Source organism: Martinezella lusitana (assembly GCF_016901135.1).
In the GTDB taxonomy this organism is placed as follows: domain Bacteria; phylum Pseudomonadota; class Alphaproteobacteria; order Rhizobiales; family Rhizobiaceae; genus Rhizobium; species Rhizobium lusitanum_D.
On sequence record NZ_JAFEVL010000045.1, the window covers coordinates 914,188 to 971,858 of the forward strand.

General features: G+C 60.1%; 51 protein-coding genes (2 of these 51 only partly in view). 23 read left to right on the forward strand and 28 right to left on the reverse strand.

Features of this window, described 5'->3' with window-relative positions; all coding sequences use genetic code 11:
* A protein-coding gene (locus tag JTP94_RS20020) for a hypothetical protein (protein WP_204852191.1) crosses the window boundary here: on the forward strand, positions 1-376 show its final stretch. 1,241 nt of this gene lie to the left of the window's left edge; only the last 376 of its 1,617 coding nucleotides appear in the window; its start codon lies off the left edge, out of view; the stop codon is at positions 374-376.
* 20 nt (positions 377-396) lie between these two features.
* Here the strand turns inward: JTP94_RS20020 and JTP94_RS20025 are convergent, their stop codons facing one another.
* Positions 397-1,773, reverse strand: a complete 1,377-nt coding sequence (locus JTP94_RS20025; protein ID WP_204852192.1) for a sigma-54 dependent transcriptional regulator — start codon at positions 1,771-1,773, stop codon at positions 397-399.
* The gene (locus tag JTP94_RS20030; RefSeq protein WP_204852193.1) at positions 1,770-3,632 is read right to left on the reverse strand and encodes a sensor histidine kinase; all 1,863 of its coding nucleotides are present in this window, start codon (positions 3,630-3,632) and stop codon (positions 1,770-1,772) included. The genes JTP94_RS20025 and JTP94_RS20030 overlap by 4 nt, the downstream gene beginning before the upstream one ends.
* 233 nt (positions 3,633-3,865) lie before the next feature.
* On the opposite strand from JTP94_RS20030, the gene JTP94_RS20035 reads away from it, so the two are divergent.
* Entirely contained in the window at positions 3,866-5,194 is a 1,329-nt protein-coding gene (locus JTP94_RS20035) for a dicarboxylate/amino acid:cation symporter (protein WP_034510693.1), read from the forward strand.
* A 337-nt stretch (positions 5,195-5,531) separates the two neighbouring features.
* On the forward strand, positions 5,532-6,032 hold the full coding sequence (locus tag JTP94_RS20040) for an NUDIX hydrolase (RefSeq protein ID WP_312038182.1): 501 nt from the start codon (positions 5,532-5,534) through the stop codon (positions 6,030-6,032).
* A gap of 29 nt (positions 6,033-6,061) precedes the next feature.
* Here the strand turns inward: JTP94_RS20040 and JTP94_RS20045 are convergent, their stop codons facing one another.
* The 4 genes from JTP94_RS20045 to JTP94_RS20060 are packed head-to-tail and all read right to left on the reverse strand — an operon-like array spanning position 6,062 to position 10,197.
* Positions 6,062-7,255 carry an FtsX-like permease family protein gene (locus JTP94_RS20045; RefSeq protein ID WP_204852195.1) on the reverse strand — a complete coding sequence of 398 codons (1,194 nt, stop codon included), beginning with the start codon at positions 7,253-7,255 and terminating at the stop codon, positions 6,062-6,064.
* Positions 7,256-7,260: 5 nt separating this feature from the next.
* Positions 7,261-8,412 carry an FtsX-like permease family protein gene (locus tag JTP94_RS20050; protein ID WP_204852351.1) on the reverse strand — a complete coding sequence of 384 codons (1,152 nt, stop codon included), beginning with the start codon at positions 8,410-8,412 and terminating at the stop codon, positions 7,261-7,263.
* 5 nt (positions 8,413-8,417) lie between these two features.
* A complete protein-coding gene (locus tag JTP94_RS20055) occupies positions 8,418-9,101 on the reverse strand; it encodes an ABC transporter ATP-binding protein (protein ID WP_204852196.1) in 684 nt (227 codons plus the stop codon).
* Position 9,102: 1 nt separating this feature from the next.
* Entirely contained in the window at positions 9,103-10,197 is a 1,095-nt protein-coding gene (locus tag JTP94_RS20060; RefSeq protein WP_204852197.1) for an efflux RND transporter periplasmic adaptor subunit, read from the reverse strand.
* Between the two features lie 159 nt (positions 10,198-10,356).
* On the opposite strand from JTP94_RS20060, the gene JTP94_RS20065 reads away from it, so the two are divergent.
* Positions 10,357-11,382, forward strand: coding sequence for an AraC family transcriptional regulator (locus tag JTP94_RS20065; RefSeq protein WP_204852198.1), 1,026 nt, complete (start codon positions 10,357-10,359; stop codon positions 11,380-11,382).
* 7 nt (positions 11,383-11,389) lie between these two features.
* Here JTP94_RS20065 and JTP94_RS20070 read toward each other — a convergent pair whose 3' ends face one another.
* Entirely contained in the window at positions 11,390-12,715 is a 1,326-nt protein-coding gene (locus JTP94_RS20070) for an FAD-binding oxidoreductase (RefSeq protein ID WP_204852199.1), read from the reverse strand.
* Positions 12,716-12,966: 251 nt separating this feature from the next.
* On the opposite strand from JTP94_RS20070, the gene JTP94_RS20075 reads away from it, so the two are divergent.
* A complete protein-coding gene (locus JTP94_RS20075; protein ID WP_034510479.1) occupies positions 12,967-13,443 on the forward strand; it encodes an Lrp/AsnC family transcriptional regulator in 477 nt (158 codons plus the stop codon).
* A gap of 33 nt (positions 13,444-13,476) precedes the next feature.
* On the opposite strand, the gene JTP94_RS20080 is transcribed toward JTP94_RS20075, so the two are convergent.
* From JTP94_RS20080 to JTP94_RS20110, 7 genes are all read right to left on the reverse strand, one after another.
* Complete coding sequence (locus tag JTP94_RS20080; protein ID WP_204852200.1) at positions 13,477-15,138, reverse strand: ABC transporter ATP-binding protein; 1,662 nt, start codon at positions 15,136-15,138, stop codon at positions 13,477-13,479.
* Complete coding sequence (locus tag JTP94_RS20085; RefSeq protein ID WP_204852201.1) at positions 15,138-15,980, reverse strand: ABC transporter permease; 843 nt, start codon at positions 15,978-15,980, stop codon at positions 15,138-15,140. The genes JTP94_RS20080 and JTP94_RS20085 overlap by 1 nt, the downstream gene beginning before the upstream one ends.
* A gap of 2 nt (positions 15,981-15,982) precedes the next feature.
* A complete protein-coding gene (locus tag JTP94_RS20090) occupies positions 15,983-16,933 on the reverse strand; it encodes an ABC transporter permease (RefSeq protein ID WP_204852202.1) in 951 nt (316 codons plus the stop codon).
* A 96-nt stretch (positions 16,934-17,029) separates the two neighbouring features.
* Positions 17,030-18,640, reverse strand: a complete 1,611-nt coding sequence (locus JTP94_RS20095) for an ABC transporter substrate-binding protein (RefSeq protein WP_204852203.1) — start codon at positions 18,638-18,640, stop codon at positions 17,030-17,032.
* Between the two features lie 73 nt (positions 18,641-18,713).
* Positions 18,714-19,430: an HAD-IA family hydrolase gene (locus JTP94_RS20100; RefSeq protein ID WP_204852204.1), complete on the reverse strand. Its 717-nt coding sequence runs from the start codon at positions 19,428-19,430 to the stop codon at positions 18,714-18,716.
* A 238-nt stretch (positions 19,431-19,668) separates the two neighbouring features.
* Positions 19,669-21,042, reverse strand: a complete 1,374-nt coding sequence (locus JTP94_RS20105) for an aspartate aminotransferase family protein (protein ID WP_204852205.1) — start codon at positions 21,040-21,042, stop codon at positions 19,669-19,671.
* A gap of 11 nt (positions 21,043-21,053) precedes the next feature.
* The gene (locus JTP94_RS20110; RefSeq protein ID WP_204852206.1) at positions 21,054-21,893 is read right to left on the reverse strand and encodes a GNAT family N-acetyltransferase; all 840 of its coding nucleotides are present in this window, start codon (positions 21,891-21,893) and stop codon (positions 21,054-21,056) included.
* A gap of 315 nt (positions 21,894-22,208) precedes the next feature.
* On the opposite strand from JTP94_RS20110, the gene JTP94_RS20115 reads away from it, so the two are divergent.
* Both JTP94_RS20115 and JTP94_RS20120 read left to right on the forward strand, forming a co-directional pair.
* The gene (locus JTP94_RS20115) at positions 22,209-22,877 is read left to right on the forward strand and encodes a haloacid dehalogenase type II (RefSeq protein WP_204852207.1); all 669 of its coding nucleotides are present in this window, start codon (positions 22,209-22,211) and stop codon (positions 22,875-22,877) included.
* A gap of 12 nt (positions 22,878-22,889) precedes the next feature.
* Entirely contained in the window at positions 22,890-24,167 is a 1,278-nt protein-coding gene (locus JTP94_RS20120; protein ID WP_204852208.1) for an FAD-binding oxidoreductase, read from the forward strand.
* A 16-nt stretch (positions 24,168-24,183) separates the two neighbouring features.
* Here JTP94_RS20120 and JTP94_RS20125 read toward each other — a convergent pair whose 3' ends face one another.
* Entirely contained in the window at positions 24,184-24,582 is a 399-nt protein-coding gene (locus JTP94_RS20125) for a RidA family protein (protein ID WP_204852209.1), read from the reverse strand.
* Between the two features lie 166 nt (positions 24,583-24,748).
* Here JTP94_RS20125 and JTP94_RS20130 point away from each other — a divergent pair, with 166 nt between their 5' ends.
* Entirely contained in the window at positions 24,749-25,342 is a 594-nt protein-coding gene (locus JTP94_RS20130; RefSeq protein ID WP_204852210.1) for a TetR/AcrR family transcriptional regulator, read from the forward strand.
* 60 nt (positions 25,343-25,402) lie between these two features.
* Here the strand turns inward: JTP94_RS20130 and JTP94_RS20135 are convergent, their stop codons facing one another.
* The 6 genes from JTP94_RS20135 to argE all read right to left on the reverse strand — a co-directional run bounded on the left by JTP94_RS20135 (position 25,403) and on the right by argE (position 32,141).
* On the reverse strand, positions 25,403-26,860 hold the full coding sequence (locus tag JTP94_RS20135) for an NAD-dependent succinate-semialdehyde dehydrogenase (protein ID WP_204852211.1): 1,458 nt from the start codon (positions 26,858-26,860) through the stop codon (positions 25,403-25,405).
* An 18-nt stretch (positions 26,861-26,878) separates the two neighbouring features.
* The gene (locus JTP94_RS20140) at positions 26,879-27,922 is read right to left on the reverse strand and encodes a tartrate dehydrogenase (RefSeq protein ID WP_204852212.1); all 1,044 of its coding nucleotides are present in this window, start codon (positions 27,920-27,922) and stop codon (positions 26,879-26,881) included.
* 10 nt (positions 27,923-27,932) lie between these two features.
* Positions 27,933-29,396, reverse strand: coding sequence for an aldehyde dehydrogenase (locus JTP94_RS20145; RefSeq protein ID WP_204852213.1), 1,464 nt, complete (start codon positions 29,394-29,396; stop codon positions 27,933-27,935).
* A 196-nt stretch (positions 29,397-29,592) separates the two neighbouring features.
* Positions 29,593-29,949, reverse strand: a complete 357-nt coding sequence (locus JTP94_RS20150; RefSeq protein ID WP_204852214.1) for a cupin domain-containing protein — start codon at positions 29,947-29,949, stop codon at positions 29,593-29,595.
* A 20-nt stretch (positions 29,950-29,969) separates the two neighbouring features.
* On the reverse strand, positions 29,970-30,893 hold the full coding sequence (locus JTP94_RS20155; RefSeq protein ID WP_204852215.1) for a glyoxylate/hydroxypyruvate reductase A: 924 nt from the start codon (positions 30,891-30,893) through the stop codon (positions 29,970-29,972).
* 123 nt (positions 30,894-31,016) lie between these two features.
* Complete coding sequence (gene argE, locus JTP94_RS20160) at positions 31,017-32,141, reverse strand: acetylornithine deacetylase (RefSeq protein WP_204852352.1); 1,125 nt, start codon at positions 32,139-32,141, stop codon at positions 31,017-31,019.
* Positions 32,142-32,408: 267 nt separating this feature from the next.
* On the opposite strand from argE, the gene JTP94_RS20165 reads away from it, so the two are divergent.
* A complete protein-coding gene (locus tag JTP94_RS20165) occupies positions 32,409-33,308 on the forward strand; it encodes a GNAT family N-acetyltransferase (protein WP_204852216.1) in 900 nt (299 codons plus the stop codon).
* Positions 33,309-33,616: 308 nt separating this feature from the next.
* Entirely contained in the window at positions 33,617-33,862 is a 246-nt protein-coding gene (locus JTP94_RS20170) for a helix-turn-helix domain-containing protein (protein ID WP_034510519.1), read from the forward strand.
* 34 nt (positions 33,863-33,896) lie between these two features.
* Here JTP94_RS20170 and JTP94_RS20175 read toward each other — a convergent pair whose 3' ends face one another.
* Positions 33,897-34,259 carry a hypothetical protein gene (locus JTP94_RS20175; protein WP_204852217.1) on the reverse strand — a complete coding sequence of 121 codons (363 nt, stop codon included), beginning with the start codon at positions 34,257-34,259 and terminating at the stop codon, positions 33,897-33,899.
* A gap of 367 nt (positions 34,260-34,626) precedes the next feature.
* Here JTP94_RS20175 and JTP94_RS20180 point away from each other — a divergent pair, with 367 nt between their 5' ends.
* From JTP94_RS20180 to JTP94_RS20205, 6 genes are all read left to right on the forward strand, one after another.
* Positions 34,627-35,184, forward strand: coding sequence for a DUF982 domain-containing protein (locus tag JTP94_RS20180; RefSeq protein ID WP_204852218.1), 558 nt, complete (start codon positions 34,627-34,629; stop codon positions 35,182-35,184).
* 903 nt (positions 35,185-36,087) lie between these two features.
* Positions 36,088-36,783, forward strand: coding sequence for an outer membrane protein (locus tag JTP94_RS20185; RefSeq protein ID WP_204852219.1), 696 nt, complete (start codon positions 36,088-36,090; stop codon positions 36,781-36,783).
* Positions 36,784-36,835: 52 nt separating this feature from the next.
* Positions 36,836-38,020 carry a Hint domain-containing protein gene (locus JTP94_RS20190; protein ID WP_204852220.1) on the forward strand — a complete coding sequence of 395 codons (1,185 nt, stop codon included), beginning with the start codon at positions 36,836-36,838 and terminating at the stop codon, positions 38,018-38,020.
* Positions 38,021-38,185: 165 nt separating this feature from the next.
* A complete protein-coding gene (locus JTP94_RS20195; protein ID WP_204852221.1) occupies positions 38,186-40,504 on the forward strand; it encodes a glycosyltransferase in 2,319 nt (772 codons plus the stop codon).
* Positions 40,482-41,462 carry a hypothetical protein gene (locus tag JTP94_RS20200; RefSeq protein ID WP_204852222.1) on the forward strand — a complete coding sequence of 327 codons (981 nt, stop codon included), beginning with the start codon at positions 40,482-40,484 and terminating at the stop codon, positions 41,460-41,462. The genes JTP94_RS20195 and JTP94_RS20200 overlap by 23 nt, the downstream gene beginning before the upstream one ends.
* Positions 41,459-42,304, forward strand: a complete 846-nt coding sequence (locus JTP94_RS20205) for a tetratricopeptide repeat protein (RefSeq protein WP_204852223.1) — start codon at positions 41,459-41,461, stop codon at positions 42,302-42,304. The genes JTP94_RS20200 and JTP94_RS20205 overlap by 4 nt, the downstream gene beginning before the upstream one ends.
* Positions 42,305-42,346: 42 nt before the next feature.
* Here JTP94_RS20205 and JTP94_RS20210 read toward each other — a convergent pair whose 3' ends face one another.
* On the reverse strand, positions 42,347-43,558 hold the full coding sequence (locus JTP94_RS20210; RefSeq protein ID WP_204852224.1) for a capsule biosynthesis protein: 1,212 nt from the start codon (positions 43,556-43,558) through the stop codon (positions 42,347-42,349).
* A gap of 164 nt (positions 43,559-43,722) precedes the next feature.
* Between JTP94_RS20210 and JTP94_RS20215 the strand changes: the two genes are divergently transcribed.
* Complete coding sequence (locus JTP94_RS20215) at positions 43,723-44,532, forward strand: ABC transporter permease (protein ID WP_204852225.1); 810 nt, start codon at positions 43,723-43,725, stop codon at positions 44,530-44,532.
* Between the two features lie 31 nt (positions 44,533-44,563).
* Here JTP94_RS20215 and JTP94_RS20220 read toward each other — a convergent pair whose 3' ends face one another.
* From JTP94_RS20220 to JTP94_RS20240, 5 genes are all read right to left on the reverse strand, one after another.
* The gene (locus tag JTP94_RS20220; RefSeq protein WP_246755053.1) at positions 44,564-45,277 is read right to left on the reverse strand and encodes a hypothetical protein; all 714 of its coding nucleotides are present in this window, start codon (positions 45,275-45,277) and stop codon (positions 44,564-44,566) included.
* 68 nt (positions 45,278-45,345) lie between these two features.
* Positions 45,346-46,398 carry an FkbM family methyltransferase gene (locus tag JTP94_RS20225; protein WP_204852226.1) on the reverse strand — a complete coding sequence of 351 codons (1,053 nt, stop codon included), beginning with the start codon at positions 46,396-46,398 and terminating at the stop codon, positions 45,346-45,348.
* A 90-nt stretch (positions 46,399-46,488) separates the two neighbouring features.
* A complete protein-coding gene (locus tag JTP94_RS20230) occupies positions 46,489-47,853 on the reverse strand; it encodes a glycosyltransferase family 1 protein (protein ID WP_204852227.1) in 1,365 nt (454 codons plus the stop codon).
* A complete protein-coding gene (locus tag JTP94_RS20235) occupies positions 47,850-49,973 on the reverse strand; it encodes a capsular polysaccharide biosynthesis protein (protein WP_204852228.1) in 2,124 nt (707 codons plus the stop codon). Before JTP94_RS20235 ends, JTP94_RS20230 begins: the two co-directional genes overlap by 4 nt.
* A 22-nt stretch (positions 49,974-49,995) precedes the next feature.
* Positions 49,996-50,328 (reverse strand): hypothetical protein, encoded by a 333-nt coding sequence (locus tag JTP94_RS20240; protein ID WP_204852229.1) that lies wholly within the window; start codon positions 50,326-50,328, stop codon positions 49,996-49,998.
* Between the two features lie 353 nt (positions 50,329-50,681).
* Here JTP94_RS20240 and JTP94_RS20245 point away from each other — a divergent pair, with 353 nt between their 5' ends.
* The 6 genes from JTP94_RS20245 to JTP94_RS20270 form a co-directional block, all read left to right on the forward strand.
* Positions 50,682-51,887, forward strand: a complete 1,206-nt coding sequence (locus tag JTP94_RS20245) for a capsule biosynthesis protein (RefSeq protein WP_204852230.1) — start codon at positions 50,682-50,684, stop codon at positions 51,885-51,887.
* Entirely contained in the window at positions 51,884-52,618 is a 735-nt protein-coding gene (locus JTP94_RS20250; RefSeq protein WP_204852231.1) for an ABC transporter ATP-binding protein, read from the forward strand. Before JTP94_RS20245 ends, JTP94_RS20250 begins: the two co-directional genes overlap by 4 nt.
* 896 nt (positions 52,619-53,514) lie before the next feature.
* Complete coding sequence (locus JTP94_RS35935) at positions 53,515-54,291, forward strand: AraC family transcriptional regulator (RefSeq protein ID WP_312038183.1); 777 nt, start codon at positions 53,515-53,517, stop codon at positions 54,289-54,291.
* Between the two features lie 171 nt (positions 54,292-54,462).
* Positions 54,463-55,521 carry a polysaccharide biosynthesis/export family protein gene (locus JTP94_RS20260; protein WP_312038184.1) on the forward strand — a complete coding sequence of 353 codons (1,059 nt, stop codon included), beginning with the start codon at positions 54,463-54,465 and terminating at the stop codon, positions 55,519-55,521.
* 128 nt (positions 55,522-55,649) lie between these two features.
* A complete protein-coding gene (locus tag JTP94_RS20265; protein ID WP_246755055.1) occupies positions 55,650-56,513 on the forward strand; it encodes an FkbM family methyltransferase in 864 nt (287 codons plus the stop codon).
* 39 nt (positions 56,514-56,552) lie between these two features.
* Positions 56,553-57,671 carry the 5' portion of a glycosyltransferase family 1 protein gene (locus JTP94_RS20270; protein ID WP_204852235.1) on the forward strand. 207 nt of this gene lie beyond the right edge of the window, so the window shows 1,119 of its 1,326 coding nt (coding positions 1-1,119); it begins with the start codon at positions 56,553-56,555; its stop codon lies off the right edge, out of view.

The following is a 57,671-nucleotide window of genomic DNA, read 5'->3' on the forward strand; positions in this document are numbered from 1 at the left end:
GTGGGGCGAAACGTCGGTCCTTCGCTGGGATGAAATCCCTTCGATCTTTTCGTTTTACCTGTGCAATCCCCAGCATAACGGCCTGTTGACGGCGACGGAAACCGCTGATGTCTACAAGGGCCTGGCGGTCGAGGAGGGCGAGCTTGCGGCGGTGCGCCTCGGTCAACCCGTTCGTTGCGCCGATTTTGGTGACATGCCGGCAAGTGCGCTCAGAATCTGCCTGAGTGCGCCGCTGATCGTCGCGGCCTGCGAAAGCACCGAAGCGCTTGCCGGTTTGATTGCTGAGGCCATGACGGTTCTCGATCGGACGGCCGACATGGCGGCCCGCCAATCAGGCGAGCCCGATGTTGCGCCGATGCGGGTCGCAAGCGCATAGCCTGTCATCTGCCAGTCGGCCTATGAGCCCCGCCGGTCGTCCCCATCAAAGCCGGCGAATTCGCCCCTGACGATGCCGTGCCGCTGCAGCTTGTCGTAGAAGGTCTTTCTGGGGATGCCGAGCGCTTCGATGGTGCGGCGGACGTCGCCATTGTTTTGCGACAGCGTCTCGCGAATGAGTTCCGCCTCATAGCGCTCGACCCGGGCAGGCAGCGGTAGTGCTGAATCCGTGGCAGGCGGTTCGGTGGATTTCGGCATTGCCGTCGTCTCGAGGCCGAGCACGAAACGCTCTGCGAAATGTGCCAGTTCACGGACGTTCCCCGGCCAGTCATGATCTTGCAAATGGCGGCGTACGGTAGCGGAAATAGTGGGCACATCGCGTTTGAAGCGGCTGGCGGCGCGCTCCGCGAAATAGCCGAACAGCAACGGAATATCATCGCGCCGCTCGCGCAGCGGCGGAATGGAGAGGGTGACGACGTTGAGGCGGTAATAGAGATCCTCGCGAAAATCTCCCCGCTGGCTGGGGTCGCCGAGATCGACCTTCGCCGCCGCCACCACGCGCAGGTCGACGGGGCGGACCTCGTTCGTGCCGAGCGGGGTCACCTCGCGCATTTCAAGCACGCGCAGCATCTGTACCTGTATCGCCGGCGGCATGCTCTCGATTTCGTCGAGAAACAGCGTGCCGGAGCTTGCGTGCTCGATGCGTCCGATACGCTTCTTCTGCGCTCCGGTGAATGCGCCGGGCTCATGACCGAAGAGTTCGCTTTCGATCACGGTCTCGGGGAGGGCGCCGCAATTGAGCGCGACGAAATTGCCCTTCGCGCGCCGGCTCCAGCGATGCAGCAGGCTTGCCACGACTTCCTTGCCGCTGCCCGTTTCGCCGGTTACGAGCACATCGACATCCGTATCGGCAATCTGGCGCAACGTATGGCGCAGGCGCTCGATGGCCGGGGTCTGGCCGATCAGAGGCAGATCGCCCTGCGCCTGTTCGGCGGCGAGACGAAGCGAGCGATTTTCCAGCACGAGCCGGCGCTTTTCTGCGGCCCGCCGCACGCTCTGCACCAGTCGGTCCGTGGCGAAGGGTTTGGCGATGAAATCGTAGGCGCCGTCCTGGATTGCCTGCACCGCCATAGGAATGTCGCCGTGGCCGGTCACCAGGATAACCGGGAGATCGGCGTCGCGCTCCCTGATCCGGGCGAAGAGCTCCTGCCCATCCATCTGTGGCATGCGGATATCGGAAACGACGACCCCGGCGAAGCCGGGATCGAGAGCGGCGAGAGCCTCACCTGCTACTGCGAAAGCGGAAACGGCAAAGCCCGCGAGCTCAAGCGTCTGTTTCGTCGCTTTCAACAGATCCTTGTCATCGTCGATGAGAAAGACCGGGGAGCTGTCGTTCATGTCGTGGCCCTGCGCAAGTGAATGGTGAAACGGGTGCCGTCGCCGTTGCTTTCGACTTCGATGCGGCCGCCATAGTCGACGACAATATCCTTGGAAATGACGAGGCCGAGGCCGAGACCCTTTTCCTTGGAGGTATTGAACGGCGTAAACAACGAGTCGAGAATTGCGGTGGGAATGCCGGGACCGTTGTCGGAGACGACGATTTCGACATCATCGGAAGTCTGGTGTACGGAGACCTCGACTTTGGCCTGATCCTGGCCCTCGAGAGCTTCCAGGGCATTCTGAAAGAGGTTGATCAGGACTTGCTCGAGCCGGATCCGCGTGCCGACGACGGTGAGCCCCACCGGCGGCAGCTCGATCTTGAGGGCATCGAGGTGGCCGGCGAACCGGCTTCGCAGCAGTATGACCGCACCTTCGATCGCGCTTCTGAGGTCCACCGGCTCCGGTGCGGTTCTGCCCTTGCGGCCAAAGGCCTTGAGTTCTTCGGTGATGGTGCCGATGCGCTCCGTCAGCGCCGCGATGGCGGACAGATTGTCCTTGACCGGCGCGGTCTGCTGCCTGTCGAGGAAGATATGCGCATTCTCCGCGTAAGCGCGGATCGTCGCGACCGGCTGGTTGATCTCATGGGCGACGCCGGCGGCGACCTGGCCGAGAATGGCGAGACGATTGGCCTGCACGAGATCCTGTTGCACGCCCTGGAGCTTCGCCTCCGTTGCACGATGGTCGGCAATTTCCGCTTCCAGGCGGTCGCGGGCGCGACTGAGATCTTCGGTGCGCTCCAGAACGCGCCGCTCCAGCTCTTCGCGGGCGATCCTGCTGACGGCGATCTGCATGGCGGAGACATGACGCCGGCGTAGCAGGAAAGCCGCGAAAGCCAGGATCGGCAGTAGAACAGTCAAGGTGAGAAAGCGTGTCTCACGCACGGAAGATGCGATCGCTTGGTCTGTCGGGATCAGATAGCCGAGCTGCCAGGGTGTCGATGGGATCGTGGTCGTCAGCCGCAGATATTCAGCGGCGCTACTGCCGGGCAAAACGGCGCGCACGATGGCCGCATCCGGCCCCACTGCTTCTGGACGGCTGATCGGCAGGGGCGAGAGGGGTGCCGCGCCGAATTGCAGGCTTTTGCGAATGGTCGCCGCCTCTTCACGCGAAAACGGCGTGGTTGTCATGAAGCGCCAGGAGGGCAGGCTGGTGATCAGGACGACGCCGCGCTCGTCGGTGACATAGGCGGGGCGTCCGGTCTCGCTCCAATCGGCTTCCAGCTGATCGAACTCCATCTTGACCACGACGACGCCCAGAGCCGAACCGACGTCACCGACGCGCCGGGATATATAGAGGCCGGGACGATTGCTGACGGTGCCGAGCGCGTAATGTTCCGCGGTTCCCGTCTCCATTGCTTTGCGGAAATAGTCACGGAACGAATAGTCGTTGCCGACGAAGCTCAGCGGCTCCCGCCAGTTGCTTGATGCCATCGCGATGCCATCCTTGCCGACGACATAGAGGACCGACGCACTCGTGCCGGAGACGAGGCTTTCCAGTTTGCGATCGAGGCCGACCACGGCATCGGGTTCCCGCCGGGCAAGCGCGTCGCGCACTTGCTGATCATCCGCCAATAGCAGTGGCAGCGCGCGCGGGCGCTCAAGCACGGCTCTCAAGAGAGCCACCTTGAGGTTCGCATCCGTATGCCCCTGCCTTTGGAGGGTCTCGATGGCAGCAAGACGGCCGTAAAAGCTTGCGCCGTACAAGCCGGCTGCGATGATGGCTGCACACAGGAATGCAAAAGCAAACCAGACCCGACGGGAGCGCCGGCTCAATTGCTCTGGCGTCGAAAATCGTTCCGTGGTCGGGCGCTGCAGCATCCTCATATTGTGCACGATTTCGCGCGCGCCGCAATTCGAGATGTGCGGATTTTCGCACATGTTGTGAGGGGTGTTATCGCGGTGGATTATTAAATCTTGAAAAATCATAGAGTTAATTCTGGTCGTCCCATTTGGCACGCTCGTTGCAAAGAGAAGTCAAACAGTCGGAGGCTGTTGAATTCTAGTCGTCGCCCGGAGGGCCGAGAAATCGGTTGGGCATAATGGAGGACATCATGATTGCTCCCATCGCTGCCGCCGAAACGCGCGCTAAACTTCCCTTTTACCGGCATCTCTATGTGCAGGTTCTGACCGCCATTGCCGCCGGTATCCTGCTAGGCCATTTCTATCCGCAGCTCGGCACATCCTTGCAGCCGCTCGGGGATGCCTTCATCAAGCTGGTGCGGATGGTCATTGCGCCGGTCATCTTTCTGACGGTGACGACCGGCATTGCCGGCATGTCGGACCTGAAGAAGTTCGGTCGCGTCGTCGGCAAGGCGTTCATCTACTTCCTAACCTTCTCGACGCTGGCGCTGATCGTCGGTCTCATCGTCTCGAACGTCGTGCAGCCGGGCGCTGGCATGCATATCGATCCCGCGACGCTGGATACGAAGGCGGTCAACAATTATGCGGCGCAGGCGCATGACGCTTCCGTCGTCGGCTTCCTGATGAACATCATTCCGGACACCATTGTCGGTGCCTTCGCCAAGGGCGATATTCTCCAGGTGCTGTTCTTCTCGGTGGTCTTCGGCATCGCGCTTGGTGCTGCCGGTGAACGCGGCCGCCCGGTTACCGACTTCCTGCAGGCACTGACCACGCCGATCTTCCGCATGGTTGCGCTGCTGATGAAGTTCGCTCCCATCGGTGCCTTCGGTGCCATGGCCTTCACGATCGGCAAATACGGCATCGGCACGATCGCCAACCTGGCGTTCCTGATCGGCACCTTCTACGCCACGTCGCTGTTCTTCGTTCTGGTCGTGCTCGGCGCCGTCGCCCGCTATAACGGCTTCTCGATCCTGGCGCTGATCCGCTATATCAAGGAAGAGCTGCTGCTGGTGCTTGGTACTTCCTCCTCGGAAGCCGCATTGCCCGGCCTGATGAACAAGATGGAGCGTGCAGGCTGCAAGCGCTCCGTCGTCGGCCTCGTCATCCCGACGGGTTATTCCTTCAACCTCGACGGCACCAACATCTACATGACGCTGGCAGCACTCTTCATTGCGCAGGCGACCGACACACCGCTGGCACTTGGTGACCAGATCCTGCTGTTGCTGGTGGCCATGTTGAGCTCCAAGGGTGCGGCCGGCATTACGGGTGCGGGCTTTATCACGCTTGCTGCGACGCTCGCCGTCGTGCCTTCGGTTCCGATCGCCGGCATGGCGCTGATCCTCGGCATCGACCGCTTCATGTCGGAATGCCGCGCGCTGACCAACTTCGTCGGCAATGCGGTGGCCACGATCGTCGTTGCCCGCTGGGAGAACGAGCTCGATCAAACGAAGTTCGCCGCGGCCATGGCCGGGCAATTGAGCGAAGAGATCGAGGCACCGGCGTTGCAGGCGGCCGAATAGGCTTTCATCGATCCTCCAAAATGCAAAACGGCCCTTTCATGGGGCCGTTTTCAGTTTGCGTGGCCGCATCGTCACACCGGGCGCAGACCGACGATCGCTGCAGGGGCTGACCATCTCAATCAACAGCCGTCTTCATAAAACTGTCACGGCAACGGCCCACAGCATGGGATTGAAAGTTGTGAATTTCGGCAGAGTCGCGTGCAGGACAGGAGAGCAGCGTGTCGCAGAAAATCTTTGTGAGCGCGCGCCAGCTGGTTTTGAGCCGGCCTTGCCTCGGGCGACATCATCGCGGGTAGCCGAGGGCATGGCATCTTCCATTTCAGCGCAGGAAAAAGTCTTGAGGCGTTCGGAGAGTTTCCTATCCGAACTCGCCTCGCATACCGATGCGCTGTTTCGCGGCCGCGCCTATGAGCAATATGCAGCCATCTGCTACAGAAAGTCTGCCGAGCGCGATGCACCGGAAGTCCTGGTCGTCACCAGCCGCGAAAGTGGCCGTTGGGTCGTTCCCAAAGGCTGGCCGATCAAGGGCAAGAAGCCGCATGAGGTTGCGGCAATCGAGGCGTTTGAGGAGGCGGGCGTGCGCGGAAAGGTGAAAAAGAAGCCCTTCGGCTACTTCACCTACGTAAAGCAGCTTGGCGATGGCAATGACGTCCCTTGCTTGGTCGAGCTGCATTTGCTCGAGGTCGCCCAGATTTTCCAGGACTTTCCCGAACGTGGCCAGCGCCGCAGCGAATGGGTTTCCTTCATCGAAGCGGCAAGCCGCGTGCGCGAACCGGAACTCAAGGGCCTTCTGCTCGCAGCCGAGCGAAAGATATCCAAGGCAAAGGCAAAGAAATAGCCGAGCGGTGTTCCGGTTCGCATCGAGGCCTATGTTCTGCCGCTCATCGCCGACCGTAAGGGGATTCGAGTGGCGGCGATGGCGGGAACGGCGCCGCCGATCGCGCCGATGGCCAGCGCCAGCACTGCGGCCTTGATAATAAGGGGAGGCGAAAGGATCAGCTGGAATCCGATCTGCGTGCGATCAAGGCTCATCGTCGATGCGCTCCAGCCGTTGAGCACGAGATAGGAAATGGCGATGCCGCTCAGGCAGCCCAGCGCTGTCAGGATCATCGCTTCGATCCAGGTGCTGGCAAAGGCGGCACGCCGGCTGAAGCCGATCGCCCGCACCGTGGCAATCTCGGTGCTGCGATCCGACACGGAGCTGAACATGGTGGTCATCGCGCCAACCGCAGCGCCCATAGCCATGATGACGGCGAGCGGCCAGCCGAGCAAAAGGATGAGCTTCGACGTGCGTTCGGCGAGCGCTGCGAAATAATCCTGCTCCGAACGCAGCGTCAATGCGCTCTGTGGCACGCTGGCCGCCACGGATTGCAGGGCGGGCAGGGCATGCGGCGAAGAGAGTTTCACACGGACGCTCTGAACCAGATTGGGCCGGTCGAACAACGTCTGGACCACATCAAGATCGCCCAGCATTTCGGATTCGAAAGCGGATCCGCCTGCGTCGAATATGCCGACGACAGTCCATTTCGATGTGCCGAGCGTCAGTTGCTCGCCGATGTCGAGCCCCTTGTAATCGAGACTGAGCCGCCGGCCGACAACGATCTCGCTGGTGCCGGGTGTGAATGTGCGGCCGCTGGTGATGCGCACGCTCGGTCGCACATCGAGGCCAAATGGACCGATGCCGCGCAGGGACAATGTGGCAGAAGAACCGCCGGCTTTTTGCTGAAGATCGACGGGCACGACCATTTCCGGCGATATCAGCGCCACGCCTTTGGCATTGGTTGCGATACCGGCGGCGCCATCCAGATAATGGAGTTGCGAGATGTCGATCCGGCTGCCGAGTTCCGTTGCGGCACCCTTGCCAAGGCCGATGGCGATGTCCGGGGAACCTGCCTGCATGAGGGATAGCCGGAAGCCGTTCGACATTGCCAGGAAGCCGAGCAGGACGGTCACGACCATGGCGACCGAAAACACCAGGGACAGCGACATCCATTTGCGCCGATAGAGCGATTTCACATTGGATGCGGTAAGGGCAAGGATCTGATTGATGATAGTCGTCATCGTCGTCACTTCTCTCTCAGGGCTGCGTGGGGAGGCACTCGCATGGCGCCGTAAGCCGGTATTGCAGCGGTCGCTGCCGCCAGAACGGCGGATAGACCGATGGCCTGCAGCACGGTTGCCGGGGCAAGTGACATGTCCGGCACGATCGTGTGCAGCGGCTCCCGCAGCAGGATGATCGCGGCATAGGCAAGGCAGACCGCAAGGCCAAGGCCGGCGGCAAACAGGCCGAATGTCTCGGCGAGCACATTGCCGAGAATGAAGCGGCGCGAGAAGCCCAGCACTTTCAACAGGCCGATTTCCTTCGTTCGCTCGCGAATAGCGAAGAACATGGTATTGGCGACAATCATCAGAATGGTGACGAAAGCGACGCCGACCACCAGCCGGACGATGGTCGCGATATCGGCAAACTGCGCGATGAAATCCCTCATGAATTCAGCCTCGGTTCGCGTCCGGGTCTGATAGGCGGAGTTGGCGAAAAGCGTATCGACTGCTTTGATGACATCGTCGGCATTTGCGTTGCTCCTTGGCAGGACGCCGAAGTTGCTGACGGTGTCGCGATCGACGCTGCGCTCCGAATTGATGTAGTCGTAGCGCGCCATCACAAAATGCGTGTCGGCGGATTTTCGGCCATCCAATATGCCGGCAATCTCGAACTCGAAGTCCGAACTGCCATCGGCCCTGAAGAAACTTGACGTGTTTAGCGTGATTTTCTGCCCGACGACCCAGCCTTCCTGGGTGGCGATGCTTCGCCCGGCAATGACGCCGTTGCGGGTCTGACGGAAGCGGGTGAGAGTCTCGGCGGGAATATCGTATTGGTCGCCGATGAAGGTGGGGAAACTGTCGGGTTCCACCGCCGTCAGCCCCAGGAAATTGCTTGGGGTGCGATAGGTAGCGCGGCTGCGCGCCATATAGGTTGCGCTGGCGATGCCGGGCAGAGCCAGGAGCTTGTCGTAATAGCTGATCGGCAGGGGCAGTGCGTCGCCAATCTTGTTGCTGACGACGAGCCGCTCAGACTCGACCTCGCCGCCAAGGAAGCCGCTCTCGAAGCTCGTCAGCACGAGATAAATGAAGAAGGCGATGGCGATGCTGGTGATCAGCAGCGCGCTGCGCACCGGTTTGCGCGTCATGCCGCGGCGAATGAAGGTAAAGCGATGCATGGCGGTCACGCAGCCTCCGCTTCGATGAATTTGCCCTTGTCCAGCCGCAGCTGACGCCGGGCGGAACGGGCGGCGGCATCGTCATGCGTCACCATGACGATCGTCTTGCCAAGCTCGGTATTGAGGATACGCAGCATGGCGAGCACCTCGTCGGTGGATTCACGATCGAGATCGCCCGTCGGCTCATCGCATAGCAGCAGTTTCGGGTCGCTTGCGAGCGCTCGGGCGATGCCGACGCGCTGCTGCTGGCCGCCGGAAAGCTCCGACGGCAGATGCCGTCGCCGGTCGGCAAGGCCGAGCATGGACAGAAGCGTCTCGACCCGCTCGCGACGCTGGCACGCAGTGAGGCTCGTCAACAGCAGCGGCAGCTCGACATTCTGTTCCGCCGTCAGCATCGGCATCAGATTGTAGAACTGAAACACGAAGCCGACATTGGCCGCGCGCCACCTCGCCAAAGCGCTTTCGCTCATCCGGCTGAGGCGGGCATGTTCGAAATCGATCTCGCCTTGGTCCGGGCGATCAATGCCGCCGATCAGGTTCAACAGGGTCGATTTTCCCGACCCCGACGGTCCGACGATGGCGACAAAATCGCCCGGCGCAATCGTCATGGTCAGATCGGAAAAGATCGTCACGGCATTGCGTCCGAGCCGGTAATCCTTGCGCACGTTGTTGATCAAAATGCCGTCCATCTCAGTTTCCTTTCTCGTCGGCCTTCGCTTGAAGGCTCGGTGGGTTCAGAGTCACTTTCGCCGCCATGTTCGGCAGCACGCCTGAAGGCGCCGTCAGGAATTCGAGACGCGCGGTGACGGTGCCCTTCTGCATCGATGCCACGGGCACGATCGTTGTTACCCGCATCCTGAATTGCCGGTCGTGAAAGGCGTCGAGAACGGCGAGTGCGGTCTGGCCAGGCTCAATGCGTGCGGCGTTGGATTGGGCAATATCGACATCGATGACTAACGAATCCGGATCGAGAAGCGTCGCAATTCCGTCTCTGGGGCCGCCGCCGTCGGTCCCCGAGGCGACCATGTCTCCAAGACCGGCCAGCCGGGCAACGATCACACCGTCGAAGGGGGCGACGATGCGATGGAGCGATATGGTGTTTTCCTGCTTCTCCACCTGAAGCCGTGCGGTCTCGGCCGCCTGTCTTGCGCTGTCGAGATCATTGGATAATTGCAGAACGGCAAGTTCGTCCGCGTCGAGGTTGCTCTGGGATGCCGCGCCGCGATCGGCGAGTTGCCTGGTGCGTGCCAGGGTCCTTTGCGCCTTTGCGAGCGAAATCTCGTTGCGCTGTACGGTGATGAGGGCAGCAGCGGCCTGTGACCTTGAGATCTTCAGCTCGATCCCGCTCGTCGTCGTATCGAGCTCTGCAATGACTTGACCGGCGATGAAATGATCCCCGACATCCAATGGCAGGGAGACGACCTTACCGCCGACCTCGGGCCGCAAGGTGATCATGCGCCCTGCGACGACATAGCCGGAGCCGATCACGGCCTGGGGAAGGCTGGCGATGGGTACGGCTGCGACGGTGTCTCCATTCCGCGATGATGTGTCTGCCGTCGCAGGCGATACGGAACTGGTCGCGATCGAAGACGAGTACTTTACGGTCGTATCGATGGCGGGCTTCGATGGCAGGTAGACGATAGCTGCCGGTATCGCGATCGCGCTTGCTAGAATGAGGCTGCGAATTGCGAGCCGTCGGCTTGCTGTTGAGTTAGGTGGCGGCCTATCGGGGCGATCGATCGCCAGGGAACGAAGTCGGGTTGCCATGTTTGCGTCGGCGCTCATCGCGATCTCCAGCTGGTTGCGTCGCCAACATCGCCGTACAAGGCTGCCGATGCGACCTGGATCACGATTCAGGACGTCCCGGATCGCGATCTGGATCGCCTGAGGTCGCGAGTCAGGTCATAGTGGCGGCCGATCACGATTGATCGTGGAAGGGGTCTCATGCTGTTCGTGCCGTTGCCGTTCGTCGTCGCGTTGCTGCTTCTGCTGCTGCTTCTGGCAATGCTGCGGCGGGATGACGGCATGGCCGCCAACCGACCGTTTTTGGTGCTGCTGGCACTCTGCTGCGTGCAGTCGGTCCTTGTCGGCTTGCGCTGGGGTTACGATCTACCGGTCATCGGCCGCCTGACGCTTGCGCTTGCGACGATCATGCCGTCGCTGGTTGTTGCAGGTGTTATGCACCTCGGTGCCGCTGGTCCGCGCCGTTGGTCCGAGCGCATCGGCCTCTACGGCTTTCCACCTGCAATCATCGCGCTGCTGGTCATTATCTGGCCCGAGGCGATCGATATCGCGATGATCCTGATCTATCTCGGCTATGCCGGTGCCTTGCTCTGGCTGATGCGCGCCGGTCCCGACGTGCTGCCGCTTGCGTCTTTCGAGACGGCTCAGCCGACCCATCGAGCTTTCGTCTTTGCGGCGGCGACGCTGAGCTTTTCGGCAGCGATCGACGCGCTTGTCATGTTCGATTTCGAATGGACCCAGGGTGCTCATGTCGGCAAGATCCTCAGCATCGCCAATCTTCTCGGCCTGTTCATGCTCGGCATGGCCGCAGCCGCGGCCAGCCGGAATTCGACAGTAAGGGATATTGTCGATGTTGCGCCGGTACCGGATACGGCGGAAGACGCAGAAACGATTACCCGCATCGAGGCGCTGATGGGCGAGAAGAAGCTTTATCGTGACGCCAATCTCAATCTCGAGCGCCTTGCCCGCAGGGCCGGCATACCGTCGCGCCGCATCTCGGGCGCCATCAATCGCCGGATGGCGAAGAACGTCTCGCAATATGTCAACGACTACCGCATTGCCGAGGCCTGCCGTCTTCTTGTCGAAAGCGATCGGCCGGTCACAGAGGTCATGCTTGAGTCCGGCTTCCAGACCAAATCGAATTTCAACCGCGAGTTCCGCCGCGTCACCGATATGACCCCACTCGCTTGGCGCGACAAATGCGCTTATGCCTCAAGCCCAGGCTAGCCGTCTCTCAGAAATCGGCAACCTTTCCCCAGGTGGAGCGGTTCAGGCGATCCGGATGATAGGGCTTCGGATCGAAGATCGGCGTCGCACCCGTAACGAGGTCGGCAAGAAGATGTCCGGCACCGGGACCTATCCCGAAGCCGTGGCCGCTGAAGCCTGCTGCCAGGATCAGGCCGGGGATTGCAGGTATCTCGCCGATCGCGGGCACGCCATCCGGCGTGCTGTCGATATAGCCGGCCCATACAGCCGAAACAGGGGTATGAACCAGCGCGGGAAGAAGTGTGCGTGCCCGCGCAAGCGTCAGATCGATCTGCTTGCGGTCGGGACGCGGGTCGAGGATGCGGTTGCGCTCCATCGGCGTCGGCCGATCGAGCCGCCAGTGCGAGAGGGTCTCGTGGCCGCCCTTCAACCCCTCCAGGCCCCCCGGCGCCAGGCTTTTCCATCGTCGGGCGAACATCGGCACGAAATAGCGGGCAAAGCGAAGCTGCTGCAGGGTGGGGTCGACGCGGGCCTTGCCGCTGATGGCGAGCGTATAGCCGCCGTCGCTTCTGCGGGTGGCCGAAACGGCGGCCGTGTGCAGCGCTGCCGGAAGGCTCTTGGCACCGGGCGCAACGGACAGGATCGAGGATCGGATGGCCGCCTGTGGAAAGCGAACGCCGAGCTGCCGGCAGAAGGACGATGCCCAGGCACCGCCCGCCATGACAACGGTTCCGGTGCGGATCGTGCCGGCCTCGGTGACCACGGCGCTGACGCGGCCGCCCGTCGTCTCCAGACCACGGGCCGCGCACATCTGATGCACGCTGCCGCCGAGCGCCATGATGGCGCGGGCGACAACCGGCGCGGCGCGAGAGGGATCGGCGGTGCCGTCCGTCGGCGAAAAGACGCCACCCTTCCAGGCCTTGCCGGTCGCAGCCCCGAATTCGCTAGCCCTCTTGCTGTCGAGCATATGGGTGGTGACGCCGACGCCACGGGCAAACTCGCCCCAGCGCGCCCAGCCGGCGAGTTCTGCATCATTGTCGCTGAGATAAAGCAGGCCGCAGCGGCGAAAGCCGGTGTCCTCGCCGCTCTCCTCGGCGAATGTGTCCCAAAGCGCCAGGCTCTTGGTCGCCATCGGCAGCTCGCGGGCATCCCTGTTCTGCTGCCGGCACCAGCCCCAGTTCCGGCTGGATTGTTCCGCGCCGATGCGTCCCTTCTCGACAAGGGCGACTTTCAGGCCGCGGCGCGCAAGGTAATAGGCGGAGAAGACGCCGACGATGCCGCCGCCGATGACCACTGCATCCGCCGTCTCGGGCAGCGTCGGTGTGGTCTCGATGTGAAGAAGGGGGGCGGGCATGGCAATCTCCGTTCGCAGACCCCCATTCTAATCGAGCTTTTCGTCTGCAAATGCTGCAGATCGCTACCAGACAGCATTTCCTTCTGTGCAGGGCCGAGACCGCGAATTCTTCTGTTAAAGCACGGATTTTACGTCGTTATATCGAGATAAACATGCCCTATTCCGCTTGCTAAGCGAGGCTTTCGGCCTAAAATGACGAAAGATTATTCCGTAAGGCAGCCATCCTGCCATCCGCAAACCGGAGCGCGCCGATGAAACTCGACCGGATCGATATCAAGATCCTCTATGAACTGCAGAAGAACGGCCGTATCACCAATGTCGAACTGGCCGAACTGGTCAACCTTTCGCCCAGCCCCTGCCTGATGCGGGTCAAGAAGCTGCAGTCGGAGGGTTATATCTCCGGCTATTCGGCCCAAATCAACATCGCCAAGCTCGGGCAGACACTGACGGTCTTTACGGAAGTGACGCTGAAGAACCACCGCCAGATCGATTTCGCCCGCTTTCTGGCGGCCGTGGAAAAGGTGGATTCGGTGGTGGAATGCCATCTGGTGTCCGGCGGCTACGATTATCTGGTGAAATTCGTTACCGCCGGTATCGCCGAGTATCAGACAACGATGGAGCGGCTGATCGATATGGAGATCGGCATCGACAAATATTTCAGCTTCGTCGTGCTGAAATCGCCGATCGTCAAGGCGCATATGCCGCTCACCAGCCTGTTTCCTGTCTGATCGGCATTGAGCCCTTAGCCTAACTCGCGGACCTCAGCGGCTCGCGAAGGCCCCGACCAGCTCGTCGTCCTGCTGCAGGCCGTCGAGCCAGCCCGTGTCGAGCTTCGGCACCGAGGAGAACAGCAGTTTCGAATAGGGGTGCTTGGCGCCACCGGCGAGATCGGCGGAGGAAAGCTGCTCGATCTTCTCGCCCGCATACATCACGATGATCTCGTCGCAGATCGCCTGCACGGTCGAAAGATCATGGCTGATGAAGACGTAGGACAGGCCGAGCTCGCGCTGCAACTCCTTGAGGAGATCGATGATGGCGGCCGCCACGACCGTATCGAGGGCGGAGGTGATCTCATCGCAGAGGATGATCTTCGGTTCGGCCGCCAAGGCGCGGGCCAGATTGACGCGCTGCTTCTGACCGCCTGATAGTTCGGCCGGACGGCGGTGCTTGATGGCCGCTGGCAGATGCACCATGTCGAGCAGCTGCTCGATGCGGGCTTCGCGCTGCTTGGCGCTTGGGTTGCCGTAGAAGGCGAGGGGCCGACCGAGAATGTCTCCGATCGATTTGGCGGGGTTGAGCGCGGTGTCGGCGAACTGGAAGACGATCTGCAGCCTGCGCAGTTCTTCGCGCTGACGATGCCTGGCGTCGGCGGCGAGCTGTTTGCCGTCGAAGACGATATCTCCCGAAACCGGCGGCAATATCCCGGCGATGGTGCGGGCAAGCGTCGATTTTCCGCAGCCGGACTCGCCGATGATGCCGAGATTGTGGCCGGCTTCCAGCCTGAGGCTCACGGATTTGAGCGCGACCGCCGCCGGCAGGCCGCTCGGCTGAATCGGGCCGTATCCGGCCACGATATCCGTAACTTCGAGCAGGGCCGGCGTCTTGTCGGCGGCTGCCTGCGCCGGTGAGGCGTAGAGCTTGGGCTCAAACGCGGCGAGCAGTTCCCGCGTATAGGGATGGGAGGGTGAGGAAAGGATCTGCTCGGTCGTGCCGATTTCCTGGATTTCGCCGCCTTTCAGCACGACGATCCTGTCGGCGACCTGGGCGACGACGGCGAGATCATGCGATACGTAGACGCCGGCGATGCCGCCGTCCTTCATGACCGATTTGAAGGCCTTGAGCACTTCGATCTGCGTCGTCACGTCGAGCGCCGTCGTCGGCTCGTCGAAGATCACGAGCTTCGGATTGCCGATCAACGCCATTGCCGCCGACAGCCGCTGCAACTGCCCGCCGGATACCTGGTGCGGATAGCGCGCGCCGATCGTTTCCGGATTGGGCAGGCTAAGCGCCTTGAAAAGCTCGACGGCGCGCGCCTTCGCGTCTTCGACCGGCATGAGATCATGAATGCGGGTGATCTCGATCACCTGTTCCATGATGGTCTGGGCCGGATTGAAGGCGGCCGCTGCACTTTGCGGTATGTAGGCGACCTCGGTGCCACGGATCTTCGCTCTGGCTTTTTCGGGCAGGCTCGCCATGTCTTTGCCCGCAAGCAGGACTTCGCCGCCGCTGATCCGGCATCCAGGGCGAGCATAGCCCATCAAAGTCAGGGCAATTGTCGTCTTGCCGGAACCGCTTTCGCCGATCAGGGCGACGATCTCGCCATCCTGAATATCGAAGCTGACGCCGCGGATGATCTCGACGCGACGGCCGGAATCGGTCTTGGCCTCGACCTTCAGATTGCGGATTTCGACGAGTTTGGCCATCAATTGCTCCGGTCCCGGATCTTCTGGGGAAGGTTGTCTATCAGCAGGTTGACGCTGATCGTCAGGCTGGCGATCGCGATGCTCGGGAAGATCACCGCAGGCGCACCGAAGGGCAGGCCGCCGATGTTCTCACGCACCAGCGCACCCCAATCGGCATTCGGCGGCTGCACACCGAGGCCGAGGAAGGAAAGGCCGGACAGGAGCAGCACGATGAACACGAAGCGCAGGCCGAGATCGGCCATGACCGGCCCCAGAATATTCGGCAGGATTTCGGAACGGATGAGATAGAGCGTGCCTTCGCCGCGCGCACGGGCCACCGTGATGAAATCCATGGTGTTGATGTTGACGGACAGCGCGCGGGCAAAGCGATAGGCGCCCGGCGTGTAAATGACCGCGAGCGTCAGGATCAGCACCGGGATCGAGGAGCCGACACCAGCCACGACGACGAGGCCGAACAGCTTGCTCGGGATCGAATTCAAAGCATCGAGAAAGCGGCTGAGCACACTGTCGAACCAGCCGCCGATGACGGCCGCGATCATGCCGAGTGCCACGCCGGAGACGCAGGAGATGCAAACGGCGGCAAGCGAAATGCCCACGGTATAACGCGCACCCATGAGGATGCGTGACAGGATATCCCGGCCGAGATAATCCGTGCCGAGCCAGAACTTGACTGATATCGGACCGAAATAGTCGAAGTCGACGATATCGCCAATCGAATAGGGGATAATCAGCGGCGCAAAAATCGCCACCAGCGCCCATAGGAGAATGACGGCAAAGCCGAGCATGCCGACGATGTTGAAGCGGAAGCCGAGCTTGCGGGGAGTGAAGGCGGTAAGGGCCATGATCAGCGCAACCTCGGATTGGACATGATGGCGATGATGTCGGCGATGGTGATCAAAAGGAGATAGACCACGCAAAAGATCATCGCGCAGGTCTGGATCAGCGGCAGGTCGCGCGTGGCGACGGCATCGACCATCAGCTTGGCGATGCCCGGATAGTTGAAGATGGTTTCGACGATGATGACGCCGCCCAGCAGATAGGACAGCGACAGCGCCACCGCGTTGACGATCGGTCCTAGCGCATTCGGCAAGGCGTGTTTCAGCACCATGCGCCGGCGCGACGCCCCCTTCAGCAGCGCCATTTCCACATAGGGCGTGTTCAGCGTCTCGATGACGGCGGCACGCGTCATGCGGATCATCTGAGCGGATATGACGAAGCTCAACGTGATGACGGGCATCGCGAAGACGCGCAGCATCTGCCCGAAGGAGTGGATCTCATTGGCGAAGGCAAGTGCCGGAAGCCATTTGAGATAGACGGCGAAGATCAATACGGCCGAAGTGGCGACCATGAATTCCGGCACGGAGATGACGCCAATCGAGACGATGGTGATGATGCGGTCGTAGAGCGAGCCGCGCAGCATGGCCGCCGTAATGCCGAGTGTGAGTGCGATGGGCACGGAAAACAGCGTGGTCGCCGCCGCTAGCTTCAGCGAGTTTCCAAGCCGCGAACCGATCAGATCGGCAATCGGCATGTTGTTGGCATAGGAAATGCCGAGATCGCCGGTGGCGAGGCCAGCAAACCAGCGGATGAAACGCAGGATGGCCGGATCGTTCAGATGCATGGCGGCGCGAAGGCCGGCGACTGCTTCAGGAGTGGCCGCCTGGCCGAGCAGGATCTGCGCGACGTCGCCCGGCAGCATCGATGTCGCCGCAAACACCGTGAACGACACGATGAGCAGCGTGACGAGGGCCACGAGCACACGGCCGAACACGAGATAAAGAACGTGGCGGTTCATGACGGATCCCCATCGCGAGAGCGGATGTGCCTGTTTGCCGGCACTGTACCCGACAAGCGGCGCCGAGGCACCACCGGCCGGGTACGAAGGCAGGGATCAGGCATCGAGCCAGACATATTCCGCAAAGGCATAACCCATCATGCCGCCGAGCGGATTGGCTTCCAGCCCATGCAGCTTCGAGGAGATCGCGTCGACGTTGGAGATATAGGCCGGGATAGCGGTGCCCGCATCTTCAGCAATCATCACCTGCATTTCGCCGTAGATCGCCTTGCGCTTGGCCTGGTCGAGCGAGCCGCGCGCCTCGATCAGCATGCTGTCGAACTTGGTGGACTTGTACTGGCTCTCGTTCCAAGGGGCATCGGAAGAATAGAGCAGGGAGAACAGGATATCCGGTGTCGGACGCGGATTGATATTGCCGAAATGCATCGGCGCCTTCAGCCAGTAGTTCGACCAATATCCGTCGGAGGGCACGCGCTGAACATCGAACTTCATGCCGATATCCGCGCCGGCCTGCTGCAACACCATCGCCATGTCGATGGAAGATGTTGCGGCATCGGAGGCGACGACGGGGATGGACTGGCCGAAGAGGCCCGACTTCTGGAAGTGGAACTTCGCCTTTTCAGGATCGAAGGCTTTCGGCTTCAGGTCGGCATTGTGATAGATGCTGGATGGCGGTACGGGCTGGTCATTGCCGATTTCGGCGAGGCCGCGCAGCGCCGACTTCTGGATAGTTTCGCGGTTCAGCAGATACTTGACGCCGGTGACGAAGTCCTTGTTGCTGCCCGGGTTCATGTCGAGGCGCATATTGAGGTCGGTGTAGTTGCCGGAGGTGGTCTTCGACAGCGTCACGCCCGCCTGCCCGTCCAGGAGCCGCATGGAGCGCGGGTTGATGGAAGCGGCAAGCTGGATGTCGCCCGACATGAGCGCGTTGACACGTGCGGAATCGTCCTCGATCCCGAAGAACTCGAAGGAATCGAGGTGCGGACCGCCTTGCTTCCAATAGTTCTTGTTCTTGATGGCGACGGAGCGGACGCCAGGCTCGAAAGTCTCGCAGACGAAAGCGCCTGTACCATTGGCTTTGCTGAAATCCGTCGTGCCGTCGGCAATGATCATGAAATGATGGATGGCAAGGATCGTTGGAAGGTCGGCGTTCGGATTGGCGAGAGTGATCTCGACAGTCAGCGGATCGGCGGCCTTGAAGCCTGTCATCTGCTTGGCGATGGCATTGACCTTCGAGCCGACGGCCGGATCTAGATGGCGCTTCAGCGAATAGACGACATCGGCCGAAGACAGGGTCTTGCCGCTGTGGAAGGTCACACCCTTACGCAGCTTGACGGTCCAGACCTTGGCATCGGCGCTTTCGATGCTCTCGGCGAGTTCCATCTGCGTGACGCCATCCTTGTCGAGGAAGGAGAGGCGATTGTAGAAGGCGCAGCAACGGACATAATCCGTCGACAGCGATGCCTTGGCCGGATCGAGTGTGTCGGCGGTCGAGGATGACCAGCCGGCCGCCTTCAGCGAACCGCCCGAGACCGCGGTTGCGGCGAAGGCCGCGGAGGCTCGACCGAAGATCGCCCCGCCGGCCGCCGCGGCGATGCCGCCGGCGAGCAGCATTTGCAGGAGATCGCGGCGAGTTGCGCCACGGCGAATGGCATTTTCGACCATGGCATCGTCTGCGCTGGTCCAATTGGTGATCTTGTCGTTCATTGCGTTCCCCTTTTTGTTAAGGTCGGTTTGTTGTCCCGTCTTTGACGCGGGCTCAGTATCGGATCGTGCTCCGTCAGGTGGTCTCGGTTGCCTCCGCTGCTTCTGCAAGTCCTGCCATGGAGGTGAAATGATAGTCGGGCTTTGTGAATTCCTGAGGTTCGATGGTGCCGCCATAGCCCTTCTGGGCATGGCGTCGCTCGATCCAGCAATTGGTCATGCCGAGTTGGCGTGATATGCCGATGTCGTGATACTGGCTCTGGGCGACGTGCAGAATGTCGTCCTTCGAAGCGCCTTCCTTGCCGATGAAGGCGAAGACCTGTTCGAAGAAGGCCGGATCGGGTTTTTCCGTGCCGGCGTCATCAGCGGTGAATGCCGCATAGAACGGATTGCCGAGTTCTTTGGAGAAATGCTCGAAGGCCCAGCGGCGGGCATTCGTCATGGCAATCAGCCGATAGCGCTTGGACAGACGACGCAGAGCATCGGCGCTGTCGGCAAAGCCCTTCCAATTGCCAGCGGAATCGCGCAGCCGTTCACCGAATTTCACTTCGGCCGGTAAGCCGAGCTTCGGCGCAATGACCATATAGACACGGACCAGATCATCGGGAAAAAGACCGGCGTCGCCGGAATAGCGCGCAGCGCGATAGAGTGCGAGCGCCTCCTCGCCATCGACGGAGACGCCTGCTTCTTCAGCGATCCCAGCCAGACATTCCTTGATGCCGCCCTCGAAGTCGATCAGCGTTCCGACGACATCGAAGGTGAAATATTTGAAATCCGCTAAGCTCTTGGCCAAGTATCCGTCCTCGAATGAGCGCCATCAATTTCGGTCGCGCGACTGAATGCAGAAGAAAATGCTGTTCCGATCTTGCCGCTTTTTCTGTTCTATCTCCTCAGAATCCGCGCTTTTTAGGCTCTGAGGGTGGCAGCACGTCCAGTTTCGCAGTTAAGGCCTGCCGGAGTCTCTGAATGGCGGAGCTGTGGCGGCACAAAATTGCGAATATGGGCGCAAAGCGGTATTTCGACCGCCGCGCTCAAGCAAGAGCCGCGCGAACGTCCGGATCTTCCAGCGTCTGATCGAGCGTCCTGCGCGTACGCTCGATGATCGCGTCGATTTCCGCATCGGTGCAGCAGAGCGGCGGCGCATAGCCGAGGACGCCGTTGCCGAAGGCGCGGATGACAAGCCCGTTGTCCCAGGCACGATCGAATATGCGGCGCGAGGGATCGGCGGCTGCGGGCAGCGGCGTCTTGCGCTCCTGGTCGACGACCAGTTCGATGGCGGCCAGCATACCGCGTCCGCGCACGTCTCCAACAAGCGGATGCGCGGCCAGCTCGTGCAGGCCGGCCATCAGGCGAGCGCCCGCCTTGACGCCGTTTTCCAGCAAGCCGTTTTCATAGAGGCGCAGCACTTCGAGGCCGACTGCGGCGCTGACCGGATGGGCGGAATAGGTGTAGCCATGGCCGATCGCCGCGGACCCGGCACCATCGGCGATCGTCTGGTAAACACGCTCCGACAGGAAGACGGCGCCCATCGGCACATAGCCGGAGGTAAGACCCTTGGCGGTGGTCATGAGGTCGGGGACGATGTCTTCCTCGGAGCAGGCAAAGAGCGGCCCGGTGCGCCCGAAGCCGGTGATCACTTCATCGGCGACGAAGAGGATGTCGAGTTCGGTGCAGAGGTCACGCATCGCCTTCATCCAGCCGGGAGGCGGTACGAGTACGCCGCCGGAGCCCTGGATCGGCTCGACATAGAAGGCCGCCGCCCGTTCCGCGCCGATCTCCTCGACCTTGGCGCGCAGCGCCGCGACGGAGGCTGCGATGATCGCCTGCGGATCGCTGCCAACGGGATTGCGATAGGCATAATGCGTCGGAATCTTGTGCTGCCAGTCGAGCGGCACGCCGAAACCGGCATGGAAGATCGGCAGCGCCGTCAGGCCGGCACCTACCGTGGAGGAACCATGATAGCCCTGCTCGAGCGAAATGAACTGGTCCTTCGCCGGTTTGCCGAGCGAATGGTAATAGTAGCGGATGAAACGGATCGTGCTGTCGATGGCATCCGAGCCTCCGAGCGTGAAGTAGACGTGGTTGAGATCGCCCGGTGCACGGTCGGCCAGCTCGGCGGCAAGCCGGATGGCGGGCTCCGAGCCGAGGCTGAAATAGCCGGTGGCATAGGGCAGCTCACGCATCTGGCGGGCAGCCGCTTCCACGATGCTCTCGTGGCCATAGCCGGCGTTGACACACCAGAGACCGGCGAAGCCGTCGATCATCTGATGCCCGGTTGCGTCAGTCACGGTGGCGCCTTTGGCGGATTTCAGAACCCGCACACCGGCTCGCTCGTGGCCGCGATAGGAGGCGACCGGATGGACGAGGTGAGCGCGATCGAGTTCGACAAGGGAATTGCTCAGCATGATATCTCTCTTCAGCCCAGGGCTTGGCTCGCCAGGGCAAATGTGTGAACGCTTGAAGTGTTTGACGGAGCGAGTGATGCGGCGCGGCGCATGGCAATGCCGCCGCCGACATGGGCAAGGCCGTGTTCGAGCAAAAATGGAGTAAGGCCGGTTTCTGCCCCGGTATCCACGCGCATGAAGACGCCGGGGCGGGCCGCAAACAGGAAGCTCAGGAGATCCTCGGCGTCCGCCGCCGTTTCCGCGACGACCGGGCCGCAGAGCTCGCCGCGGCCGAAGGCGCGCAACGCTGCATATCCGCGCAGTCCATCGGTCTTGCGCAAGACGGCGAGACGACCGGCCTGGAACAATGTTCGCAGCAGCGCCGTGCGGTCCTCACCATAGGCGAGACGATCGAGAGCGACGATGTGGTCGAAGTCGGCCGACGTCGCACGATCGACCGCTCCGGCCGCAATACAGGCGCGCAACGGCCCCTGATGCTGGACGATCTCACCCTTCTTCTCGAAGCCGAGACTTTGATAAAGGGGAAGGCCCTCGGCCGTCGCCACCAGCCGGCACTCGCGGGCGCCGACGATCTCGAGGGCAGCCTGCATGATGCGCCGGCCGATGCCGCGCCCGCGCATGGCCTCGTCGACAATCACCATGTTGATCGTCGCGACGTCGGCGCCGTAGGGCGTGACGAAGATCGTCGCGACCACTTTCTCATTTTCGATCGCCACAAGGCCGCTGCTGAGTTCGAGCAGCATTTGCCACTCTTCGAGCCGATGCGGCCACCCGGCCTGGCGCGACAGGGCGAGGGCTGATTGGAGATGGGACTGGTCGAGGGGGCGAACGTCGATCGCGGATGCCTGCACAGGCCTTTTCTCCCGTCTGTTGCTTTATCTATTTGATAGACCGACAAGGAAAGAAGATCGTCCCGACGACGAAGCCGCGGCGGTATCTTTCACCGTCCGTCGACATGCCCGCCGCATCTTATGCCGGCGACGCGGCGCAACCGGTCGAGAAGACAGCGCGCGGAGGTGTCTGGCGCGCAACTCTCTGCCAAAGCAGTGCGAGCATACAGAACTTTCTGCTTCCCGACGGCGCAAATGCGGTGAACCGATGGGCGAAGGCTGCCTATGATGGGGCGAGATCAGCGCCAGCACGGCATTCTGTAAGGGATCAAGGACATGACGACGTTCCGGCCAAAATACATTACCTTCGACTGCTACGGCACTCTGACGAATTTCCAGATGGCCGAAGCGGCCCAGAAGATCTATGGCGAGCAGCTCGATCAGCCGCGCATGGCGCGGTTCATCAAGAACTTCGCCGCCTACCGGCTGGACGAAATTCTCGGTGACTGGAAGCCCTATAATGAAGTGATCCATAATGCTGTCGAGCGTACCTGCCGCAAGAACGGGGTCGTCTTCCACGCCGAGGATGCCCGCTCAATCTACGAGACCGTTCCGAGCTGGGGTCCGCATCCGGATGTGCCGGCGGGTCTTGCCAAGGTCGCCAAGGAAATCCCGCTGGTCATCCTGTCGAACGCCATGAACGAGCAGATCATGCACAATGTCGAAAAGCTCGGCGCGCCGTTCCATGCTGTTTTCACGGCGCAGCAGGCCAATGCCTACAAGCCGCGCTTCAAGGCCTTCGAGTACATGTTCGACATGCTCGGCTGCAATCCGGAGGACGTGATGCATTGCTCTTCCTCCTTCCGTTATGATCTGATGTCGGCCCATGATCTCGGCATCAAGCACAAGGTCTGGGTCAATCGTGGCCATGAGCCCGCAAACCCCTATTATGAATATGCCGAGATCAAGGACATTTCCGGTCTGCCCGGCGTTCTCGGGCTTTGACGGGAGACGGCAATGCAGTTCAAGTCCTACTGGCACGACACCGCGCCGCGTTTTGCCGGTCAGAGTGCAGCGCCGATCGAAGGTCACTATGATGTCGCGGTGATCGGCGGCGGCTTCACCGGCTTGGGCGGGGCACGCCAGCTCGCCAAGGCCGGCGCCAAGGTGGTGGTGCTGGAGGCAAACACAGTCGGTTCCGGCGCCTCCGGCCGCAATGGTGGTCATCTCAACAACGGCATCGCCCACAGCTTCATTGCTGCCAAGGCCGAACTCGGGGTCGAGCGGGCCAAGGCGCTTTATCGTGCCTTCGACGACGCTGTCGATACGGTGGAACGGATCGTCGCGGAAGAGGCGATCGACTGCAATTTCCGCCGCGCCGGCAAGCTCAAGCTTGCGTCGAAGCCGACTCACTTCGATGGCATTGCCCGAAATTTCGAGGCGGTTCACCGCGAGATCGATCCGGATACGGCGCTGCTGACGGCAAGCGACCTCAAGGCCGAAATCGGATCGGCCTCGTTTCACGGCGCGATGCTGTCGAAGAAGAGCGCCATGATGCATATGGGGCGCTACGCGGTCGGGCTTGCAGAGGCGGCTGTCCGCCATGGAGCGGTGGTCTACGAGAATGCAGCGGTCACAGACCGGCGAACCAATGGCAATAAGCACGAGTTGACGACGGCGCGCGGCAAGCTCACGGCCGACAATGTCCTGCTCGCAACCGGCGCCTACACGCCGGGGATCTTCGGCTATTTTCGCCGGCGGATCGTGCCCGTCGGCAGTTTCATCATCGCCACCCGACCCCTGACGGAGGCGGAAGTTGCCGCGACTATGCCGGGCAACCGCACCTGCGTCACATCGCTCAATATCGGCAACTATTTCCGGCTTGCTCCGGACAATCGATTGATCTTCGGCGGCAGGGCCAGATTCTCGGCCACCTCCGATCAGCAGTCGGATGCCAAGAGCGGGGAGATCCTGCACGCCGGCCTTGCCGAGATCTTTCCGCATCTCGCCAAGGTCGAGATCGATTATTGCTGGGGCGGCCTGGTCGATATGACCAAGGATCGCTTTCCGCGCGCCGGCTACGTCGACGGGTTGTGGTATGCGATGGGCTATTCGGGCCATGGGGCGCAGATGGCGACGCATATGGGCATGATCATCGCCGACGCCATCCTGGGCAAGGCGGATCGCAACCCGGTCAAGGGGCTGGAATGGCCTGCCGTTCCCGGGCATTTCGGCAAGCCCTGGTTCCTGCCGCTCGTCGGCATGTATTACAAGACGCTCGATCGCTTTCAATAGCCGGGGATTGCCAGAATCATGCCTTTGGGGGGATGCGGGCAATGACCTTGATCTCGAAGTCGAAGCCTGCGAGCCAGTTCACGCCGATCGCGGTCCAGTTCGGATAGGGCGGCGTACTGAAGATCTTCTGTTTGACGGCCATGATCGTCGCAAACTGGTTTTCAGGATCGGTGTGGAACGTCGTTATATCAACGATATCATCGAGCGTGCAGCCTGCCGCATCCAGCGTTGCCTTGAGGTTTTCGAAAGCCAACTGGACCTGGAGTTCGAAATCAGGTTCGGGCGTTCCATCGGAACGGCTGCCGACCTGTCCTGACACGAACAGCAGGTCAGCGGATCGGATGGCGGCCGAATAGCCGTGTTCCTCGTAAAGGGCGTGCCTGTTGGCAGGGAAGATTGCTTCGCGCTTGGTCATTCCTGATCTTTCTTCATAGACGTTGACGGGCGGTCGATGAGCGCAGCGCGATCCGGGAACTTCACACGCTGTCGCATCATCTGATATACGTTGCGTATCTGAAATAGCCGACATACGCGCCGTATGTCAAATTAATATACGGCGCGTATATGAAATTGAGGGCAAGATGGCGAAACGACGCGTCGAAACGATGGAAGAGAACCGTGCCAAGTTGATCGTGGCCGCACGCAAGGCCTTCGCCGAAAAAGGGTATTCGGCCGCTTCCATGGACGAGCTGACCGCCGAAGTCGGCCTAACACGGGGCGCGCTTTACCATAATTTCGGTGACAAGCGCGGGCTTCTGGCGGCGGTTGTCGATCAGATCGACTCGGAAATGGCGTTACGCGCCCAAGAGATCGGCGTTCGAGCGGGCGATGATTGGAAGGGCCTGCTCGCCGAAGGCGCTGCTTATATCGAGATGGCGCTTGTTCCCGAGGTCCAACGCATCGTTCTGCTCGATGGACCTGCAGTGTTGGGTGATCCGTCAAAGTGGCCCAGTCAAAGCAGCTGTCTTCAAGCAACCAGGCGGACAGTGGAGCGTCTGATCGCCCAAAAAGCCTTGAAGCCGGTCGACGCGGAGGCGGCCGCCCGGCTTCTCAGCGGCGCCGCCCTCAATGCTGCTCTCTGGGTCGCTGCCAGCGACGATCCGCAGCATGTGCTGCCGAAGGCCATCTATACTTTCCATGCCTTGGCCGGGGGCCTTCTCACGAAGCCTGCGTGAATTCCTGTCGGCAGGAAGCTGCCACCATGTCCGCGCTGCAAGTCTGCTAGGACGCGACTTTCAGGCAAGCCCGCCGATGTGGAAGGTTTTCATCTCGAGATATTCCTCGATGCCGGCCTGCGAGCCTTCGCGCCCGAGACCGGATTGCTTGACGCCGCCAAAGGGGGCCACTTCCGTCGAGATCGCGCCCGTATTCAGCCCGACCATGCCGAATTCCAGTGCTTCTCCGATGGCCCAGGAACGCTTGAGGCCTTGCGTATAGAAATAGGCTGCAAGGCCGAAGGGCGTGCCGTTGGCGATGGTGATTGCCTCTTCGTCCGTCGTGAAGCGGAAGAGCGGCGCGACCGGGCCGAAAGTCTCTTCGCTCGCCAGCAGCATGTCGGTGGTGGCGCCAGACAGGACGATAGGAGCAGCGTATTGGCGGCCCTCCGGCAAGTTCGAAGCCCTGGCGATGATCCTTGCGCCCTTCTCGACGGCATCGCTGACGTGGCGCTCGATCTTGTCGATGGCGGCGGCATTGATCATCGGTCCGATGTCGATTCCCGCCTGCGTGCCGGGGCCGACCTTCATGGCGGAAACGCGGGCGGAAAGCTTTTCGGCAAAGGCGTCATAGACCTTGTCCTGCACTAGAATGCGGTTGGAGCAGACGCAGGTCTGGCCGCCGTTGCGGAATTTCGAGGCGATCGCACCCTCGACGGCAAGGTCGAGATCGGCATCGTCGAAGACGATGAAGGGCGCATTGCCGCCGAGTTCGAGGCTGAGACGCTTGATGCTGTCGGCAGCACCCCGCATCAGCAGGGCGCCGACACGGGTCGAGCCGGTGAAGGAGATCTTGCGCACAATCTCGTTGCGCATCAGCTCGTTGCCGATCTCGGTCGGCATTCCAGTGACGATGTTGATGACGCCAGCAGGGATGCCGGCGCGCTCGGCGAGCACGCCAAGCGCCAGCGCCGAATAGGGCGTGAAGTCTGAGGGCTTGATGACCACAGTGCAGCCGGCGGCAAGAGCCGGCGCCACCTTGCGGGTGATCATCGCATTCGGGAAGTTCCACGGCGTGATGATGCCGCAGACGCCGACGGGCTCCTTCAGGACGATGATCCGCCGGTCGGGTGTCGGCGAGGGGATGGTGCCGCCGCTGATGCGGCGGGCTTCCTCGGCGAACCATTTGACGAAAGACGCGCCGTAGCGGATTTCACCGCGTGCCTCGGCGAGTGGCTTGCCCTGTTCGCTTGTCAGGAGCAGCCCGAGATCGTCGCAATGTTCGATCATCAGATCGTGCCAGGCTTCGAGCAATTGCGCCCGCTCGGCATGGGTTTTCGCCCGCCAGGCGGGAAAGGCTGCATTGGCGGCCTCGATTGCTGCCCGGGTCTCGGTCTCGCCCATATCGGGAACGGTGCCCACAGCCGTCTGCGAGGCCGGGTCGAGGACATCAACCGTCTTGCCGGAGGCCGCATCCAGCCAGGTTCCACCGATCAGGCCCTGCTGGCGAAACAGGCTCTTGTCCTTGAGGTCGATCATGTCTTGCGTCCTTGTCGTTCAGCTGAGTGCGTTCAGCACGGCCTTGGTAATGGTGTCGGTTTTGTCTTGGCCTGGAGCCGTGCCGATGCCGGCCGCAGTCGCCGCAGCGATGGCATCCATGATCGCGTCGGCGGCAGTCTTCTCGCCAAGATGCTCGAGCATCATGGCGGCCGACCAGATTGCGGCGATCGGATTGGCGATGCCGAGATGGGCGATATCCGGGGCGGAGCCGTGCACGGGCTCGAACATCGAAGGCGCGGTCCGATCCGGATTGAGATTGGCGGAGGCGGCAAAGCCGAGCCCGCCCTGGATCGCCGCCCCGAGGTCCGTCAGGATGTCACCGAACAGATTGGAGGCGACGACAACGTCAAGGCTCTCCGGCGCCATCACCATGCGCGCCGCCATGGCGTCGATATGGTAGCTGGTGACAGTAACCTCGGGATAGTCGGCCGCGACCAGGGCGGTGATCTCGTCCCAGAACACCATGGAATATTTCTGCGCATTCGACTTGGTGACGGAGGCGAGCTTGCCGCGCCGCATGCGCGCCTGCTCGAAACCGAAACGCAGGATGCGCTCCACACCTGTGCGGGTGAAGATCGAGGTTTCGACGGCGACTTCGTTGGCCGTGCCCTGATGCACGCGGCCGCCTGCGCCGGAATATTCGCCCTCGGTATTCTCGCGGATGCAGAGGATGTCGAAGTCTTTGGCTTTCAATGGCCCTTCGACCCCCGGCAGCAGCCGGTGGGGGCGGATGTTGGCATATTGCTCGAAAGCCTTGCGGATCGGCAGAAGCAGGCCGTGCAGGGAGACGGAGTCTGGCACCTCGGCCGGCCAGCCGACCGCGCCGAGCAGGATGGCGTCGAAACCGCGCAGCGTCGCAATGCCGTCGGCCGGCATCATCGCGCCGGTTTCCTTGTAGTAGGCGCAGGACCAGGGAAAGCTCGTCGGCTCCAGCCCGAAGCCCGTCTTCCCGGCCACTTTCTCCGAGACTTGCCATGCCGCATCGATGACATCCTTGCCGATACCGTCGCCGGGTATGAGCGCGATCCTGTAGGTCTTCATGGTCGGTTCCTCAGATGTTGATCAGCACGGACTTGCTGCGGCGATTGGCAAGATAAGCGTCGCGGCCAAGATCCTTGCCGATGCCGGAACTCTTGTAGCCGCCGGTTGGCAGAATATGGTCGCGCGAACGCCCGTATCGATTGACCCAGACGGTGCCTGCCTGCAGCCGACGTGTGACGCGAATAGCGCGGGAAAGATCGCGCGTGAAGAGGCCCGCTGCAAGGCCGTAGATCAGGTGATCGGCGAGCTCGAGCGCCTCCTCCTCATCCTCGAAAGTCTGCAAGGTCAGCACCGGGCCGAAGATTTCCTCGGTAACGGCGGGGGAGGCCTGATCGACACTTGCAAGCAGCGTCGGCGCATAGAAATAGCCGGGTCGATCCAATTGTGTTCCACCGGTCAGGCACTCCGCGCCGGCATCGATCGCTGCCTGGACGATCCGGTCGATACGTCCGATCTGGCGTTCCGAGATGATGGGCGAGTAGAGGCTGTTTTCGTCCCAGGTCGGTCCCGGCTTGATCCTGGACATATGCTCGAGGATCGCTTCGGCAAGCGGCGCTGCGATGCTGCGTTCGGCAATTAGCCGCGATCCGGCCACGCAGGCCTGGCCGGCATTGGCCAGGATGTTGCGGGCTATCGCTTCGGCTGCCAGCGCGATATCCGCATCAGCGAAGACCAGTTGTGGGCTCTTGCCGCCAAGCTCAAGCGTCATCGGCTTGATGCCCGTGCGGGCGATGTTCTCCATGATCGCCGACCCTGCGGCGGTCGAACCGGTGAAGCTGATCTTGCCGATGCCGGGATGGCCTGTGATCGCAGCCCCCGTCGTCGGGCCGTCGCCGAGCACGATGTTGATCAGGCCGGCGGGGATGCCGGCGCGCACCGAAAGCTCTGCCATATAGAGCGTCGAAAAAGGCGTCATCTCGGATGGCTTCAGCACGATGGCGTTGCCGGCCGCAAGTGCCGGGCCGATCTTCCAGCCAGCCATGGAAATCGGAAAGTTCCAGGGTGTGATCGCGCCGACGACGCCATAGGGTTCAGTCATGATCATGCCGAGGCTGTTGCCGTCAGTCGGCACGAGATCGCTGCCTTCCTTGTCGGCGAATTCGGCGAAGAAGCGGATCTGCTCGGCTGTTACGGCAATGTCGCCGGCGATGAGCTGCCCGACCGGTCGGGTCGAGGATACGGCCTCGAGGCGCGCCAATGTGGCGGCTTCTTCCTCTATGAGGTCGGCCCATCGCACCAAAGCCTTGGTCCGCTCGCGCGGCCGAAGGCTGGCCCAACCGCTTGTCCTGAGGGCTTGATTGGCCGCGTCAACGGCCTGATCGACCATGTCCTTTCCCGCGATCGGGCATTGCGCGAAAGCGACGCCATCCGAAGGCCGGTGGACGTCCATACCGCCGTTTGCTGCGACATAGCGGCCGCCGATAAAATGCCCGCTCGGAAGATCGAGGGAGTCTGGGTCGAAACTGAGGGTCATGGCGTTTCCTTGCCGATGGTTCCGGCAAGTCTAACGGCTGTGCCGTGGCAGTTTCGGTCGTGCGTCTGCGATGTTGCGACGGAATATCCCGTTTGTCCCCGGTGTTTCAGCGCAAGATTTGGTGCCTGAAAGCGCGGCGCGCAACGAAGCTGCACGCTTGGTTCGGCTTCAAGAACGGAAAGGTCCGCAAAGCGTGTCATCCGGTGACGGTGACATAGATTTTGCGGACGGTCTCGATCGTCCGCCAGACGCCTTTGAAGCCCGGTTTCATGACGAAACTGTCGCCGGCGCGGTAGGTGACCGCCGTGCCGCCGTCCTCGGTCAGCTCGATAACGCCCTGCAGGATATGGCAGAATTCGAAAGTCTCTCCCTTGATCGAGCGAGTCTCGCCCGGCGTCGCCTCCCATACGCCGGTATTGACCGTTCCGTCGCGGGCGCTGTCCTGCGCCCAGGTCTTGAAGGACGGATCGCCGGAAATCAGCCGCTCGGGGAGGGCCTTGGATTGCTTCGGCTCGAATGTCGGCGCGAGATCGATGGCTTTCAACAGGGACATGTGGTTCCTTTCAAGGGTGATCAATAGCCGCGGCTGCGGTCGACCAGGCCGATGGGCTCGAGCCCGTTCTCGTGGCGGCGGATGTTGGCGATGACGGCATTTGCCGCCGTCTCGGGCTGCGTGACGCTGGCGACATGCGGTGTCAGAATGATCCTGGGGTGATGCCAAAGCGGGTGCCCGGCCGGCAGCGGCTCGGGGTCGGTGACATCCAGGACAGCGCCGCAGAGGTGGCCGTCGTCGAGCGCGCGGATCAGGGCCGCCGCATCGAGTTGCGGGCCGCGACCGGCGTGCACGAGGCCTGCGCCCGGCGGCAAGACGGCAAAGAGATCGGCGTTGATGATGCCTTGCGTTTCAGGTGTCAACGGCAGAAGGCAGACGAGAATATCGGTGCCCGCCAGGAACTCCGGCAATTGATCGGCCCCGTGATAGCAGGTGACCCCTTCGATGCTGCGCGGCGAGCGGCTCCAGCCGCGAAGCGGGAAGCCGAAGGCGCGCAGGCGCTCAAGAACGGCAAGGCCGAGATTGCCGAGGCCGAGCACGCCGACACGCCGGTCGGACGCCTGGCGCACGGGTCGGGCAGCCCATTTCTGCGCTCTCTGCTGTTCGATATAGCCCGGAAGATCGCGATGTATAGCGAGCACTCCAAGCGTCACATACTCCTGCATCATCCGCGTGATGCCGTCTTCGACCATGCGCACGAGCTCGACCTTTTCGGGCAGGGCCGAAAGGGAGAACTGGTCGACACCAGCGCCGATGGAAAACAGGATTTCCAGATTGCGATAACGGTCAAGGTCGGCGGGCGCAGTCCAGGTGATCAGATATTTGATAGCGTCCCGGTCGATGCTTTCAGCATCCGTAATGAAGGGAAGGCCGGGCAGCTCGCGCGCGAAGGCGGCCTTGAAGATTTTGGCCCGTTCGGCGTCGGAATTGAATAAGAAGGCCATGATTTTCCTTCGGGTTTGCTTGAGCCAGACTGCCGTGACCTTCACGGCAGGATGCATCGAAATTGGCCATAGGACCGCATAACGATGCGGATTTTCGCAGTCTTGCGGTGCGATCGTCATAACCTACCGAAATAGACGATCCCCGAGCGCTTCGATCATCCGAACGCAGGCTGCAAGCTCGCCGAGTTCGATGAACTCATTGGCCTTATGCGCGCGGCCGATGTCGCCGGGGCCGCAGATGATGGCGGGCATGCCTGCGGCCTGATAGAGGCCGGCCTCCGTGCCGTAGCTGACTGCGGCAAGCGGCGTCTGTCCGGTCAGCTCTTCCATCAGCCGGGCCAGAGGCGTATCGGCGGCCAGCGATAGTGCGGGATAGCTGCTGAGCACCTGCCACTGGGTGGTAAAGCCGCGATCCGTCAAAGTGGCAAGACGAGCTTCGATTTCGGCGAGCAGACTGACCGGCTCGACGCCTTCGATGGCGCGGGCTTCCAGCTCGATCGTGCATTGATCGGGAATGATGTTGACGGCCTGCCCGCCGTGAATGGTGCCGACCTGCAAGGAGGAATAGGGCGGTTCGAAATTGCCGTCGAACGGTCCCTTTGTCAGACGCTCGGCGGTCGCCACGGCTTCGTCGAGAATTTCTACCATGGCGTGGATGGCATTGAGGCCGAGATCCGGGCGGGAGGAATGACCCGTACGGCCGCCGATCATGACCCGGGCCGCGGCCTTGCCCTTGTGCGCACGAACGGCGCGCATGCCGCTCGGCTCGCCGATGATGCATCCCAAGGGGCGCGCGCAGAGATCGGGAAGCCGTGCGATCAGGTGCGGCACGCCGCGGCATCCGGCCTCCTCATCATAGGAAAACGCCAGATGCAAGGGGCGGTCGAGCGGTCGCCGTGCGATTGCCGGCAGGACGGCGAGGGCACAGGCGAGAAAGCCCTTCATGTCGCTGGTGCCGCGCCCCGTCAGCCTTTCGCCGTCGCGCTGCAGCGAAAATGGATCGCTTGTCCACGCCGGCTCGCCCGCGGGCACGACATCCATGTGGCCGGAAAGCAGATAACCCGGCCGATCGGCCGGGCCGACAGTGGCGAACAGATTGGAACGGTCACCTTCGGGACCGGCGAGCAGGGTGACGCGCGCGCCGGCCTGCTCAAGATAATCGGCGATCCAGCCGACGATCGCCTGGTTCGGCGTGCCGACGACGGATGGAAAGGCCACCAGCCGTTCAAGAATCTGATCCGGAGTCATTTCAGTCACTGCAACATTCCTGATTTGCCAGCAGCCACGCCGTAAAGGTGGCTTTCATCAACATAATATGCCGCAATGCCACCGGCTGCTGAAAGCGTCGCAGCTTCGGTGGAATCTTCCGTATTTGCAGGGCTCTCAAGCGCATTCTGTTGCGTAAGCGACGCTACAAACGATACAGGCGGGTATTGCCAGCAAATTGTGAATTCAAACCGAGCCCGGCAGCAATTCGGGTCACCTCTAATGTGCCTGCGAGAATGGGGGAGTGTCATGGCTAATTCCAGTTCGTTTCAACTGGAATCGTTTGAACTGACCATGGGGGATATCGCAAAGGCCGATCTCGATGCTCTGCACGCTCTGTCGCTGTCGGTAAGCTGGCCGCACCGAGCGGAGGATTGGCAGATCATCCGCGAGCTGGGTCAAGGTATCGTGGCGCAGGATTCGATCGGTCGTGTGCTCGGCTCCGCCATGCTTTTCGACTTCGGGCTGTATTTCGCCACCATCGGCATGGTGATCACCTCGCCGCGTTTGCAGGCGCTGGGAACGGGGCGCTGGATGATGGATCATGTCATCGCGCAGGCCGGCTCGCGCCCACTTGGACTGAACGCGACCCGTTCCTCCAAGCGGCTCTATCAGTCTCTCGGCTTTAATGCCGAGCAGGTCGTCTACCAGTGCCAAGGGGAGGCAATCGCGCCGCCGGCTGAGCTTTTGCCGCCGGGCACGCGACTGCGCCCGATCGTCGAGGCCGATTTGACCGAGGTCGCTGCATTGGATCTGGCCGCCTATGGCGCTGACCGCACACTCCTGTTGCAACGTCTCATCGCCATCTCGGAGGGATTGGCGCTTGTCCAGGGTGAACATATGGTCGCCTTTGCGCTCTGTCGCCGCTTCGGGCGCGGCCATGTGATCGGCCCCGTGGTGGCGATGGGCGACGAAGAAGCGATTGCCGTTGTTCGGCCGTATGTCGCCGAACGCGCCGGCGGCTTCCTGCGCCTCGATACCCGCCAGCAGACCGGTCCGTTCCCGCAATTTCTGATGCAATCCGGACTTGCGATCCATGACACCGTCACGAGCATGTCGCTGCGGCAGGTCTGGTTGCACGGGGATGGGCGTCCGCCTGTCGATGGAAAGCCGCTGACCTATGGTTTGGCCAGTCAGGCGCTGGGGTAGGGCGCTTCCTCGGTGAATTTGCCCGCCCGCCCGGACCTCGGCACCCGCGAGGATTGCCGGTCGAACAGCTGCACACCCGATCGGGCTGTGACCATAGCGTGTGACGCTCATGGTCGTCCCTCGAGGGCGTCAGGCGAGCCGAGAGCTGGCGGATTGGCAGCTATGCGCTTCGACGCTTGCCAGTGCCGCATTGATGCCTATATTGAGCGAGCATTCGGCCGCGTGTTTAGGCCGAGATGCTGCTTGGCTGCAACAGCCGCCTTCACCCGGCACTCGATTTGCCGGCGGACTTTGGAAGGAGAAATTTCATGTCCATTACTCCGAACAATCTCGATAGTTCAAAGGCTTCTACAGTTCCCCATCAAGAAATCGCCGATGCCGTTCGACAGTCTCGCGAAGCCATCGGTTACACAATCGGTGATCTCTCCGAAACCTGTGGGCTCACGAGCGAGGAAATTGTCGAAATAGAGGCTGGCGCTGAGGCTGATCCGGCAAAACTTCGGCGAATAGCCGCTGCATTGCAGGTTCCGCCTTCAACTTTTTTCATAGTTTGATAGCAGGGCGCACCTTGACGGGTGCGCCCTTCGACTATTTCGAAGGCCGCTGCAACTGTTCTAGTTGAAGGCCTCGTTCAATTCGCGGTTCGGCGCTTCGCAAGTTCGATGCGCGTGCGATGGAGATGGTCGCCAACCATTTGCCTGAATTCGTTCGATCCCATGCTTTCCGGTAGGAAATAGCGATGCCGACCAGCTCGCCGTTGGTCGCGCTGCGAGCCGCAATGCCTTGAGATGAGACGCCGTACAGGATTTCATTGGAGGACAGGGAGCGCCCCGTCGCCCGCATGGCCGTGATGACCTCCTTCGAAGCTGCGTGGTGAGCTCCAATCCATCGAATACGGCCATGTATCCCGTATGCCTGCCCGCTTTGCCGGCCTTCTCCGGCCTGCGTCAATACTGGCTCCTTCAGCAGAAGCAGCTTAAAGCGGCGATAGCATCTTCCAGGGAGCTCTTCCCATGATCCTCGTGATGATACAGTAGTTCCATTGGTGGAACACAATTTCAAATGTGAAACTAATTGCTGGACTTCCGACCCGAAAACATCTATAAGTATACAATCTATAAAAGGGGCCAAAAATATTATATTCAGCGTGTATGAATGATGTTTGCTGGATCGGTATCAGTCGAAGTCGACTCAGGCCCTGCTCTGGCTGCAATAATTGCTTTTGAAGTAGTAGCATTTTTGTTTTGAAGCACCGTATCGCGACTGTGTAGGTCCGCCGCCGGGCGGGTTTGATGAACACTTGTTAGGAAATGTAGGCATGCGGCAGAATAATAAAATTTTTCGCGCCGGCCCCGCTATCGGCGAGCAGCTTGACAATCTTGTGCCCTTTGACGCTTCCAACCCACCAGTGAGCTTGAACAGCAGTTTGATGATGTCGCAAGAACCGTCCAAATCGAGCGATGGCGGTCTCGGTGACGTGGTCGCCGAAGACGACAAGGCAGCCGATCCAAACGAGACTGTTCGCGATATGACGCTTCTTGCCAATGCGGTGATCAGGCGAGGAGGCGCGAAGGTCGATGATCTTGGCTCGCAGGCCGTTCGAGATATCTTTGCCGCCGATCCGAACGATTCAAAAGATTCCGCATTTTCACCGATTAGAATGGAAATGCCCACCGAGGACGGCGCCCTGGTTGTCGATACCATCGAGAGAGCTATCGAATGTCTGACGACGCTTTGGCCGGTGCGTCATGGTCAGGCATATGAAGACGCGCTTCAGAGTTGCATTGATGGGATGAAAGGCAGAGCTTCTCCACAGCAGGTTCGGTCATCAGTCATTGCCGCCGCCAATGAGGCAGGTATCCGTATAATTACCTGAGGCGAGCGATTCCCATCGGTTTTTGCGACCGGTTGCCTGTATTTGCATCCATAAACTTTACCGCGCGTTGCGACGAAAGCGGCAAATCGATCGACGTGTTTTCGGCTCAGACGAAGAGGCCCGACCGTTGCGTGAAGCAAGGTGGCCGGGCCTCTCGACCGTCGCAAATTGGCGGTTGCGACAGTGACAAAGATGTGGCCCGCGGCAGGGATGTCGTCCATGCAGAAAACGACGAAAGAGTTCGGATTGCGCCTGACAGCGGAAAGCTGAATTCAGGGTGGCCGGAAACTTAATTTCTGATGGCTTTCCGTCCCGGAACGAGACGGATCGAATTATAAATTTGTCTATTGCCTCCGCGCGGCGCGAAAGCCGCTGCCCGACAATGCGAGGCCGGCCCGGATGCCGGTCGAGGTGATTGGGGAGGCTCGACGTTCCTTTAAAGGTCCGCCCCGTCGAGCCTCCCGCTGAGGCAGATCGATATCCACGCAGCAGCGGCACAAACCTGCAGGCTAGCGCCAGACGCGTCTATTTGAAAAGCGACATGATGAGCCCGATCGCGTCATCGACTTGGCCGCCGATCGTTCGTCGGCTTGCGTCGAGAACAATAGCGCCCGTCAGACGCCATACCAATTCCGCGCTTATCGAGCGAGACGCCATGAATCACTTCTTGTGCGACGGCAGTAAATAGGTGGAAATTCGGGACTTGAGAAAGTCAACAAGTATAATTTAAATTACGTCTCAATACATATTGCGACATGATTATACAGATAGCGTATAACTTCTGAAAATATTTATTAGCTCTCTCGTATTTACAGTGATGATCTTGCCTATATTATGGCGACAACGTGAACTTTCGCAAGTTGCATGTTGAATCCTGTGAATTCCTTCGAGGAGAATTTTCGAATGCGCAAGATTTTGGGATCTACCGCTTTCCTTCTGGCAACGGTTGCGGCAAGTGCCGGTTATGCGGCCGACCTCTCAGTCTCTACTCCGCCTCAGGCTCCGGTGGAGGCGGCACCAGTATTTTCGTGGACCGGCTTCTACGTCGGCTTGAACGCAGGCGGCGGCTTCGGCGGCAAGGACGATGTCGGGTTCCGTTCCTTCGGGAGCTATCTGGGCAAGTTCGGGAAGCTTGACGGATCCGGCTTTCTCGGCGGTGGCCAGATCGGCTACAACTATCAGTTCGACCCCAGCTGGGTGATCGGCCTCGAAGCCGATTTCCAGGGCGCTGACATCAATGACTCGTTCAGAAGCGATGTCGCAAGCACCTCTTCGAAGATCGACTGGTACGGCACGCTCCGTCCCCGCATCGGTTACTCCTACGACAATACCTTGTTCTATGGCACCGGCGGTCTTGCCTATGGCCACATCAAGTACAAGGGCTCGCTAGCCGGCATCGGCAGCTTCGACGACGACAAGACCAAGGCCGGCTGGACGGTGGGTGCCGGTGTCGAACATGCCTTCACCGATCATGTGACGGCGAAGCTCGAATATCAGTATGTGGACTTCGGCGGCAACACCATGGGCGGAGATGTGCTCTCCACCAAGGCCAGCTCCAACTTCCATGCCATTCGCGTAGGCTTGAACTACAAGTTCTGATGGTTGGTTTGTCTGAAAGACAAGGGATTAATCTAAGAGAGAGGATAATCATATGGCTTTGATTGGCATCAACCTAGTCGACGGCGGCACAACCACCATCGATAGCAGTAACGCTGGTACCGCTTCGGATACGATCCAGCTCAATCTCGTCGCCAACGGCACCGTGATTGTCGATGGCGTGAACGTCAATATCAGCAATGTCGTTGGTACCGGCGCGCTCTCGAGTACCACGATCGACGCCATCAACGGCGCGAACGTAACGATCGATGCCAGCCTTGCGAACATCGGAGCTGGTTCGACCTACACTTATGCGATCGGCGCGGGCTCGAGTATTACGGTCGATGCCGCCCTGCTCAACGTCGGTTTGTTGAACGGTGTGACCGTGGACTTTGCCAGTGCAAATGGTACTGGCCTGTTCGCGTACAATCCCGGCGGCGTCAATTTGAATCTCTCGACGCCGCCGAACGTCTTGAACGTTCAATCGGGAGACAGGATCGAGGTCGTCGGTTCGGACTCTGTCACGCAGTCTGGGAATACCGTCAGTTTCTTCGGCGCGTTGGGTCCCCTGAGCCCGCTCGGCTCCTATACGATACCCGCGGGTGTCACCTACACCTACGATGCTAGTACCGATACGCTGACATTTACGAGCTGCTTCATGCGGGGCACTCTCATCAGGACGCCGGAAGGAGATGTGCCGGTCGAGGATCTGCGCGTCGGCGATCTCGTGGTCACTCATAAAGGGGTCGCGGAAGTAAGATGGGTCGGCCGCCGTATGATCGATCCGAAAGCGATTGACAAGCCGCGGGACACGTTGCCGATCCGCATCCAGGCGGGCGCAATCGCGGAAAATGTTCCGGCACGCGATCTCTTCGTTTCACCGGACCATTGCATGTTCCTTGAGGAGTCGCTGATCCCGGCAAAGTTCCTCGTCAACGGAACGACGATCAGTCAGGAAGCAACACTTGCCCCGTTCGAGTATTATCATATCGAGCTGGAGCAACACAGCATCATCCTAGCCGAAGGTGCTCAAACCGAAACCTATCTTGATCTCGGCGGACGTCTATCGTTCCTCGAGCCTGGCGTTCTGCGCTTCGGCCCGATAACCGGGACGCGCACTTGGAACGACTGGTGCTACCCGCCGGTTTATGCCGGCTCGGTGCTCGAGGCCGCGCGCATGGCTCTCCGGGACCGCGCACAGGAAATGGGCTACGTCGTTCAGGACGCCAAAGCATCCTGACGCATCAGCGGAACGACAAGCAGGCGCGGACGGCTTCGGCCGCCCGCTCCGAAACAAAAGAAGTGATTCAGGGCGGCGGTTCCCTCATTTGATTTCTCTTATGCTCTAGAAGCATCGGCAAATGCAGCATCGCGCCTGTTTGTCTCCAGGGCTTGGGAGAACTGAATGCGCCAAGACGATATCGTTTCGCCCTATTCACTCGATGTCGGGCACATCGATGAGCGATCTTTGATAAAAAGATTCGTCGATAAAACGGTCTTCTTCGACGGCGTGTTCAAAGGCGACTACAGCTTGGCGATCGTCAATCGCCATCTCGCGCAAGCCTTCCTGGATTTGGGCGTCAAGCTGGTTTGCCATACGGCTGAGGACGATTGGCAGAGCGATGCCAACCTGCTGGCTGCCACCGATGTCATGCGCCACATGCGTGAAGACTATCCGGCCAAGGGGACGTTCGATATCCATCTGCGGAACACTTGGCCGCCGGCGACCCATGACATGGTCGGGCGCATCAATGCCTATGTCGCCTTCGCCTGGGAAGAGCTCGAATTCCCACAATATCTGGTGGACAGGTTCAATCGTGATCTCGATATGATCACGGTCCTCTCGAATTTCATCCGTGACAGTTTCGAACGATCCGGGATCACGATCCCGGTGGAGGTCATCGGGGCCGGTTGCGATCATCTCGCTGATGCGGGAGACAGATCAAGCGCGCCGTTGCCGGAGAGCGGCCGCAAGCGCATCCTGCATGTGTCTTCCTGCTTCCCGCGAAAGGGCATCGATGTCCTGGTCGAGACATTCTTGCGCAGCTTCCGGGCGGAAGATCCGGTGGAACTGGTGATCAAGACCTTCCCGAACCCGAACAATATACTGGCGTCAATCCTTGCGGAAAAACGAGACAGATTGGCCAACGCGCCGCCGATCACCGTCATCGAACAGCATTACGATGCAGAGCAACTTCGGGCTCTATATCGTTCCGCCACCATGGTGGTGGGGCCTAGCCGTGGCGAGGGTTTCGGCCTGCCCCTGGCGGAAGCCATGTTGCTCGATGTCCCCGTGGTGACGACGAATTATAGCGGCCAGATCGATTTCTGCCGCCCCGATACCGCGTGGCTGGTTGATTATCACCTGTCTGCGTCGCAGGCGCATGTGGCCGGCTCCCACAGTCTCTGGGCCGAACCGTCGGTGGAACACCTCGGCGCACAGATGCGCGCCGTCCTCGGTCGTCCCGACGAGGCTCGCCTTCGAAGCGAGAAGGCCAAGCGGCTGCTCAAGGCTCATTTCGGCTGGCGATCCGTGGCGCTGCGCATGCTGGCCGCTCTCGCCAAGCCTGCTCCCATCGCGGCTGAGGCGCGGCGCGATTGGTCGCTGGATCTCATTTCCTCCTGGCAGCAGCAATGTGGCATTGCCACATATTCGCAGCACCTCTACGGCACGCCCGCTTTCGCGGACAGGATCGATCACATCTTCGCACGGCGGATCACGAATGACTCCCTGCCGGAAACGACCCCGGAGGTCGCTGAGGCCGTGCCCCGGGGCATTTCGAGGCTGTGGGGATACGATCTCAGTTCACTGAAGCGCCTCGCCGGACGATTGGAGCAGGGGCGGGCGGATGTGCTGTGGATGCAGCATCATCCCGGACATTTCTCGACACCCGACATGGAACTCCTCATTCAGTCGATGTCGTCAACGCGTCATCGGTTGCGCGCCTTGACCATGCATAGTGTGAAGGAGGCGCAGCGCGGCGGGACACTGGGCTGGACGCACGCATTCGATATCGTCTTCGTCCATTCGGCTGAGGATGCAGCAACGCTTTCTGCCGCTGGTCATCCGAACCCGATCGTCATTCCACATGGCGTCCTTCTCGAGCCCGAGAACGCGCCGGTGCCCGATGCGGAGCATTTCACCATCGGATCCTTCGGCTTCCTCATGCCGCACAAGAACATCGATCGCCTCGTGTTGGCCTTTGCCGAGGCACTGAACTACGATCCTCGGCTGCGGTTGAAGCTGTTCAACTGCATGGTGCCGAACGACGAGTCGCGGATAACACGCGCCACGATCGAAAACCTGATCGATTATCTAGGGGTATCGGACAAGGTGACGGCGCGTTTCGACTTCATTCCCGAAGAAGAGCTGCGCCGTGAACTCATGACCTGCAACTTGCTCTCGTTTCTATACGGCCATTCGACCGAAACGGCGACGGGGGCTGCTCGCATCGCGATGAGCGTCAACCGGCCGTTGCTATGCTCTCGCTCGCCGGTGCTACGCGACTTGTGGCCGATCAGCCATGTGGCCAAGAGCACCGAAACCGATTGCATCGCCGAGGCGTTGCTGAGCCTCGCGCAGAACCCATCGTTGCTGCAGATGCTGGACAAGGATCGCGGCCAAGCCGCTCACTGGTATTCCTATCCGCGCATTGCAGCGCGGCACGTCACCGCGATCGACAAAATGTTAGGGGGCAAAATTGACCATCGCCGAGTTGCATAGACAACAGCCCTTGAACGTCCTCTCGAAGGACGTGTTCTCCTTGCCTGCCGAATCCTTCATCGATGCCTGGGCAAAGGCATTGGACCTGACGGAAAGCGACCTGACGCCGGACGACCGGCTCTCACTTGCAAATGCCATTCGCGGAGGCACCAACCGCCTTCGCGTTGTCGATGCCTTGAAGGCCCGCCGTCCCATCCCGCCTTCGTTGAACGGCCGCTCCGGCGTGCAGGCGCTCCGCCGCGAGCCGGATCAGTTTGCCATGCTGGAAAATTTCGTTCGTTTCGCCCACGACGATGATGCGGCTTTCCTGCGTTTTGCCTTCTCCCGGATTTGCGGCCGCGATCCGACGTCGGCCGAGAGGCTCGGGTTGGAATTCGATCTCAGACGAGGTGTTCTCACGCGGGCAGCAGTGGTGAAGAAGATCGTTGCCATTGCCCGTCGCGACGGCCAGATGGCCTACTGGGACACATTGTTGCCAGACAGTGAAAGCGAGGCGCGGGAAACCGTCGATTCCTCGAATGCAAGCATCACGCCGTCCGGATTGTTGGTCAACGTCGACGGACAGGCGATGGCGGTCTTCGTTCGCGAAGTGGAAAATGTCGGTTGGATGATCGGCCCCGATCTGTTGCGCCAGCCCCTGCAGATCACCGACGGTAACTGGAGCGTGCAGCCCGGCTGGCTGTTGACGGGTCCGAAACGCAGTTTCTCGGAAGGAAACTGGCTACTTGACCTGGAACTCATTCAACCGCCGACGGCCAAGCTCGACATCGAGATCGTCGCGAATTCGGGCATCGATTTTCTCCAGGCCATCACATTGGTGGGTTCGTTTTCTGGAACCCTGTGCGTTAACATCAAGCGAGAGCATCGCTTCGTTGAACTGCGCGTGCGCATCCATGAACGCGACCCCGAAGACTCATGGCTGCGCCCTCGCAACATCTCCATGCGGCAAGCGTCATGATAAAAGAGCTACGATTTGCATCGACGCTTCTGCGCGTTGGCAACGCCGTGAACGGCACAGCGGAGGCCCCCGCACCGGCTAACATCCTTGCCGAGGCCGATGCGGCACGCGACCGGCGCGATTGGGCCAGCGCCGCATTCTATTATCTTCAGGCGGTGGATCTGTATCCCGGCAAGGTTGCGCTTCTCGTGCAGCTTGGCCATGCCTACAAGGAAATGGGTGATTTCGAGGCTGCTTTGGAAGCTTACCGGCACTTCCTCGACGAGGAGCCCGACGACGCCGATATTCATTTGCAGCTCGGCCATCTCTACAACAAAATGAACAATCCGGAAGCTGCTCTCGAATGGTACAGCCGCGCCCAGGTGCTTGCGCCCCATGACGCAGACATTGTGGGACATGTGGAGTCGGCACGTTTGCGGCTCTCGCGCGTGGATGTGGAGCGCAAGCGCCAAAGAGCTATGGAATTGGTTCAGGCGAAACGCTGGAATCTGGCGCGTGCGCAACTGAAGGAGCTGGTGGCTACGGATGGCGAAATCGATCTGATCGCCGTCTATGCGAACGTAACCAAGGAGGCCGGCGATTTCGACGAAGCGTTGCAACTCTACGAGATCTATCGTGAATATGCGCAGGATCTCGGCGACGCGTCGCTGATTGACGTCGAAATCCAGACGGCACACCTGCACAAGGCCATGCGGGAAATCGAATCCGCCTTGCGGCATTATATCCGCGCGCGGGACGCGGAGTTTACTCTATACGGCCACGTCACTCCGGATTCGATTGCCGGGCGGGAAATCCGTTCCTGCATGGGCGAGATATATACCTGCTTCTGGCATCCCGATTGATATCGGGACACCACTTCGGCCTCGGGGATGCTCACGCCGTCATCAGCCGCTTTCGTGGTCTCTGATGGCGGTGAACATGAGCCAGCCCAGCAGGTAGGCCAGGCTCAGCGACAGGAAGACGACGAAGATGTTCTTTAGGGCAAAAGGCATCTCCGCCTCATCCGGAAGATGCGGCGGGACGACGACTTCGAGATAGAGCTGTTGTCGGCGCGCATCTGCCCTGGCAGCCTCCCGCGCGTCGAGCGCGGCAAGGAGGGCCTTGTTCGCGAATTCCCGTATCAGAACCAGGCTTTCATAATCAGCAATTCTCGGTGCGACGGAATTGTCGGATCCGACCATCTTGGCCCGTTCGTTCTCGATCTGTTGTTCCAGCGCCGCAATCTGACTTGTCAGGTAGGGAATGGCGTTGCTGTCGGGCGCGGTTTTGCGTGTCTCGCCGAGGCGAGCCCTGGTATTGGCCAATTCCGCGGACAGGTTGGTGATGAGTTCGACCATCGACATGGAACTGGCGTTGGGGTCGATCATCAGCTCCTTGTTTCTGAAGGTCGTTATGTTCTTCTGGGCGTCGATAACGCGCTGTTCGGCCTCCTGTACCTCGTTGTCGGTAAACTTAACGGCATCACCGCGGGCACGATTGTTCAAGCGATCGAGCAGGTCGCCGCCAAGCGCCAGCAGCGCCGTATTCAGGTCCGCGGCGTCCTTTGCATGGAAGGCTGTGGTACGCAACATGGTGATTCCAGTTGTGTCGTTGTGGATGACGGTGACGCGATCCGAGTAATAGCTATAGAGTTCTTCCTCGCTGTTGGTTTCCCAGAACCGCGGAAACCGCGTCAACCAATCGGCCTGCGGACTGCCGAAGATCGCGCGCACCGGAAGCTGTCCGCTGAGCTCCTTCAGGGCCTGCCGCGAGCGGATATATTCCTGTACCGAGAATGTATCGTCCTGTGAGCGGGTTATGCCGCTGTTCTGCAATAGCGATCCGAAAGCATTGGAGGAAGGCGGGGCGGCCATACGCACGACGAAAGAGGCTTCCGATACGTAAATCGGGGCGGCGACGAAGGCATAGTAGGCGCTGACGACCAGAGTGGGGGCCACGACGACAAGCACATAGATACCGAGGCGATTGGAGCGCTTGCGGCGTTTCCTGATCTTTGTAGGCCCGACGGTAGGCCCGGTTGTCAGGCGATTGAACGGCCGCCAGCGTCGCTTTACGTCGCGCCTCTTGCTCTCAGTCTCCGAGTTCACCAGAGCCATGGTCGTGCCCTTCCTGCTGATTGTCTGCCGGGACACGCCGGCAACGGTGTGACGGATACGGTTATTGTCCGAAGCTGACGCAATGGAGATTGAGCGCACAGCCTTCGACAGTATCGTTGAGTAACCATCCGACGAGGTCTGGATGCCGAACAGGAGGCTCTCGCATGGATTATGCGCCGATTACGACCCGCGGCCCCTCGCAGTTCTTGGCGGGATTGAAGATCCAGGGGCGTGTTCTCGGCGCGCTGATCATGCGCGAGATGCTCATCCGCTACGGACGAGAGAACATCGGCTTTCTCTGGCTTGCGCTGGAGCCGATGATCCTGACCTCCGGTGTCATGCTCATGTGGACACTGTTGCGTCACGAAGCGCATGGGCTCGTGGTTGCTGCCTTTGTCCTCAGCGGATACATGCCTCTGACGCTCTGGCGGCATATAAGCGGTCATGCCGTCTCCTGCCTGCGTCAGAATATGCCGCTGATGTATCACCGCCAGATCCGTCTGGCTGACGCTTTGATTGCCCGCGCGCTCCTGGAGATTGCCGGCACTACCGCAGCCCTTATCGTCGTTTATACCCTGGCGCGTCTGGCAGGTTTCATGCAGCCCTATCGGGATCTCGGCCTGTTGTTGGCCGGTTGGTTTTTCATGGCCTGGTTCTCCTTTGCCGTCGGATTGATTTTTGCCGCGGCGTCGGAGCGCTTCGAGTTCGTGGAGAAATTCATTCCGCCGTTCCAATATCTGACGCTGCCGATTGGCGGCATGTTCTTCATGGTGGCCTGGCTGCCCAGCGGAATGCAGAAGCTCGCGCTCTACGTCCCCACCGTCCATTGTTTCGAACTTTTCCGCGCCGGCGTATTCGGCGATACGGTACAAACCTATTATGATGTTGGTTTTATTCTCAAATGCTGTCTTTTCACCACCGCCGTAGGGCTCTTCCTGGTCAACCAGGCTCGTCAGCACATAAAGTTCGAATGATTCAGCCGTTGTCCGGCGCGAGCGGGTGCTACTAGTCGGCATAATAGGGCACCTGGCTCTGGAATTCGAAGGAACGCAGCAGCGTGTCGCGCAGCTCCTTGCGGTTGGGCAGGGCGTAGTGATTGAGGAACGTCAGCGCGGACTCCGGCTCGCGGCCAAGGATCCAGCGAAAGGCGGCAACGACGTCGTGTGAATCGACCGGGTCGCCGAAATGGCTGTGGGCAGGGCTGCTGATCTTTGCAAAGAGGTACGGCAACGCCCCATGCAGGATATCGAGGCTGAACCGCCGCAGGTCCGGTCTCGACGCCGCCGTTCTGGTGAAGGCGTCCATGAGGCTGGAGTAGTTGGTAAGGATCGAAACCAGATCGCTCGAGCGCGGCAGGCCCTCAAATCCGCCGGCCGCATGAAAGTGCGCCGCTGTTTCCGCCCAGACTTCTGCGGCGTAGCGCATCAACGAAGCCCGCGTGACACGGCTGAAATCGATGACGAGCGTCGTCGGAGCGGCCTTTTTCAGTCGATCGCAAAAGCCTTTGCGCGCCTCGAAATGCAGCTTCTTTTTGATCGGCTCGGGCCAATCCTCGATGACCCTTATGGTGGTTTTCCGGCTGCCCATGAAACTGGCAACGTTTACGCCATAACAGAAGAACGCGATCCTGCTCTCGGGGAATGCGTATTTTACAAACTCCTCGCTTGGGCATGAGCCGTAATAGGCAATGTCGCTCATGTAATTGACCCGTTCATCCAATGATCTCTCCATGTCAAACGCTGACAGGCCGGTGCCTGTGATCGACGCGACGTTACCGGAGACTGCGGTTAGAGCGCGGCCTCCTTCAGTCGCTGACGCTTGGCCCCGGACGGTGCGAGAGCGACGCCGAGGCGTTGGACACGTTCGTTGACCTGATCCACACGGTCGTCATGAACTGCCAGAATATTTGCGACCGTGCCCACCGAGAAATTCCTATCGAGTTCGTCGGGCGAAGCGACCTGCGCCAGCTGATCTTGCGAGCTTGTCCAGATATTGTAGCCAAGATCAGCAAGCTGGCGATGGATCGCCCCCGGCGTCGTCTTGGATAGAACGGCGAGCATATCGCGATTGATTTCCATCAGCAGCGACGGCTTGTGGGTCGCGATGGTTTTTTGCGCCCCCTTCAGGAAGAGGCCTTCCGCGCCTTCGATGTCCACTTTCATGACATCCGGTCGCAAGTTGCCGATGACGTGATCGAGCGTTTCGACCTTCGTCATCCGTCCTACCCCGGTGTCGGAGGCATTTGTAACCAACCGCGTCGCACCGGCATTGACCGTCTCTTCGGCGTCATTGAGCTGCATCTCTCCCGGCGCATCGGCCAGTGCAAGCTGCCGGACGCTGACGCGATCTTCAAAGCCGTTTTCCAGGATGGAGCGGTTGAACAGATCCCAAAGCTTCGGCAACGGCTCGAAGGCAAGCACCGTGCCCTTGAACGATGGATGTGCCGCGGCGGAAAGCGAATAATAGCCCACGTTGCCGCCGACATCGATGAACTGTCCATTATCGGGCAGAATAGCCTTGACGAGATCGATGTCGAATTTCTCGTACTCGCCGCTCATGATGCCGAAGGAAATGTGGTACTGGCGAAGATCGAGATACAGTTTGAAGTTATATTTCGTTTCGAACAGGACAAAAATGGATTTCGGCACGAAATTGTCGAAGAGCAATTCGCTGTGGCGCTGATGAAACTCGTTGGAGCCGAGGAAACGTCTGCGATGCTCATCCAGCGGAATGTCCGTGAGCTGCAGCAGATTCTGCCCGATGGCATTGCGCTCGTCTTCGTTTATCGGCCGGCCGAGGATGAACTTATAGCAGTTCTCTATATCGTAAAAGCTTGTCACTTTGTTGCCCCTGATACTGGTCACGATCTGAATAGGTTCCGTTCCCGTTGTTGCGCCTGCATTGTTACTTTCCTCCCTTCGCGGTGGCGGTCACTGTAGAGTTGCGCCGGGCAACAGCCTTTGCAGGCGTTGCGGAGCCCGTTGAGCCGCGTAGTGTTGTGCGGAAAAATCGGTCCCGATCAGGGTTTCCAGGTCGTCGAAATGTGTATCCCATCCGCTTGCGAGGTTCCGCCTGGCTCGGCGCAGCGGAGAAGCAGCGATCATGTCCACTGCCGCTTTCCAGCTCAAACCATCGAGCGGATCGAGGAAGATAGCATCGTGACCGCGAGCCGCTTCGCGATGTGCGTTGATGTTGGAGGCGACGACGGGGGTGCCCAATGCGAGCGCTTCGGTGATGGGCATGCCGTAGCCTTCCGCAAAGGACGGCGAGAGCAGCGCTACGGATCCTGCTACCAGCCGCGCCAGGGCGGCGTCTTCCAGCCCCGGCACCTCGATCACAAGCCCCGGCAGGGCTGGGCATCGTTCCAGCATCGCCAGAATATGGCTGTTTTCCCATCCTCTCTTGCCGACGATCACCAGACGCGGCGCCTTGGGACCGTCGCGTTCGGCCAGATATTGCCAGAGGCGAAGCAGCAGCATGTGGTTCTTGCGCGGCTCGATGGTGCCGATCGCCACGAAATAGGGCGTCTGCGGCAGGGGAGTGTCGTTGAGCGGGCTTAGAAAGCTCTGCTCGACACCCGGAGGCAGTACCGCAATGGAGGGCAGCTTTTTGTTGTTCTCCTGCGCAAAGGTGCGGAGCGCGCGGGCGGTCACCTGCGAATTGCATAGGGCCAGCGCGGCATGCTTCAGTACGGTTTCCATCCGGCGCCTATGGCGCTCCGGCTCCTCCGGGCGCACGAATTCGGGATGCGACAGCGGGATGAGGTCGTGGACGTAAAATACGCCGTTCCTGCCGGTCTCGCCGAGCCATGAAAATGCGGATGTCCGCTCCAGCCGGCTGTGAGACACATGCACGAAGGATGCATTGCGGGGCAAGGTTAGCCCATGGGTGAAGTGGTTGGCGACCACATGCGCGATCTTACGCAGTCTTTGGGAATGTACTTCGCCAGTCTTTGCCTCGGCAGACGCCTGCCACCTGATCTTGCCATCGATGGCGGCGAATATTCTTTCAAGAAGGGCAGCCTGCGGCGCTGATATTTCCGTCGTCGCCCAGCGGTTGTTAAGCGTCGAAACCAGTCTGTCCGCGCGTTCGCTCGCAACGGATATCGCTCCATAATGGCCAGTCTCGACGAACCAGGGCGAATGGGAAATCTCTGAAGCGCGCTTCGACGGCACGCGCTTGCGGCGCTCGTTCAGCCAATGTGCGTAGTGGAGCTCGTAACGATCTATGCCGGTAGGGGTCGGGCAGTGTGCCCGTTCCATCAGTCGCGAAATATCCATGACTATGGGATTCATTGGGATTTTCTCATTTCGACCATGTGGATGATCTGCGTCAGCCACCGGCGACGTGAAGGGTTCGGTGCGGTGCCCTGGCGGGCGCGGTAAAGCTCGGCGACAACGTCCTCCGCTTCGCAGGGGAGATCTGTGATATTCGACCAGTACCGCGGATAGAGGATCAGGGCGCCGGCAACGAGCGCGTCGAGACTTAGATTGCGTTTGCGACGGAGCGAAACCACCGTGTCGTGCGTGAGGCCCCAGCCGGCGTAGAAGGGCAGACCATAGCACCACACCGGTCGTTCCCGCAGCAAAGCCTCGAAGCCGATTTGTGATGTCGCAACATGGACTTCGTCGACGACGTTCAGAAGTTTGTTGATATCGACGTTGCCGACGATGAGATCTGCGACATCCATCGACGGCAGGTTGATCGTGCCATGCGTCTGAGCCTTGGCCAAAAGATCCGGGTGTTGCTTGTAGATGATGAATGCTTCGGGCCTTGCTCGCCGAACGGCTTTGAGCAGCTCGATGTCGGATGCGTGACTTGGCATGCCGAACCGCAGGGAAGCATCGTTCGGAACCTGCCCGGCCACGAGAATGATGGCCCGGCCATTGGCCCGGGCGCGGTAGTCGGGTGCGGGCTGCGGCGGCAGGTTATATTTGGTGATGCCCATGGAGACGATGGTCTGCCGCAGGCGTTTGGCACGTTCCAGGAGCGCAGTGTCGAAATCCGTGGTGCTCAGGATCGTTTCAAGCTGGCTCGGGGCGGATGCGTTGAAATATATGCCCTCCTTATCGAAGCAGAGCGAGGAGGGCGGCACCAGCGACGAGCCAAGCCCGGCGGAACGAATGAAGCCGTCTTCCACCCGGATGATCGGCAGTCTCTTGTCTTGCTTCGATAGGAGGTTTTCATCGGGCGGAGCGGCGTTGCCCCACAGGACGACGGCATCCGCATTTTCGATTTCGGCGGCCGTCGGATTGGTCGCGAACCGGATCTGCGATCGCGAGCCAGCCAGGTAGCGGCGCATCACCGCATGTTTGTGAAGCGAGAAGTTGACACAAAGGTAACGGCCGGAAAGAGACCGCGCGCGGCCACGCCACCCGAGAAGCCTTTCGACAGCTTGCTCGGCCGTGATCGGCGTGCGCGAAACCGGATCGACATAGCGGGAGTATCGCAGAAACGCCGCATCCGTGAATTCGTCGATGCCGACACGGCGCCTGCGGCGCGCGCGCGCCGCCGCGGCGACCGTGCCTTCCGCTCGATCCTGTGTCAGCCCCCATCCGGCATAGGCGGGCATGCCGAAGGTGACGACGGGCATTTCGCGTAGGAGCGCCTCCAGGCCGAGCTGGCTCGATACGGTCCAGACCTCGTCCACGACATCCAGAACCGAATGTGGAGAGACGGCGTTGTCGATGAGTTGTATCCGGCTCGCATGAGCATAGGGCGCAAGAAAGCCCTTCGCGCGGCCTGCGACGACGTCGGGATGGCTCTTGACGATGATGTCTGCATTGCTTTCGGCAAGTGCGGCGTTCCACATTCTTATAAAGGTCCCGGCATCGGCGCCGGCGCTGTCGACCGAACGATCGCCCACCACCTGGTCGACCAGCAGGATGCGTTTGTTGCGGCTCCGTCGAAGCAGAACAGTTCCGTCCGGCAGGTGATTGTATTTGGAAAGCCTTTCGCGGACGATCCATTGCCGCAGCGTCCGGGCGCGCTCCGGATCGGCATCGGACAGATCACTTTGCAGCAGCGCCTCGAGACGAGACGGTTGATGCGCCGAGAAATGGATGCCGAGATCATCCGCCACGACGGAGACGGATGGTGCGCCGTCGATACCGACGGATCGCAGGAAGCCGTCACCGATGGTCCAGAATGGAAGCCGATGGATGCGTGCATAGAGGCGCGCAAGGCGCGCGAGCGGCTTATCGCCCCAGCCGACCACACCGTCGGCAGAGCCCATCGCCAGCTCGATCGGCCGCAGGGAGGCGGAAATCGCCGGGCCGATCAAGGGAAAACGCTGGCGTGTCAACAGGAAAGCCAGCAGTCGCGAATTTGCCGGGGGCAGCCAGGACGCCCGTCTGCCTCGGTCCGCCGGCGGCGACCGCATCTCGTGGGGAAATATCGTAGAATCTGAGTACATGTGATCCCCCAAAGTGTCCAAGTCACCAGCGGCTGTGGCGAAGCGGCCGCCGCCACTCGGTTTCGACCGGTTGCACAAGGAAGATCGCTTCCAAGGGGGCATGAAGCGGTTGTTGCCAGGCGATGCGGGTGTAGCGTGTAGGCGTAGTTTGCCGGCGTGGTCGAAGGTTGAGGAGCGCACTATGGAAGCTCTCGAAGAGGGCTGCCGCAATATGCTGCAATAAGGACAGGCGCGGTTTTCCGGCGAACGCCACGCGGAGCTGCCAACGAAGTTGGCTGATCACCTGTGAGCCCGCGCGGCCATATGATCCGACAATATTGCTGCCACGGTTCGAGATACCTCCGAACTTTCCCATTCCGAATTCCTTGAAACAGCAATGAAGGAGAAACGGCCAATTGGTTGGCAGTTATCGCCGTCACAATTTCGCCACGCCATACGGATCGCGTCGCCAAAGTATTAATTACGACAAAACATCAACTATTCAGATTTAATCGACGTAATTTTCTGTAGACTTGGAATTATATTTGACTTTCAAAGGATATATGTGAATCTTTCGCGGCAAGATGCGCCCTTCCGGATACTGTACAAGCGCGCGAAATGGCGATCCCGGGCGTGTGGAGTGGGTAAGTTTCCGAGATCTTGCCGAGGTTCGGGAAAGACTTCGGAACGTTCCCGGCTATTCTCCAAGAGAGAGTTGATGGTCCTAAAATGAGCCGTATCGAGAATAATAAGGAGTTCGCCGATTTCGTTACGTTGGTAACGGCGCGCTCGTCCGGCGTGGCCATAGGCCAGCCGGTTTCCTGGCCGCGATCGATCGTGCGATGGATCCGCTCGCAGTTGCTGCTTATTTTGATGGTCGTGGTTCCCGGTCTGCTCGGCGGCGTCTATTATGGATCGATCAGCGCTGACCAGTATGTTTCCGAAACGCAGTTCGTCGTGCGCAGCCCGAATAGAACCGCCGCAGGCCTGCTCAGCGGGTTCCTGCAAAGCACGGGCTTCGTTCGTGCCCAGGACGACAGCTACATCGTGAGCGAGTTCATAAAGTCTCGCGCCGCCGTCGACGCGCTTGTCGCGAACGACGACCTGAAGGCCATGCTTTCACGTCCGGAAGCGGATTTCCTCAATCGCTATCCGTTGCCGTGGCGCACGGCCAACAGCGAGGAACTGTTTCAGCACTATCTTCGCTTCATCGACATACATACCGATAGCGGCAGCGGCGTCACGACCCTGGATGTGCGTGGTTTTCGGCCGCAAGACGCCTATCATCTGGCAAGTGCTCTGGTTCAACATGCCGAGGAACTCATCAATCGTCTTAACGACCGCGCCCGCCAGGATGCGATTCGCTATGCGCAGATCGAGGTGAACGACAGCCAGGCCAGGCTGTCGGGCATGCAGAAAGGATTAACGGATTTCCGCAATCGCGAATCGCTTGTCGATCCGACCAAGCAATCTTCCGCGGCATTGGACCTGATCGCGCGGCTCGCGGACGATTTGGCTGACAGCAAGGCACGTTTGGGCGCTCTTGACGAGCAGGCGCCGCAGAGCCCGCAGGGCGAAGCGCTACGGGCGAGGGTAGCGGCCATGGAACGGCAGATCAGCGATGAGCGGGCACGCATTGTCGGTAGTGACAGTTCGATGGCGCCACGCATCGCGCAGTATGAGCAGCTTTTACTGGAGAGGGAAATGGCCGCGAAGATGCTGACATCGGCGACCACATCTCTCGAAAATGCAAAAATCGATGCGCAGCGGCAGCAACTGTATCTGGAACGAATCGCCGACCCGAATTTGCCCGATCATGCGCTCTATCCGAAACGCGTTCTGTCGTTTTTGACGCTGCTTGCAATTTGCTTTGCCAGTTTCTGGATCGTGCGCTTCTTCATCGCCCAGGTATTCGAGCACGCGGAACAGCAATGAATGGTCTTCCTCCAAGCCTTGCCCGGTTTGTATCGCCGCAGGTGCCCGCGCCGAAGAATGAGGAGCCGTGGCGGGAGGACGGCATCGTCGGCGTCTTCGATCTCGTCAAGGAATATGAGGTCCATGGCCGCATGCGCCGGGTGCTTGACGGTGTAACCTTCAAGATCGGACGCGGCGAAAAGATTGCCGTTCTCGGGCATAATGGCGCCGGCAAGTCGACGCTTGTCCGCATGATCGCCGGCATAGAGGAGCCGACCTCCGGCAAGGTCGTCCGCAACATGTCCATGTCGTGGCCCATTGCGCTAAGCGGCGGATTTGGCGGGTCGATGACCGGCTTTGATTGCATGCGTTTCCTGTCGCGAATCTACAATAAGCCCTTCAATGACATCCGCGACCTGGTGGAGGACTTCAGCGAGCTGGGCCGGTATTTGCAGATGCCGATCAGGACGTACTCGTCGGGCATGCGGGCGCGATTGGCTTTCGGAATGTCGCTCGCTATTGATTTCGACTGCTATCTTATCGACGAGGTGATGGCTGTCGGGGACAAGCGTTTCCAGCTTCGCTCCTTTGAAGAGCTTTTCGTCAAGCGCAAGGATCGTTCGATGATCATCGTCGGGCACAATCTCAATGTGATCGGAGATTTGTGCAAAACGGCGCTCGTCCTCAAAAATGGCCGCGGCCGCGTCTTTGGCGATATTGAAGAGGCGTTTCGAATCTATTCCACGTTGTAGACCTGTCACGCTTTCAGTCGGGAAGCTTGGCGATTGCCGATAAGGCAATGCAACATTTTCTCAAAATCAGACAGTATCATGCGACCAATCGATCGATGGCTCATCCACCGTAGATCAAGTGACGCAAGTGATTCATCCTGGCGACCCCCCCTAGTACGGCGCTCTGAACAAGTTATATTGTATATTAGTATAATTTAAATAACATCACCTTGGAATTGATCCCATGAAATACACTACCCAGCCTGGGTGTTTCTGATGGGACACTCCAGATGTCGCATCTCGTATTGTGCCGACGAAATTTAAATACACTAAATTAGCAATCCATAATGCAACCCTAGACGGTTTTATCCGTTGGCATGGTTGTTTGTCAGATCCTTTTTGTCCGACATCGTCGCAACGGAAATTTCACCTTCCGCGAGAGAAGGCAAGAGCATGAATCGGTATAGCTTTGTCGCTATCTGTACTGTTTCGCCGAAAAATGGTGTGCTAATTTAACATGACGTAATGTAAATTAAGCTGAATAATTATATCCCGTTAGCATGGACAAGGGAGACGAGTGCATGGAGTCGCCGTAGGGGACTTGAGAAAGATCTGCCTAGATAGAAATCACGTGTTAGCTATCGCTAATATACAACTTGAGATTTTGAGTAGGGTAGCAGATGACGATGTTGGGACGAGTTGTCGAGCAATGCGTAGGCACTTTTGAGGTGTACTCCCGGGATGCAATCATTCGCAACCTCGATGTGCTAGAACCGAACTGGAAGTGGACGGTTCCTTCGGAATCCAGCGGTGACTATTCCTTCAAATTCAGCAAGCAACCCCTTCAATCGGCGTCCATCATAAGTGCCGAACATTCGGGTGCCCTTGAAGGTATCGCGAAACACGATCTGCCCCGTGTGAGCATCGTATTCGTACTGGCAGGCGAGATCGGGATCAGCCACAGGCGGACGCAAAGGACATCGCGCATTCCCGCCAACAACGTTGCAAGTATCAGCGATCGCGCCGGCAAACGGCTTGATATCAAGCCGCGCAGTTCCTGGTTGATATTCCAGATTCCGGAATCGGTCATCAGGCAGCATTTCGAGGAGCTGACGGGCAAGCCCTATGTGCAGGAATTCTCGTTGGCCCCGGTCAGCTTTCGGCAAGGCGGAGCGCAGGGGCTTTATCAGACGCTCCGGCAGGCCGAAAAGGATCTTATGACCGCTCGGCCGGCGGAAAGAGTGATGCTTGCCAAGGCTTATAGCGAACTCCTGCTGGTCAAGCTGTTCACCAAGCTGCCGCACAATCTGTCCGAGGACTTCAACCGCGGTGCTTTGGAAAGCGCGCCGCGGCAGCTTTTGAGGGCAGAGGCCTTCATGCGCGATAATCTGCACAATGCCATCATGCTGGAGGACCTCGCCAATGCCGCCAGCTGCAGCCCCCGCGCTCTGCAACGCATGTTCAAGACCTATCGAGGCGACACGCCGATGGGAATATTGTGCAACTACCGGCTTGCGGCGGCGCACGGCGCTATAAAAGGCGGCCAAGCCGAAAGCATCACCGACCTTGCGATGAGCCTTCAATTCTCCAATCCCGGCCGGTTCTCCGTTCTTTATAAGCACGCTTACGGCTTTAGTCCTTCATCGATCCTTCGTTTTGCTCGGGAGCGTAGCGACAATGCAGGGATGGCATAATGCACGGTGCAAATTAACGCCTGGTCATAAATACCTCTATGCCATTCAGGATAGTCGATGCCGTTGAAATTCGGATTAGTATGTGTTCTCGCCTGCGTTCTTACGGGCTGTGGATTACCCGAAGCCGGACCGAAAACCTCCCGCATATTGGAGGAGGCGGCAACGCGCGCTGTGCCGCCGTTTGCACTGGTCGATGTGACGTCGCAGACAATAGCCAGGAATGTCGAACGGCCCGAGACGAGCCTCGCCGCCTACTTCGGCGAGGGTGCGCGTGATCCCGGATTGCGGATCGCGGTGGGCGATGTCGTTTCCGTCAGCCTTTGGGAGGCTCCGCCCGGCAGCCTGTTCGGCACGGCCTCAAGCGCGACGGGACAGCAGCAGGCGACGGGAAGTTCGGTTATGATCCCGCCGCAAACCGTCAACAGTGACAGAACGATCAGCATCCCCTATGTGGGCCGCATCGTCGCCGCCGGCCAAACCCCCGCCGCTGTCGAGAGAGCCGTGGTCTCGGGGCTTTCAGGCAAGGCGGTGCAACCGCAGGCGCTTGTGACGGTGCAGCAGAGCGTTGCCAATACCGTCACTGTCACGGGCGAAGTTACCGGCGGCGCGCGCGTCGCGCTTTCACCGGCTGGCGATCGTATACTCGATGCGATTGCGGCGGCCGGCGGATTACGTGCCGGGGTCAACGATAGCGTCGTCTACCTGACGAGACGGGGCAGAACCATGCATCTCCCCTTCACCACCATCGTTCAGAACCCGCGTGAGAACATAGGATTGCGCCCGGAAGACGTGGTCACCGTGGTTCGCGAGCCAAACACCTATACGATCCTCGGGGCGTCTGGACAGAACGCCGAGGTGGGTTTCAGCTCGCAACATGTGAGCATGGCAAATGCGGTAGCGCGTGCGGGAGGGTTACAAGACAACCGGGCTGACGTGTCGGGCGTCTTCCTCTTCCGCTACGAGCCGCAGGAAGTCGCCCGCCGTATCGTCGCCCAGAACAATCCGCTTCTACGACGTGGTGGCCCGGTTCCGATCGTCTATCGCTTCAATCTGAAGAACGGTTCGACACTGCTTGCCATGCAGGCCTTCGAGGTCCAGCCGCGGGACATCATCTATATCTCCAATGCCTCGTCGGTCGATGTGCAGAAAGTCATGGGCCTGTTCCAGGGTGTCAGTGGAACAGCATTGTCCGCGGCATCCGTCGGCATAGCCGCTTCCACGGCAAATTGACGGCGCTTGCCGCCTGCCAGATCGCTGACGACGGAAGCGGAGATGGCGGCGGAAAGATTGAGGGAGCCTTTACGATGTTGTCCGGCTTGCGGACCGCACTCAGCTCAGGTTGGTTTGAGAGGGATACAATGGGTTTGCCCGCGCTGCTACATCTTCACGAATTGATGGCCTTCGATCGGCAGCAGGCCGAGGCGGCCATCTTGCAGCGAGTGACCAATGCCTATCTTGGAAATCATACGGCTCTGGTGCGTGTGCTCGGCCGCTACAAGCTTTATGTCGATACCCGCGACAGGGGCTTCGGATCACACGTCCTTCTGGACGGTTTCTGGGAGATATGGCTCACATTGTTCTGCGCTCGCAATGTGAAGCGAGGCATGACTGCCGTCGATGTCGGCGCGAACTTCGGCTATTATTCAGTGCTCTTGGGCGAACTTGTCGGTGCCAAGGGCGAGCTGATCGCCGTGGAACCAAATCCACACGCCGCTGACTTCTTGCGCCGAAGCGTCGAACTCAACGGGCTGCTCGGACGGACACGGATCGAACGTTCGGCCCTTGGCAACGTGGCCTCCGGCGAGGCATCTCTCTACGTCCCTCATAGCGAGCCGAAGAACGCATTGATCGTCGCGGAGAACTTCATTCCCCTCGCTCAGGACGGCAGCGTCATCAGGGTTCCGGTGACGACGCTCGACCAGCTCAGCGCACCGTGTTCGCGCGTCGATTTTATCAAGATCGATGCTGAGGGGGCAGAGGAGCTCATCTTCGACGGCATGGGCGAAACCATAGCCCGTCACAAGCCGATGATCGTCGTCGAATTTAATCCCGCCCGTTATGTGGATGCCGGCAGTTTTCTCGATCGGCTTGCCGCAATCTATGGGTCGCTTCGGCGGCTCGATTTCAGCGGCGAAGCGATCTCGGTCACGCGTGAAGACCTTCTTTCGATGTACGGAAGCGACGATTCGCTTCTCGTCCTCTCCCGCGACAAACCGGCCTGAGATCAGCAGCGGAACAAGAATGGTGAAGGAGAGGCAGGCGTGAGTCAGACGATTCTTTATGACGGTCTCAATCTTTCGCTGAAGAAAGGAACGGGCGTAGCCACCTACACCAGGGGCTTGATCGCCACTGCCCGTTCACTCGGCTATCAGACAGGAGTCGTCCACGGACTGCAGGGAAACGTCCCGCGAGACCCCATACTGCGGGAGGTGGTGCTGTTCGATGACTCCAACACGCGCTCCCACGGAGCGTACTTCATCGCGCGGCGCTGGTTGCGCCGTCGCATCGCCGCCCCTTTCGGCGTGAAGCCGGTTCCTATCCCGCTGGGTGGCACGGTCATTCTGAAATCGCTGCAGTCGCAGTTCGGCGATTCCGGCGTGGTTTACGCCTCGAACGACCTGTTCAATCTCGCGCGCTTTCATTTCAAGCGCTACGGCAACAACCTCCCCATGACGTTCGAGGCGCAGCCCGATCTCCTGCATTGCACCTATCCGATGCCGATTGCCGCCAAGAAGGCGCTGAATATCTACACGATCCACGACCTGGTTCCACTGCGGCTGCCCTATTTGACGGAGGACGACAAGCGCTATCACTACAAGATGCTTCGCTCCCTCGTGCGCAGGGCCGATCATATCGTCACGGTGTCCGAGACCTCGCGCGCCGATATCATCAAGGTGCTCGGTGCCGACGAGGCACGCGTCAGCAATACTTATCAGGCTGTCCATGTGCCGGAGCAGCTTCGCGACAAGCCGGCGGATGTGGTCGCGGATGAGATCGCCGGTATCTTCCATCTCGATTGGAAGGGATATTTCCTGTTCTTTGGCGCATTTGAGCCGAAGAAGAACATCTCCCGCCTGATCGAAGCCTATCTCTCTTCAAAGACAAGCCGTCCGCTGATCATCGTTGGCGCCCCGGGCTGGAAGGGAGCGGAAACCCAGCAGCTGATCGACGACGACCGTTTTCGCTTCTACGTTCGCTCCGAGGACCGCATCGTGCCGCAACGTCAGATCCAGCGCTTCGATTTCGTGTCTTATCCGTTGCTGATAAGCCTGATCCGGGGAGCGCGGGCGGTGCTGTTTCCATCGCTTTATGAGGGCTTTGGCTTGCCGGTACTCGAATCCATGCAGCTGGGGACCCCGGTTCTGAGTTCGACAGAAGGG

Bases quoted from the DNA above. Each gene is read 5' to 3' on its own strand.
- JTP94_RS20025 (WP_204852192.1), bottom strand. From the start codon at position 1,773: ATGAACGACAGCTCCCCGGTCTTTCTCATCGACGATGACAAGGATCTG.
- JTP94_RS20030 (WP_204852193.1), bottom strand. From the start codon at position 3,632: ATGCTGCAGCGCCCGACCACGGAACGATTTTCGACGCCAGAGCAATTG.
- JTP94_RS20035 (WP_034510693.1), top strand. From the start codon at position 3,866: ATGATTGCTCCCATCGCTGCCGCCGAAACGCGCGCTAAACTTCCCTTT.
- JTP94_RS20045 (WP_204852195.1), bottom strand. From the start codon at position 7,255: ATGACGACTATCATCAATCAGATCCTTGCCCTTACCGCATCCAATGTG.
- JTP94_RS20050 (WP_204852351.1), bottom strand. From the start codon at position 8,412: ATGCATCGCTTTACCTTCATTCGCCGCGGCATGACGCGCAAACCGGTG.
- JTP94_RS20055 (WP_204852196.1), bottom strand. From the start codon at position 9,101: ATGGACGGCATTTTGATCAACAACGTGCGCAAGGATTACCGGCTCGGA.
- JTP94_RS20060 (WP_204852197.1), bottom strand. From the start codon at position 10,197: ATGAGCGCCGACGCAAACATGGCAACCCGACTTCGTTCCCTGGCGATC.
- JTP94_RS20065 (WP_204852198.1), top strand. From the start codon at position 10,357: ATGCTGTTCGTGCCGTTGCCGTTCGTCGTCGCGTTGCTGCTTCTGCTG.
- JTP94_RS20070 (WP_204852199.1), bottom strand. From the start codon at position 12,715: ATGCCCGCCCCCCTTCTTCACATCGAGACCACACCGACGCTGCCCGAG.
- JTP94_RS20075 (WP_034510479.1), top strand. From the start codon at position 12,967: ATGAAACTCGACCGGATCGATATCAAGATCCTCTATGAACTGCAGAAG.
- JTP94_RS20080 (WP_204852200.1), bottom strand. From the start codon at position 15,138: ATGGCCAAACTCGTCGAAATCCGCAATCTGAAGGTCGAGGCCAAGACC.
- JTP94_RS20085 (WP_204852201.1), bottom strand. From the start codon at position 15,980: ATGGCCCTTACCGCCTTCACTCCCCGCAAGCTCGGCTTCCGCTTCAAC.
- JTP94_RS20090 (WP_204852202.1), bottom strand. From the start codon at position 16,933: ATGAACCGCCACGTTCTTTATCTCGTGTTCGGCCGTGTGCTCGTGGCC.
- JTP94_RS20095 (WP_204852203.1), bottom strand. From the start codon at position 18,640: ATGAACGACAAGATCACCAATTGGACCAGCGCAGACGATGCCATGGTC.
- JTP94_RS20105 (WP_204852205.1), bottom strand. From the start codon at position 21,042: ATGCTGAGCAATTCCCTTGTCGAACTCGATCGCGCTCACCTCGTCCAT.
- JTP94_RS20115 (WP_204852207.1), top strand. From the start codon at position 22,209: ATGACGACGTTCCGGCCAAAATACATTACCTTCGACTGCTACGGCACT.
- JTP94_RS20120 (WP_204852208.1), top strand. From the start codon at position 22,890: ATGCAGTTCAAGTCCTACTGGCACGACACCGCGCCGCGTTTTGCCGGT.
- JTP94_RS20125 (WP_204852209.1), bottom strand. From the start codon at position 24,582: ATGACCAAGCGCGAAGCAATCTTCCCTGCCAACAGGCACGCCCTTTAC.
- JTP94_RS20130 (WP_204852210.1), top strand. From the start codon at position 24,749: ATGGCGAAACGACGCGTCGAAACGATGGAAGAGAACCGTGCCAAGTTG.
- JTP94_RS20135 (WP_204852211.1), bottom strand. From the start codon at position 26,860: ATGATCGACCTCAAGGACAAGAGCCTGTTTCGCCAGCAGGGCCTGATC.
- JTP94_RS20140 (WP_204852212.1), bottom strand. From the start codon at position 27,922: ATGAAGACCTACAGGATCGCGCTCATACCCGGCGACGGTATCGGCAAG.
- JTP94_RS20145 (WP_204852213.1), bottom strand. From the start codon at position 29,396: ATGACCCTCAGTTTCGACCCAGACTCCCTCGATCTTCCGAGCGGGCAT.
- JTP94_RS20150 (WP_204852214.1), bottom strand. From the start codon at position 29,949: ATGTCCCTGTTGAAAGCCATCGATCTCGCGCCGACATTCGAGCCGAAG.
- JTP94_RS20155 (WP_204852215.1), bottom strand. From the start codon at position 30,893: ATGGCCTTCTTATTCAATTCCGACGCCGAACGGGCCAAAATCTTCAAG.
- argE (WP_204852352.1), bottom strand. From the start codon at position 32,141: ATGACTCCGGATCAGATTCTTGAACGGCTGGTGGCCTTTCCATCCGTC.
- JTP94_RS20165 (WP_204852216.1), top strand. From the start codon at position 32,409: ATGGCTAATTCCAGTTCGTTTCAACTGGAATCGTTTGAACTGACCATG.
- JTP94_RS20170 (WP_034510519.1), top strand. From the start codon at position 33,617: ATGTCCATTACTCCGAACAATCTCGATAGTTCAAAGGCTTCTACAGTT.
- JTP94_RS20180 (WP_204852218.1), top strand. From the start codon at position 34,627: ATGCGGCAGAATAATAAAATTTTTCGCGCCGGCCCCGCTATCGGCGAG.
- JTP94_RS20185 (WP_204852219.1), top strand. From the start codon at position 36,088: ATGCGCAAGATTTTGGGATCTACCGCTTTCCTTCTGGCAACGGTTGCG.
- JTP94_RS20190 (WP_204852220.1), top strand. From the start codon at position 36,836: ATGGCTTTGATTGGCATCAACCTAGTCGACGGCGGCACAACCACCATC.
- JTP94_RS20195 (WP_204852221.1), top strand. From the start codon at position 38,186: ATGCGCCAAGACGATATCGTTTCGCCCTATTCACTCGATGTCGGGCAC.
- JTP94_RS20205 (WP_204852223.1), top strand. From the start codon at position 41,459: ATGATAAAAGAGCTACGATTTGCATCGACGCTTCTGCGCGTTGGCAAC.
- JTP94_RS20210 (WP_204852224.1), bottom strand. From the start codon at position 43,558: ATGGCTCTGGTGAACTCGGAGACTGAGAGCAAGAGGCGCGACGTAAAG.
- JTP94_RS20215 (WP_204852225.1), top strand. From the start codon at position 43,723: ATGGATTATGCGCCGATTACGACCCGCGGCCCCTCGCAGTTCTTGGCG.
- JTP94_RS20230 (WP_204852227.1), bottom strand. From the start codon at position 47,853: ATGAATCCCATAGTCATGGATATTTCGCGACTGATGGAACGGGCACAC.
- JTP94_RS20235 (WP_204852228.1), bottom strand. From the start codon at position 49,973: ATGTACTCAGATTCTACGATATTTCCCCACGAGATGCGGTCGCCGCCG.
- JTP94_RS20240 (WP_204852229.1), bottom strand. From the start codon at position 50,328: ATGGGAAAGTTCGGAGGTATCTCGAACCGTGGCAGCAATATTGTCGGA.
- JTP94_RS20245 (WP_204852230.1), top strand. From the start codon at position 50,682: ATGAGCCGTATCGAGAATAATAAGGAGTTCGCCGATTTCGTTACGTTG.
- JTP94_RS20250 (WP_204852231.1), top strand. From the start codon at position 51,884: ATGAATGGTCTTCCTCCAAGCCTTGCCCGGTTTGTATCGCCGCAGGTG.
- JTP94_RS20265 (WP_246755055.1), top strand. From the start codon at position 55,650: ATGGGTTTGCCCGCGCTGCTACATCTTCACGAATTGATGGCCTTCGAT.